This window comes from Clostridium polyendosporum, assembly GCF_018332455.1.
Taxonomy (GTDB): Bacteria; Bacillota; Clostridia; order Clostridiales; family Clostridiaceae; genus Clostridium_AY; species Clostridium_AY polyendosporum.
Genome location: NZ_BOPZ01000020.1, coordinates 1 through 57,671, shown reverse-complemented (window position 1 = coordinate 57,671; position 57,671 = coordinate 1). Strand labels below are relative to the sequence as shown.

The window sequence follows — 57,671 nt, the reverse complement described above, 5'->3', positions numbered from 1 at the left end:
CCTTAAATTTGAGCATTCATGTAAGTATTATATTACTCTTTTCATATTAATAAAAAGCCAAATTCCTTGAAAAAACACTCAGAAAAACTTGTTATTGCTAAATATCATCTAATAATTCATAATTGAACTATTTACCACTAGATTAATGCATATTTCAAGATTACATTCCTTATTATAATATTCTCTTTCATTTTCAAGAATATTCTGTATTATGTGATGTTTTCAACGCTTTTTATTGTTAACCTTTTCATAACCCCTTCAAATCGACTTATTTACATAAAAAGTATTTTTTTTTATCAAATTATTACCTTTTATTAAATCATTTTCGATTTTCATTAAAAATAGTTATTTATTGCTAATATATAAGTCAGATATACTTGAAGGCTAGTCTTTCATATTTTTCAATTTTTTTTTAATATTTTATTGTTTTTCACAGCGAAAATATCCACATATATACTTATTTTCCTATTAAATCCAAGAATATACTAATAATAATTTTATTTAAGAGTTTCAATTTACCTTGTAAATATATCTAACTAAGAATATTATATTTATTTTCTACAAAAAACTCCTACTACACATTACAACAAAACTTTGTAGAAATATATAGAAACACTGTGTATAGATTTAACAAAAGTAAAGATTCCTTTTAAACAAATTAATTGTTACATCTTTTCCATTATACAAAACCATATTCCATATAGCAAAATAACAAATTGCCATTTTTTTGTCTTTTCTCTTAATTATCTTTACAAATTCCCATATATCTTCCTTAATCTCTTAATATCTCTTAAAATAATTACTAGATTTTTTTACTAGACCTGTGCACTAAAAAGGAAATTTTTAAGTAACAAGTGCTAATTTGGTAAACGTAATGCTTGACCCTATGTTGTCTTTAGCACAATTATATGAAGAATTGATTATTTGTACCAAATATTTATCGCAGAAATATTCTATAACATCATCAAGAGTTGCAAATTTCATTTTCTTTCCTTTTTCTATTCTTGGAATTTCAAGGAAAGTATAGGTTAGATATATCATGCTCCAATACCGTTTAATTGATTATTGCTTCATCTTGATTTATTATTGTTGTAGGCATGAATTGACCTCCTTATGGTTTTTTGTCTTCACAACAATAAACCTAACGTATTCGAGCAATTCATGCTTTATTTTTTTCTAATTTTGGAAATGTAATTTATAGGAAAATATCCAATGTAATATTTTCTAAATTTAGTACACAACTCGAGTTAACTATATAAACGCCACCCAATTTAAATATTCATCAAAAAAAGATGGCGTTTATTCATTTTTGAGATACATATATACCTCAGATATATAGAGGTATTCTAAAACCATGCTTTATAATATATTACGCCGATTTTCCCCAAACTTTTTCCATTTCTTCAAGAGTCTTTCCTTTGGTTTCAGGAACAAACTTCCAAACAAATAGAGCTGAAAGAACACTCATCAGTCCGTAAAAACCATAAGTTAGAGCACCACTATATTCCATCATCATTGGGTAAGTAGATGAAATTAGGTAGTTAGCAGCCCATTGTGCAGCAACAGCAATTGCCACTGCTTTCCCACGAATTTTGTTAGGAAAGATTTCAGCAATTAGTACCCAACAAATAGGTCCCCATGACATCATAAATGAAGCTGTATATATAATAATAAATACTAAAGTACTAATTCCAATAATATTTGAAAAAGCCATACCAGCCACACCAAACATACCAATAGCCATACCAACGGAGCCTACTACCAGTAAAGGTTTACGTCCCCATTTATCAACAGTCATGATGGCAACAACAGTAAAGATAACATTAACTAATCCCATAACAATTGTCTGTAACATAGAAGCATCTTGCGCAGCCCCCATACTTTCAAAAATTCTTGGAGCATAATACAAAGCAACATTGATACCAACAAACTGTTGAAAAACAGATAGCATTATTCCTATAAAAATTACCGTTTTTCCGTAGGCAAATAGTTTTTCGGTAGAATCATCTACAGTTGCTGTTTGTTTGATATCCTCTAAGATGGCTTTTGCTTCTGAAGAACCATTAATTTTAGTTAGAATAGCTAGAGCTTTATCCTCTTCACCTTTTAGTGCTAAGTAACGTGGTGATTCTGGTACGAAAAGTAAAGGTAAACCAAACATTATAGCTGGAACGGCATTCGATGCAAACATATATCTCCAGCCAATATCATTTACCCATTCTATTGTTTGTCCGTGAGCGATAGCCCAGTTAACAAAGTAAACGACTAGCATTCCAATAATAATCATAAGTTGATTGAAAGATATTAATCGACCACGAATATCAGCAGGAGCAATTTCTCCGATATACATTGGACAAATCGCTGAAGCTAAACCAACACCAATTCCCCCTATTATTCTATATATATTAAAAGCAATTAATAGAGAAATGGTTGGGTGCCCTTTTGTGAAAAATAAAAACTCAGGATAAGCAGAACCAAGGGCTGATACAAAGAAAAGTACTGACGCTATAATAAGAGATTTCCTACGTCCAAAATTTGATGCGAAACGACCAGATATTATCCCTCCAATAATACAACCTATTAATGCACTTGAAATTGTTGCTCCATGTACTAATGATCCTAGATTTAAACTATCAGTAAAATACACTTTTAATGATTTTTCAGCCCCAGATATTACAGCTGTATCATATCCAAAAAGTAAACCTCCAATGGTAGCCACTAATGTAATTAGAAAAAGATAAACTGAGTTTCGATTTTGTTTCATAGTTTGTTAAAGACAGATTTTAATACCCAAAAAGAATTTAATTTACTAAATATTTGCTAAGTAACATTAAAGTGAACTATCGATTGTCCAAGCAGTACCTGGTTATCAATGCTCCTTTAATTTCATTTAGTAATAAACTTTAATAACGCCTTCAATTCTATATAGCCCATTTATAAAAAACGTTCTCAATCAACTTACAAACATTAATATGATTAAAAGATAATTTAAAATAAACCATTGATTAGTCAAACAAGTACCGGATTATTAATGATCCTTTAATTCCATTTAGTAATAAGCTTTAATAATGCCTCTAATTCCATATAACCGATTTTAAAAAACCTTTTCAATCACCTTGCAAACATTAACATTAATATGATTAAAAGACAACTTCTAGTAACTTAATTCTTTATGTTTTAATATTCTAAAATCTGTCTTTATCCTCCTTTCTACTTTGAGTTAATAAATTACTTAAACAAAAGACCTTTTACTTATGAAAAAACCCATCAAGATGTATGCAATTTTACATACTTTTCTCCCCCTTTTAATTAAATAAAATAAATTTACCAGTTTGTTTGTTTAGCGGATAAACTATGTTAATTAAATCTTATACCAAATAATAGCTTTTTTCAATACTTTTTTAGGTTTTTTCTTTAATTTTTTCCAATTAAAGCAATAATTTAACTATTTAACACACTTTACACGAGAACACTTTAGAAAAAATACTACAACTTAGTTTAAAGGTCAAACAAACAAGGCAGATAAAGTGGATATTGTCAATGAAATTTTAATAAAAAATAAATTAAAAGCTACTAAATTTTTATAATAAAAAGCTGTGATAGAAGTGTCTTATACTTCTATCACAGCCTCTTTCAAATATATTACTTACTCTCTTTCAACAATTAGAGCTGTCCCTAGGCCTCCACCAATACAAAGAGTCGCTAACCCCCTCTTAGCATCTCTTCTACCCATTTCATAAAGTAAAGTCACAAGTATCCTAGCCCCTGATGCTCCAACTGGATGTCCTAATGCAATTGCTCCTCCATTTACATTAACCTTGTCCATATCGAAGTTAAGATCCTTAGCAATAGCTAAACTTTGTGATGCAAATGCTTCGTTAGCTTCCACAAGATCTAAATCCTCAACAGTAAGACTTGCAGTTTCTAAAGCCTTCTTTGTTGCATAGAATGGTCCATATCCCATAATTGCCGGATCAAGTCCTTTTGAAGCATACGAAATTATCTTAGCAAGAGGCTTTACTCCTAATTCTTTTGCTTTTTCAGCACTCATTATTATAAGAGCAGCAGCTCCATCGTTTATTCCTGAAGCATTACCCGCTGTAACAGTTCCATCCTTCTTAAATGCAGGCTTAAGTTTAGCTAGTGATTGCTCTGTTGTTCCAAACTTAGCATATTCATCAGTGTCAAATACTATTGCACCCGTTTTTCTTTGAGGTATTACAACTGGAACAATTTCATCCTTAAACCTGCCTTCTTTAATAGCCTTTTCAGCCTTTTGTTGTGATAAAACTGCAAACTCATCTTGTTGCTCTCTTGTTAACTCCCACTGTTCAGCAATATTTTCTGCGGTAATACCCATGTGATAATTATTAAAAGCATCAGTTAATGCATCATTTACCATAGAATCTATCATTTTTCCGTCACCCATTCTTTGACCCCATCTAGAAGTCTTTAAAATATATGGAGCCTGTGACATATTTTCCATACCACCAGCTATAATTATATCAGCATCTCCTGTTTTTATTATTTGAGCTGCAAGACTAACAGCTCTTAATCCTGACCCACAAACTTTATTTATAGTCATAGCTGATACCTCCATAGGTAATCCAGCTTTAATCGCAGCTTGTCTAGCTACATTTTGTCCTAAACCAGCTTGAATTACATTACCCATTATAACTTCATCAATCAACTCTAACTTTATTCCCGCTCTATTAATAGCTTCCTTTATAACAGTCGCACCTAAATCTGCAGCCGAAACATCTTTCAATGTTCCCCCAAAAGAACCTATAGGGGTTCTAACTGCACTTGCAATAATAACCTCTCTCATTTTACTAATACCTCCTAAAAACCATATATTATAAAATGTTTATTTTTCAGAATCTTTAGTATATTTATATTTTACCTATTTATTCCATTTAATTCAACCTAAAATATAATATAATTAAAGAAACACAAGTTTAAAGAGGTAAATAGCACTAAAAAAAGAGAGAAGAAGATTCTCTCTTTATGAAAAAATAACAATTTTATTTAAATGCTTCAAAATCTTTATCACTTAACTTAAAATATTTAAGTATAGAATCTGTTATTCTTTGTGATGCTTTTCCATCCCCATATGGATTTATGGCTCTGCTCATTTTATTATATTCTTCTTCAATTTGTATTAGATTATTTGCCTCACTTACAACTACTTCTATATCAGTACCAACGAGCTTTACTGTTCCTGCTGCTACTGCTTCTGGTCTTTCAGTAACATCTCTTAAAACAAGTACTGGTTTCCCAAGATGAGGTGCTTCTTCCTGAAGTCCACCTGAATCAGTCATAACCATAAAACATCTATTCATAAGATTATGAGTTTCTTTTGTATCTAATGGAGGAAGAAGGTGAATCCTTTTCTTACCCTCTAGTTTTCTATATACTACATCTTTTACTACAGGATTTAAGTGAACAAGATATACTAATTCAACATCTTGATTTTCATCTACAATTTTATTCAAAGCATCACATATATTTTCTATGCCTTCTCCCCAATTTTCCCTTCTATGGGCAGTTATCATTATTACCTTTTTATTTTTAAAATCTATATAGTTTAATTCTTCATTTTCAAATACATAATCATTTTCCACAGTATGTTCCATAGCATCAATAACAGTATTACCTGTCACATATATGTCGCTTTCTTTGACACCTTCTCTTAAAAGATTATCTCTAGAACCTGTGGTTGGAGCAAAATGAAGATCTGCTAAAGCCCCTGTTAACTTCCTATTCATCTCTTCTGGAAATGGAAAATACTTATCAAACGTTCTAAGGCCTGCTTCTACATGCCCTACCTTGATTTGTTGATAAAATGCTGCCAACCCACCAGCAAAAGTAGTAGTAGTATCTCCGTGAACTAAGATCATATCAGGCTTTTCTTTTATAAATACTTCTTCAAGTCCTTCAAGAACTCTATTAGTTATACCAGTTAAACTCTGCTTAGTCTTCATTATATTTAGATCATAATCTGGTTTTATTTTAAAAAGATTCAAAACCTGATCTAGCATTTCTCTGTGTTGAGCAGTTACACATACTTTTGAATCTATTTCTTTTCTACTTTCAAGCTCTTTTACAAGTGGTGCCATTTTAATCGCTTCTGGTCTTGTTCCAAAGATAGTAAGTACCTTAATCTTTTCCAACCTTATCCCTCCCAAAAATATTATAAACTTTTCTCTTATCTATATGGATACACAACTTCATAACTGAATTTATAATTGATGAAAAAGCATTGCATGTAAAGGCTATTTTCATCAATTATTTAAGGATTGAAGTTGGTTATCTTTAATTAAACACTAAAAAGTATTAACTAACCTATTCTCAAAACTTATCAAATTAGTAACCTTGCTGTACCGTTAATGAATCATCATCTTCTACCCATTCTTTGATATAAATAACTCTATATTCATCTTTAGTGTCTCTAATTACAACTTTTTCAATTCCAGCATTAATTATAAGTCTTTTACACATGGCACAGGAATTTGCATCCTTTACAAATTCTCCTGTTTTAGAATCTTTACCAACTAGATAAAGTACAGATCCAATCATATCTCTTCTAGAGGCACTAATTATAGCATTAGCCTCACTATGAACACTTCTACAAAGTTCGTAATGAGTACCCCTTGGAACATTTAATTTTTCTCTTATACAACTTCCTAAATCTATACAATTCTTTCTCCCTCGTGGAGCTCCTGTATATCCAGTAGAGATTATCTCATCATTCTTAACTATTATTGAGCCATAATTTCGTCTTAAACAAGTTCCTCTTTCAAGCACTGTTTCTGCAATATCAAGATAATAATTATACTTATCTCTTCTTTTCATAAGTAAACACTCCAATATTTTCAAAATACTTCTTAATTATTATAACTAAAACAAAAACCACTGTAAATGGGACATGCTTATTTTAAAAAAAGACGCCCAAAGCGTCTTTCTATGTAACTTTTTTACTTTGTTCCAAATAATCTATCTCCTGCATCACCTAAACCTGGAACAATATATCCATGCTCATTAAGCTTTTCATCTATTGAAGCTAAATAAATATCTACATCAGGATGGGCATTCATTACAGCCTTTACGCCCTCTGGTGATGAAATTAAACACATAAGTCTTATATTCTTTGCTCCCTTTTTCTTTAAAAGTGTTATAGCATCAGCTGCTGAACCACCAGTAGCAAGCATTGGATCAACAACTATTACATCTCTTTCAGCAATATCCTGAGGAAGCTTACAGAAGTATTCAACTGGTTGAAGTGTTTCTTCATCTCTATATAATCCTATGTGACCAACCTTTGCTGCTGGTATAAGCTTAAGCATTCCATCAACCATTCCAAGACCGGCTCTTAAAATAGGTACTATTGCCATTTTTTTACCCGCTAACATCTTACACTTAGTTTTACAAATCGGTGTTTCTATTTCAACCTCTTCCATTTGAAGATCTCTTGTTACTTCATACGCCATAAGCATTGATACTTCTTCAACAAGTTCTCTAAAATCCTTTGAACCTGTATTCTTATTCCTTATAAAAGCTAATTTATGTAGTATTAGTGGATGTGCTACCTGTGTTACTTTACTCATTAAAACTCCTCCTAATTATTTGCAATATTTCTTTTCAATATCAGCTATTTTATCAATTCTTTTTTGATGCCTTCCGCCTTCAAACTTTGAATTTAAGAATGTATCAACAATATCTAACGCTAATCCAGCACCAACAATCCTTTCTCCTAATGCTAATATATTAGCATCGTTGTGTTCTCTTGTTGCATGAGCACTAAATGTATCTGAACATAATGCAGCTCTTACACCTGGAACTTTATTAGCTGCTATAGATATTCCTATTCCTGTACCACAAATAAGTATTCCAAAATCATATTCTTTAGCAGCTACTGCCTCAGCTACCTGTACAGCAAAATCTGAATAATCACAAGATTCTTCATTTAGAGTACCAAAATCATTGTATTCAATTCCCTTATTTTTTAAATGCTTTATTATTTCACTTTTAAGTCTAAAACCGCCATGATCGCTTCCTAATGCAATTTTCATAAAAGTACCTCCATAGATTTTGTAATAGATTTTATTTATAAAAAAAGAAGATTATGGTATTAACTAATACCTTTATCTTCCTTTAGTTTTGATAATACCATCCCTACTATATTATCCAATTGATTATAAGTTTTTTCATAAACCCCAATAGAGCCACCGTAAGGATCAGAAATTTCACCCTCAACGCTGACAAATTCACATATTGAATAAATCTTTTCATTATATTGTGGTAAGTTTGATGTTAAAAGTTGTTTCATGTGAGAAGTCATTGTTAGTATAAGGTCTGCACTTTTAATCATTTCAGAAGTAAGTTGAACAGCCTTTCTTTCACTAATATTATGACATAAATTAGTTAGCACCAAATGCGCTGAATGCTTTGAAGCTATGCTTCCTGGTACTATAGAAAGTCCTGCTGAGTAAGCACTCACTCCCTCTATATTACATCTCTTATTAAATATAGATTCTGCCATACAACTTCTACATGTATTTCCAGTACAAACAAATAAAATTTTCATACTTCCTCCACTTTGGTCAAACTTTAATGATATCAAAACCAGCTGCCTTCCTTAACCTATTCATGATGGCAATTCCGACACCTTCTTCCTCAAAACTTTCACTTAATATAACATCTACATTTAAATCATCAAAAGCTCTTAGGGTTTCAAATAGATTCTTAGCAACAGCATAAAGCTCTTTCCTGCTACCTAAAGATATAATCTCACCTGCTTTATAAAGTTCTTTCGTTTCTTCTGTTGCTATAATTCCTACTCTCAAATCTTTTTCTATATAATTTTGCACTATTTCATTTATTTTTTCAATAGTTTTTTGCAGATTTCCTTCAACAATAGTAACCTTTGCCTTTGGAGCATAATGTCTATATTTCATACCTGGCGCCTTAGGTTTCAAATTTTCAGAGGGCGTTGTCATGATTGCAGGATCTATATATATTTTGTCATCTATTTCTCTAAGCATCTCTAATGTTATTCCACCTGGTCTTAAAATACATGGTGGATCAATAGTACAATCAACAATGGTCGATTCCACTCCTACATTACTTTTCTCTCCGCCTAAAATATAATCTACCTTTCCATTTAAGTCTTGTACACACCTTTCTATATCAGTAGGACTTGGTCTTCCTGATATATTGGCAGAAGGAGCTGCTATAGGTTTACCTGAAAGTTCTATAAGCTTTAATGCAATATCATTTGCTGGCATTCTAATACCAATAGTACAAAGTCCCGCAGATGTTACTGATGGAATTATATCTTTTTTATTTAAAATTATAGTTAGTGGCCCTGGCCAAAAATTTTCCATCATTTTTCTTGCCACTGTAGGTATGTCATTAACTAGTAGTGATACATCTTTATCGCACACATGAATTATAAGTGGATTATCTTGAGGTCTTCCCTTTGCAATAAATATCTTTTTTACTGCTTCTTCATTTAATGCATCTGCTCCTAATCCATAAACAGTCTCTGTAGGAAAAGCAACTACTCCTCCACTTTTTATTATTTCTGCTGCTTCATGTATATATTTTTTATCAAGATGCAAATCCTCTATTACTGAAACTTTAGTGTTCAAATCAATCCCTTCCTTCAAAACTCATTTATAAATCTTACGGTATCTTCATGCAATTTATACTAAATATAAAATTTAATAGGCATCGACCATATTAGATTTCAGCTAGATTTTACTTTGTGAAATGGCAGAAAATAAGCTTAAAGCCCTACATTTACATGTAAGGCTTTTATGTATTAGAAGTCAGTATTTCCCATTGCTTTCATCTTTTCAGCTTGATCTTCCGTAATAAGGGCATGAATCATTTCTTCAATATCTCCATTCAAAAATGCATCAAGCTTATAAAGTGTTAGCCCTATTCTATGATCAGTAACTCTTCCTTGCGGATAGTTATATGTTCTTATTCTCTCACTTCTATCCCCTGTACCAACTTGACTCTTTCTGTCTTCAGCAATACCTGCTGCTCTCTCTGCCTCTGCTTTTTCAAAAAGTCTTGCTCTTAGAACTTTAAGAGCCTTTTCTTTATTTTTAAGCTGTGACTTTTCATCCTGACAAGAAACAACTAATCCTGTTGGTAAGTGAGTAACTCTTACTGCTGAGTCAGTAGTGTTAACGCACTGCCCACCATGTCCAGATGCTCTAAACACATCAATTCTTAAGTCCTTTTCGCTGATTTCAAGTTCAACATCATCAACTTCTGGAAGAACCGCAACAGTTGCAGTTGAAGTATGTATTCTACCACTTGATTCTGTATCTGGAACTCTCTGCACTCTATGTACTCCTGATTCATATTTAAGCTTTGAATAAGCACCATCACCTCTAAGCATAAATACTACTTCCTTAAATCCTCCAATATCAGTTTCATTTGAACTCATTAGTTCAATCTTCCATCTTTGAGTTTCAGCATATCTTGTATACATTCTAAAAAGATTAGCAGCAAACAGAGCTGCTTCTTCTCCACCTGCTCCTCCTCTTATTTCTATAAATACGTTCTTATCGTCATTAGGATCTTTTGGAAGAAGAAGTATTTGAAGTTCCTTTTCAAAAATGTCCTTTTGCTCAGAAAGACTTTTAAGTTCTTCTTGAACCATTTCTCTCATATCTCTATCATTTTCTTCTGAAAGCATTTCTTTATTTATTTCTATCTCTTCTAAAACATTCTTATATTCCTTATACTTATTAACTACTATTTCTAACTCTGAATGCTCTTTACAAAGCTTTCTCCACTCATTCTGATTTGCCATGATAGATGGATCTGAGATTTTAACTGAAAGCTCATCATATTTGTTTTCTATGAAATTTAATCTATCTAATATCATCTTATCACTCCGTAATAAAAATTTTCATATTTAAGTATTATAGCATAATAGTTCATTGCTAATCAACCTTTAACTCACCTATAACTACTCTATCTAAATAAGCTAGGTCCTTAATTATTTTAACATTTATAAATCCTTTTTCAAGCATTAAATTTTGGACATCCACACCTTGATCATAACCTATTTCAAAAGCAAGAATTCCATTTACCTTTAAAACGAGTTTACTTTCTTCAATAATTCTTCTATAGAAGTTAAGCCCATCTTCTCCGCCACTTAGTGCAAGATGTGGTTCATATTCTCTTACATCTTCCATGAGAGTTGGTATAACATCATTTCTTATATAAGGTGGATTAGATACAATAATATCATAACGCTTTTGCATTTTTATTACTTCTTTTAAAAGATCGCTTTGAATAAATTCTGCTCTTTCTTCTAGGGAAAACCTACTTATATTTTTACAGGTTACAATTCTAGGATCTTCTGCAATATCTATTAAATCAACCTTTGAATTTTTCCTATAATATGCTATAGATAGACCAATGGCACCACTACCACAGCAAAGATCACAAACTTCCACCTCTTTTTCTTCCTCTATTTTTTCAAGTACTGATTCTACAAGTATTTCCGTATCTGGTCTTGGAATTAGTACTCCTTCCTTAATATATAGTTCAAGCCCCATGAATTCACAAGTTTGTAAAATATACTTTAGAGGCATCTTCTTCTCTCTCTTTTCCACAAGACTATAAAATTCTTCTATATTATACTTTCCAATTTTCTCTTCCCTATGAGTTATTATATATAATTTATCTCTTTTCAATACTTTGCCTAAGAGAAGCTGACAATCTAAAACATAGCTATCGATTCCTGACTCTTTTAGTCTTTTATTACCTTCCTCTAGAAGCTCTCCTATTGTCTTTTCCTCATCCTTAATACCCTCTGCTGTCTTAAGTGCTTTTATAGCGACTTCAATTTGTTTATCATCTGGTTCTCTTGTAGTAAGCTCCTGAAGTTTAAGTCCTGGTACTGCTATTAACCTAGATAAAAGACTATCACTCATACCTACCCACTTTATTAACTCATAAGTTAAACCAGAAACTAAAGGGAGTAGTACTATTCTTGAAGCTACTCTTTCTAAGAGAGAATTCCACCCTGTAAAAGAAAAAGCAAATATCCCCACTAACATGACTAAAAACATAAAATTCGTCCCACATCTTGGATGAAATCTCTTAAACTTTTTAACATTATCTACAGTAAGCTCTAGTTCATTTTCATAACAAAATATAGTTTTATGCTCTGCACCATGATACTGATATAGTCTATGTATATCCTCCATTTTACCAATTAAGTACATATATAATAAAAGTATACTTACTCTTATTATTCCTTCTACTATATTAAGACCAATCACACCCAATCCAACATTCTTAAAAACTGAAGTAACACCTGTCGGAAAGGCTACGAATAGTCCTATAGCAAAAATAAAAGAAATCATAAAGGTAATTCCCATAAGAATATCATTGCTTTTTTTACCAAACATCTTTTCTAAAAATTCTTCAAACTTTGAAGGCTCATCATCTTCTTCAAAAAAAGAAGCGGAATAGTTTAAAGCTCTCACTCCTTCAATTAAAGAGTCTACCAATGCTACAAATCCCCTAAGAACAGGCATTCCTAAAATTTTATATTTTTTTGTTAAAGGAGCTGTATTTTGAAAAGTTACCTCAATCTCTCCATCAGGAGTTCTAACAGCAGTAGCAAGTCCTTTTGCCCCTCTCATCATAACACCTTCTAAAACCGCCTGCCCACCAACTTGACATTTTTTCATATATATTCTTACCTTTCTATTACTTTTTCATATTTAAATACTTATATTTATAGTAGCAATTTCCACATAAAGATTCATATTCTACATTATCTATATTATCTATAGCAATTTGTTCTCCCTCAAAAACAAATTTGCCATTTATCTTTCTACCATTTAGTATTGCCTTTTTTCCACATTTACATATTGTCTTCATTTCTTCTATACTATGAGCTATAAGAAGAAGCCTAGCACTTCCTTCAAAACCATTCATTTGAAAATCACTTCTAAGCCCGTAACAGATTACTGGAATATCATTAAGTACTGCAACCTGAAAAAGTTGATCGATTTGATAAGTTTTAAGAAACTGTACTTCATCTACTAGTATGCAGTGAATAATTTTATTTTTGTCTATCCACGTCACTATCTTTTCATATATATTATCTTGATTTCCTATAAGTAAATCTACTTTTCTTTCTACTCCAAGTCTAGAAACTAGTTTATTCCCCCCTTTTTTGTCAGTGGCAGGTTTTATTATTAAAACATTCATTCCTCTCTCTTCATAGTTATGAGCAACTTGCATTAAATGTGTTGATTTACCTGAGTTCATTGCTCCATATCTAAAGTATAACTTACTCATGGTTTAATCTCCTTTGTAAAAAAATTTCTTCTTCGATTATAGCATTTTAACCTAAAGCTAAAAAGGCTTTTTATTTATTTTTCCTATATTGACTAATTAAAGATCACCATGTTATACTTTAGTAGTTGCAAAAAAGCAACATTGAAATTTGAAAGAGGTGAACAAGATGAGAGAAGGCATACATCCGGAATACCACAATGATTCAGTGGTTAAGTGTGCATGTGGAAATACTTTTACAACTGGTTCTGTTAAAAATGAACTTAAAGTAGAAATATGCTCTAAATGCCACCCATTCTTCACTGGAAAACAAAAAATCGTTGACGTTGGCGGTAGAGTTGACAAGTTTAAGAAAAGATTCGGTCTTAATAAGTAGCAAATTTTGGGGAAGACATAGTCTTTCCCATTTTTGTTTGCTTCTATAAAATTTTGTTAAACAGATTATTTTTTTGCATCAATATGTAATTTTAAAAAAAGAATGGTAAACTATTAATATATATTAAGTGCAAAGTGAGTGAAATAAATGAAGAAAGTTCTTATTTTGACCACATCAACAGGTCAAGGACATAATCAAGCGGCCAACTCTTTAACTGAAACATTTATTGAAAATGGATATGAAGTTGTTAAATATGACTTTCTATATAACAATAGCAAGTTTTTAAACAAAATAATAGTAAGTGGATATGAAATTTCAGCAACTAAGTTTCCTAAGTTATATGGATTATTATTCTATCATCTTACAGATTTTAAATATATAAATACTGCATTAAAACTTTCCTTTGGGTTAAATGACAGAAAACTTTTAAGATATATCAATAGCGTTAACCCAGATATTATCATCGGAACTCATTCATTCTCTGTAAATATTATTAGCAGATTAAAAAAGAATAAGCTTATAAATATACCTTTTATATCCGTAATCACTGACTTTAAAGCTCACTATACCTATATTTCGCAATACGTTGATGCTTATATAGCAGGTAGTTCCTATACCAAAGAACATCTAATAAGCAGAGGAATTGACGAAAATAAAATCTTCACTTTTGGAATTCCAATAAAAAAAGAGTTTTATACCATTGATTCTGAAGTAGCTTTTACAAAAGACAGCCAATACTTCAATATATTGCTCATGAGTGGAAGTATGGGACTCTCAAATATTTTCTATGTTTTAAAGGAACTCCTAAAAAATAAACATAAACTTAGAATAACCGTTGTATGCGGTAAAAATACAACTCTAAAGAAAAAGTTACTAAGCCTATACTCAAAACCCATAGAGAATAAAAAAGTTCATGTTTTAGGATACACTAATGACATCCCTTCAATAATGGATTATTGCGATATAGTTATTTCTAAACCAGGTGGACTTACAGTTACAGAATCTATAGCCAAAAAGTTACCGATTGTTATTCCTTTCGCAATACCTGGTCAAGAAATTGAAAATACTGAATTTCTTCTTCAAAATAAATGTGCTATTTATGTTAATAATTTAAATGATATAAATAAAGAGATGGATAAACTTATAGAAAATCCAGATATACTTAATATTATGAAAAAAAGACTCCAAGAATTAGGAAAAAATTTCTCAGTTGATAATATAGTGAAGCTTTCAGATAAGCTTATAAAAAAAGTTATATATAAAAAGATTCATAATTGAATATACAATTTCCGAAAAACTTAAAAAATAGATTGTATTCTTTAAATTTATTAAGTACTAAACTGATTTATGTTTATTAAAAAGCTCTAAGTAAAACTTAGAGCTTTTTATGTAGATATCATAATATTATCTACTATTAGAGGAATTATCTAAATTTAATTTATTAAATGTCTTTAAGAATCCATCATTGTTTTTTGTTTTAGATAATAGATTAATAAGATTTTCAGTAATATGTTCTACATTTCCATCCCTATACATAACTCTTCTGATTGTATAAGCTACTTCTTTTTCTTCTTCTGTAAGAAGTAAATCTTCTTTTCTAGTACCTGATTTATATATATCGATAGCAGGGAATATTCTTCTTTCTTGAAGCTTTCTATCAAGGTGAACCTCCATATTACCTGTACCTTTAAATTCTTCAAATATCATGTCATCCATTCTACTTCCTGTTTCAACAAGAGCTGTAGCCAAAATTGTAAGACTTCCACCTTCTTCAATATTTCTTGCAGCACCAAAGAACTTTTTAGGCATTATAAGTGCTCCAGGATCTAACCCCCCTGAGAGTGTCCTTCCAGTTGGGTTTATAGTAAGATTATATGCTCTTGAAAGTCTTGTTAAGGAATCTAAAAGTATCACTACATCTTTTCCGTGCTCTACCATTCTCTTTGCTCTTTCAAGAACAAGCTGAGCTACTCTTGTATGATTAATTGGTTCTTCATCAAAGGTAGAATATATTACTTCCCCATTAATTGATCTTTGCATGTCTGTCACTTCTTCTGGACGCTCATCAATAAGCAGCACCATAAGAGTCACATTAGGATAGTTCTTAGAAATATTTTGAGCAACCTTTTTTAATAATGTTGTTTTACCTGCCTTAGGTGGTGCAACTATTATACCTCTTTGCCCTTTACCTATAGGACATATAATATCCATAAGTCTTGAAGATAAATCCTTTTCATCACTAGTTTCCAATCTTAATCTTTCGTCTGGATAAATCGGAGTAAGATTTTCAAATGACTTTCTTCCTATTGCTGTTTCTGGATTTTCACCATTTACTTTCTGCACGTATAATAATGCCTTAAATTTTTCCCCATCTTTTGGTTCTCTAACCTTACCTTCTATTTCATCACCAGTTCTTAGACTAAATCTTCTTATTTGAGAAGGAGAAACGTATATATCCTCTTCTGAAGTTAAATAATTTTTACATCTTAAAAAACCAAAATTATTTGATTCCATTATCTCAAGAATACCTCTTGCAGTATCTGAAGAGTTTATCATAACCTTTAACTGTTCCTTTTTCTCCTCTCCCTCTTCTTTTTCAATTTCTTTATCAGGTGAATCCTCTGTTTTTTCTTTTTCATCATGACTTTTAGGAGATATTTTTTCTCTTAATATAATACCATCCTTTTGAATGGCATTTGGGGAGCTTTTTATTATCTCTTCTATCAATTCACTCTTTTTCTTTTTAGAAACATTTTTAATGCCTAAATCTTTTGCAATATCCTTGAGCTCAACAAGAGTCTTATTTTCATAGAAATCCACTGTCAAAGCCGCACCTCCAAATATAACATTTTGAAATTTTTCAGGAAAATAATAGGTTGGAAATAAAAAGAATATATTTAAGAAATTTAATTCTAAATCTTTAAGCTAATTAGTTCTACTTAAATAAATTCTCTCATAAACAATGAAACGAGTAAAGATGTAACTTTACTCGTATGTAGAGATAGCATATATATTATGCTTTATTCAATACATATTTTCAAGTACTTTTTATCCCCCCTATTATAATTATTAATTAAATTAAAAATTTTATTCGATTATATAGAAAAGCAGCTTATTATCAAGTAGGCACTTGACTAATTTAAGCTGCTTCTCATTATCGTAAAAATCTTACTTATTTTCTAAAGATGCTTGTATAAAGTCTCTAAATAGTGGATGCGGTCTATTTGGTCTTGATTTAAGTTCCGGATGATATTGAACAGCTACAAACCATGGATGATCCTTAACTTCAACTACTTCAACTAATCTTCCATCTGGTGAAGTACCTGCAATTCTCATTCCTGCTTCTGTTATAACAGTTCTATATTCATTATTAAATTCGTATCTATGTCTATGTCTTTCATAGATTAAATCATCATTATATGCTTCATGTGCAAATGCTTCCTTATCAAGCTTACATGGGTATAAACCTAATCTCATAGTTCCTCCCATATCTTCTATATCCTTTTGTTCTGGCATTAAATCTATAACAGGATAATTAGTTTCTGGATCTATTTCTGATGAGTTAGCACCTGTATAACCTAAAACATTTCTAGCAAACTCAATAACTGCACATTGCATACCAAGACATATTCCAAGGAAAGGCTTTTTATTTTCTCTTGCATATCTTATAGCTTCAATCTTTCCTTCTACACCTCTATCTCCGAATCCTCCAGGAACTAAAATACCATCTACATCTCCTAATAATTCATCGATATTTCCTGATGTAACTTCTGATGCATTTACCCATTTAATTTCTACAGTTGAGTCATTAGCTAATCCTCCATGACCTAATGCTTCTACTACAGATATATAAGCATCATGAAGTTCAACATACTTTCCTACTAAAGCAATCTTTGTTTTCTTTGATAGATTCTTTATTCTACTTACCATGTCAACCCATTGGCTATTATTTATATCTCTACATCCTAAACTTAATTTTTCGACAACTAGATTATCTAAACCTTCTTTATGTAATAATAGAGGAACTTCATATAAATGCTCTGCATCTAAATTTTGTATAACTGATCTACCATCTATGTTACAGAATAACCCTATTTTATTTCTTAAATCCTCTGATAATGGTTTTTCCGCTCTACATACTATTATGTCTGGTTGAATACCTATGCTTCTTAGTTCCTTAACTGAATGTTGAGTAGGTTTTGTCTTAAGTTCACCAGCTTTGCCAAGAAAAGGTACTAGAGTCACGTGAATGAAGCAAACATTTTCTCTACCTACTTCATATTTTATTTGCCTTATTGCTTCTAAGAAAGGAAGTGATTCTATATCTCCAACTGTTCCTCCGATTTCTGTTATAACTACATCTACATCTCTTTCTTTAGAGACTCTATATACTCTATTCTTTATCTCATTTGTGATGTGGGGTATAACTTGAACAGTTCCTCCTAAGTATTCACCTTTTCTTTCCTTTGAAATTACTGACCAATATACCTTACCAGTTGTTACATTTGAACTCTTTGTTAAATTCTCATCTATAAATCTTTCATAATGTCCAAGATCTAGGTCAGTTTCTGCTCCATCATCTGTTACGAAAACTTCTCCATGTTGATATGGACTCATAGTACCTGGATCTACATTTAGATATGGATCAAATTTTTGAATTGAAACTTTTAACCCTCTATTCTTTAAAAGTCTACCTAATGATGCTGCTGTTATTCCTTTTCCTAAAGATGAAACTACACCACCAGTAACAAATACATACTTAGTTGTTTTATTGTTTATCATGTTACTTCCTCCCTATATATGAGAAATTATTAAAACTATTGACATTTTTTTAAAAAAGTATTACAATTAGTATTACCCACTAAATTAAGCTGGGTTTTTATTGCCTCAGGAACATACAACCTATCATACCACATATCTAAACACATTTCTAGTATTTTTTTTTTGCTTTCTACATGATTTTTATATCGCATCTTCCATTTCAAAATATCTCTCAATCATATACTTCTTCTATTCTCTTATTTTTACTTAAATTATTAGCATATATACTTTTTTAATAGAAAAATAAAACTTAATATGTATTGACTTACTAAATTTTAACTAAGTTTTACTTTATAGAATATTAAAGCATAATTAAATCCTAAGCATTTCTGCTCAGGATTTAATTATGCTTTAATATTTATTTTTAAATGAGTGCTCTGAGATTTTTGCCCTGAAACACTAAGGTTATAGTTGATAAAAACCTCTCCTCCATTTTCATCCACATCTATTTTTAATTCTTTTGTGTTTATTTTTAATTCTAACATCCCATATGGAGTATTATAAAGACTTACAGAACTATTATTTTTCTTAAAATTCATTGTTGTTGAAGTGGTTCCCTCTCTTTCTAACGTAAGGGAATTATCAGAAATTACTATCTTTGTAGTTGTACCATCCATCCCTGAAATCTCTGTTTCATCATAAACAGCCTCATATCCATTGTCCTTTATTAGAAACTCACCTGGTGTAACCACCTCTATAACATCATTTTCTTCAGCCATCTGCTGACTTGCTATTGTAATAACTGCTTTCTTTTTCATTATATCCTCCTTTTACCCTGCATTTATCATGTATTTATTTAACTCTTCTTCTGCTGCAGGAGTAACTATACGTATATTTAAAAAATTAGTTCCACTTTTTCCATACTTAATCTCTAACTGCTTTTCATCTCTTCCCTTACTGTATCTTGCCGATATCTTAGCTGCAAGCTCTATATCTTTTTCTGAATACTTACCAGTTAATATTACCATAGCACCGGAATAAGATAGTGGAAAAAACATCAAATCTTCTTCTTTCACCAAATCTTTCATTGCTTTTGCTTCTGTCTCATCTCTAGCGGCTATAATCTTTACATATTCACTTATTCTAAAGTGTCTTCCCAATCTAAGCATATCAATATCTTTTAATAATATGTTTTTCTCTGTATCTATCAAATCCTTTAATCTTGCTGAAAAATTTGGCTCAGTTAACTTACATCCTCCTGCTGGTGAAGGGTAGTCTTTTATTCCCCATTTTTCTGCAAGCTCTATTTGCCTCGTTCTAGTTCTTCCCGAAATATCTAGAAGTTTTTCTCTATCTACAAGACCACTTAACTCCATTTCAGTTGGATCTAAATTTTTTGCACAAAGAGGCCTTAATATCTTATCACTAAAACCGGATTCTTTTTTTACCATATCTAACGCCTTTTTATTTTGAGACATTGGTCTTTGATTTAAAACTTCTCCAGTAATTATAAAATCAGCTTCATATTTTTCTAAAAGCTCTCCAACATACTTCATCATCATAGCATGACAATCTATACATGGGTTCATATTTTTTCCCCATCCATGCTTAGGTTCTTTTACCATTTCAAAATGTTCTTTTGAAAAGTCTATAACTATAAGAGGCATTCCAATCTGTTCACACATTCTTTTTGCATTACTTTCCTCAAAAAAGTATGATTTAAAACATACCCCTATAACATCAATCCCTTGTTCTTTAATAAGTTTCGCAGCTAAAATACTATCTAACCCTCCTGAAACCATGGCTAGTGCCCTAGTCATTTTCATTCCTCCTTTTAAGTAGTCATAAGTTATAGTTTAGTTTTTTTTAACACTTTAATCAAGTTCAAAAAGTAAAGAGGTGCCCTATTTTTAATTTTGTGGCCTCCTCCTTATTTTAAAATATATTATCATCCACATTTATTACTCTTATTGAAAGAACCTCTCTATGAGTTCTTTGGTTTTAAATTTAAGCTTTATTTCAGCACCATTTTGTTTTACAGCTTCTTTTATATTCTGTGTTTGTTCACTATTATTTATATTATCAATTTCTTCAAATTCTTTATCACTTAAAACCTTTTTCATTTCTTTTTCTGTTTCTTTATATGCAATCTGTCCCTTAGCTATATCAACAAAACATAAAGGCGGAAACATTACACACCACCAATTTTGCCCTTTACCTCCTCCAATTATAATTCTATAAGCTTCATAATTACCTTGAGGAAGAGTTATGTTTCCATACATTTTAACTGGAAAGTTTTCAAATCCTAATGTAGTCTTTACTTCATAATTATATCCATTCTTTTTTATTATATCTTCAGCTATTATTCTTATTTTATCATCATTTTCTTTTATTATCTTTCTAGATTGTTCTATATTTTGAGAGTCCTTAAGCTTTGGTGATATATATTCTAAAACCTTATCTCTTACTTTTAGTTTAAGATTCTGATCCTCATTACTATCACTATTGGCTATAACATGAAATCTTATAAGCTTAGTATTTATTTCATCAACCACATCATTGGCTTGTTCTATTACATTTACATTAACATCATTTAACTTCCAATCAGTAGATCCAATTAAAGATATTGCTACAAGAAAAATTATTACAGTTAATGATATCCTTTTCACAATACAACACCCCCTGATACTAGTAATTATTTCCAAGAGGTGCTATTTTATTCACTATAAATTTTAAAAAATGTACAAGCTAGTTATTATTTACTATATAGTTCTAGTTATGTAAACATCCTTAAACTTCATCTTCATTCTTTCATAACAACTTTGAGCCTTAACCATATCTTCAAAAAAAGCAAAAACAGTAGGCCCACTCCCACTCATCATCGCTCCAATTGCATCCATATTTATCATATTTTCTTTTATAATCTTAATTATGTGGTGCTTCTTTAACGTTACATTTTCCAAAATATTTTTCATATTATTTGCAATAAAATATATATTATCTTTCTCCATAGCTTCAATTAAACCATTAATGTCAGGATGTTTATTAATCCTAGATATATCTATTCCACCATATACCTCTTTTGTAGATACTCCAAAAGGCGGTTTAACTAATACAACTATATGATTTTTAAAATCTTTTAGTGGTATTACAATTTCTCCAATACCTTCACATAAAGCAGTTCCACCCTTTATACAATAAGGTACATCTGCTCCAATTTTAACACCTAACTCCATAAGTTCTTCTAACGAGGCATTAACATTAAATATCGTATTCATTCCCTTCAATACCGCGCCTGCATCTGTGCTACCCCCTGCAAGACCTGCAGACATAGGTATGTTTTTTCTAATGTTTATTTTTACACCCTTTTTTATTCCATATTTATCTTTAAAAAGTTTTGCAGCCTTATAACATAAATTTCTTTCATCGGTTGGAACATAATACTTATTGCAACTTATAACAATTTCTTCACTAAGATTTTCTTCAATATCTATAAGATCATACAAATCTACAGTCTGCATTATCATTTTAAGAAGATGGTATCCATCTTCTCTTTTTCCAACCACATCAAGGGCAATATTTATTTTTGCGTACGCCTTGAGTCTCATTTTAATCCACCCTTTCTGCTATAGTAAATAAGTTTATAATTAAATATAGACAACTCTAATCCTTAATAAAAGTTGAACAAGCATCGAGCCTAATAAATTTCAGTCAGATTTCACTTTGTACAATGACAACAAGTCAATTCACTTATCAAGTTGTTTATCTATAAAACTTCTTTGCAAGTTTTATAAAAATTTATTTTTTTATTAATAATATAATTATATTATGTTTCACAATGATATTTATGTAAATACTATATTCATAATAAATAATAAAAAAATACAATTCACCGATTATCTCTCAATATGTCTATGCAAAAAACTTTACTCTATTATACAAAAGTTAATATACATCGCGCCTAATAACCTTAAGCTAGATTTCATTTTGTCAAATGGCAGAAAATTAAAAAACTATATCAAATTACATAAACGTAATTTGATATAGTTTTTTAATTTTCCATTAATTCTTTCATATCAAAAATTTCATATTGTTTTTGTTTTATATACTCTACAAGATTTTGGAACTGCTCAAAGAATACTATAATTACATCTCCTGTCTTTGCCCTTGTTAATGCTGTTTTAAGAGCTTGAAGTTCATCTAATACTAAGTATACACCTCTTTTCATATTAACAGTTTTATTTATACCTTTTAATATTATTTGAGCAACTTCTCCTGATTTTCTTCCTCTACTATCGATATCTTCTTTTATATAAATATAATCAAAGGCTTCTCCGCAAATAGAACCAATCCTTTCAATGGAGCTATCACTTCGATCACCAGGAACCCCAATTATGCCTATCAAATTTTTATGAGGAATATCTTTTAAAGCCTCTAAAACACTCTTATATCCATCAATATTATGACCATAATCTAAAATCACCTTTATACCATTAATATCATATTCATTAAACCGACCAGGATTATAGTTTTCATCTCCTTGAAATTGTTTTAACCCCTTTGAGATAATGCAATAATCTACTCCAATTCCTACTAAAGCCGCACAACAAGCCATTGCATTATAAACATTATACTTTAATTTTCCACTCTTAGTTATAGCTATTTCATTAACAGCACATATATAGTATTTTTTATTATTATTTTCAACAAAAAGAGCATTATCTTTAATATATATCCCTGGATTTCCTTCATTAATTGATTTTCTTAAATAAACATTATCATCTTTTATAGAAAAGAAAATTTTTCGTGCTTTAACTCTATTAAGTATCTTTAAACTCCATTCATCATCTGCATTAATCACTGCATAACCATCTTCCTTTATAGCTTCAACAACAAGTGATTTAACAAAACTCAAGTCTTCCATAGACTCTATTTCATCTATTCCCAAGTGGTCTTCTGTAATATTAGTTATTACACCAATATCCGCTAAATCATAACCTAATCCACTACGAACAATGCCACCCCTCGCCGTTTCTAAGACAGCCACATCCACATCTCTATTTAGAAGTACTGTTCTTGCGCTATCTGGCCCCGTATCATCACCATAGTCTAAATATTTATTTCCTACAATTATCCCCTCGGTAGTTGTTATACCTACATTGTAGCCTATTAAAGAAAGTATATAACCTGCAAGCCTTGCAGTAGTTGTCTTGCCATTGGTACCTGTTATAGATATTACAGGGATATTTCTAGGATTATTATTATACATCATATCTACTATTGACCCAGCCACATCTCGACTCTTTCCTTCACTTGGGAAATGATGCATTCGTATTCCCGGTGCAGCATTTATCTCTACTACAACTCCACTGTTGTAAATAGGTTTTGAAATGTCTTCTGTACAGATATCTATACCACAAATATCTAGACCAAGAACCTTTGAAGCTCTTATACAAAGTTCTCTATTCTCCTCACATATTTCATCAGTACAATCTATGGCGCTTCCACCTGTGGACAGATTAGCATTTTCTCTTAGCAAAACCTTCTCACCTATTAAAGGAACAGAAGAAATATCAACGCCTTGTTTGTTTAAGCATTCTAAAAGATTCTCATCTATTTTTATTTTTGTTAAAGGTTTTTCATGACTTTCCCCTCTTCTAGGATCAGAATTAAGAATTTTTATAAGGTCTACTATATTATGCTCACCATCACCTATTAAATAGGGAGGCATTCTCTTCGCTACTGCTATAACCTCATGGTTTACAACACATATTCTATAATCATTACCTTTAATATATTTTTCAATAATAATGTCCTTATAATTATCACTTAATACCTTATATACCTTTAATAACTCTTTTTCGCTTTTTATGTTAAGAATCACACCTTTACCTTTATTACCAAACTGAGGCTTAAGCACTACAGGATAACCTATTTTCTCTGCAGTTTGAAGAAGATTTATGGTATTAAAGACTTTTTCACCAGGAGCTACTGGTATATATTGATACTCCAATAACCTCTTAGTTAAAAGCTTATCACAAGAAATATCTGCTCCTATACACCTTGTACCATCACCTATAGTTGCTCCAAAAGTTCTTCCACATTTACCATATCCAATTTGATAAATTCCACTTTCCCCAAGTTTAATTATAGGGAGCTTTCTTCTTTTTGCCGCATCACAAATTGCCTTAGTACTTGGTCCAGTAGTTTCTTCAACTAAAGTTTTTCTTAAATAACTTACTCGCTCTTCAAAATTTATTGGCTTTTGATTTATTAAAGAATTAATTAGATCTATTACAAGATATACAGCTCCTAATGCTACCTTCTTATGTTCATATTGTACAACTACAAAATAGTGTTCTCCTTCGACTACTCTTGCCTTTCCATAACTTACCTCAATACCCATAATATTTTGTATTGCAATTATAGTATGTTCACATACATGTGCAAGATACGTCCCTTCCTCTAGTCTCTTAACAAATCCACCTTCCTCATCAATTCCACACCTATGCTTATATAGTTCTGGTAATAACTTTGTTAAATTAAAATTAAAATTAGGTATATCCTTTGTAGGTATTTCACTGTAACCTTCAAGATCAATATCTATTCTTAAACACTTTTTATGAGAATAGATATTTCTTCCCTCATAAACCTTTTCTTTAATCAGCTTCATTTTCTATTCTTTCCTCCTCAAAAGGCGCTTTGCTAATCAAATTAAATCTATTTCCTTTTGTTAAAACATGCATCTTTACATTAAACATACTCAATATTTCATCTTGATGTTTTTCAGAAACATTGCTATAAGTAATGGAACTTCCATCTAATATGTATACTGCTCCTGAACCAATTACTTCCATAACACCCTGCACATTAACAATAATTGCTGTATCTTCATCAATGCCTATTCCTAAAACTTGTGGATTTTGACCAACTCCAGCTAGTAATCTACCAAAACGTCCCCTTTGGGCAAAATGCTGATCAATAATTGCATTCCTTATAAACCCTAATCCCGGAGCCATCTTTAGTGTACATCTTCTAGGAGATTCTTCATCCTCCCCCTGTACAATCATAGTATCACTCATAACTGATGCACCAGCTGAGGTCCCCACAAAGAAACATCCTCTATCACATACTTTTATCATTTCTTGATATATAGGTGTTCCTCCTATGATACTAGTAATTCTAAGTTGATCACCACCTGTAAAAAATATAACTGATGCATTCTTTACAAGTTGTATATTCTCTACCTTATTACAATCTTTTCTACAACTAACATCCAAAGTCTCAATATTCTTAACACCTAACTCACTAAAAACATTTTTATATTTTTCCCCTACAATCTTAGGGAACTCTGTTGCTACCGTAGTAATAAGAAGCAAATCCTCATTCATATCTATTTTGGAACATACATGTTTTAATATGTCTTTCCTTCCTTCTTTATCTTCAGCTCCCCCTATGATTATTAAATTTCCTTCTGGATTATACTTCAAAGAAAACCACCTCTAATCATATATTTTCTATTTTCACCATTATTTAATAATTTATTCATATTTTCCTTTCTCACATATAAATAAATATAACAATCATAGTTTATCTATTAGTTCTTCATAAAATACAAAACTCCTCATGGATAATCCATGAGGAGTTTTGTATTTTTTAAATTATAGCTCTACCTGGGATAATAAGTTTCTGATTTGTACATATAGATTCTGGTCCATCGAGACTATTTATTTTTAATAGTTCTGCTACTGTAGTATTAAATTTCTTCGCAAGATCCCATAAAGAATCTCCTTTTTGAACTGCATATATAGTAATAGATGCTTTCTTTCCAGACTTTTCACCTTCTTTTTCTTCAATACCACATACACATTCTTTTTTAACAAAAGAAAAGACTTTAACATACGTACTGATAATTGCTTTAATTGCTATAGTATGTGCTTCGATATCCGCTTGGATATTTTCAAGCCAAGCTTTTACCATAGACTTCATATCTGGTTTAGCATCTTGAATATCTACCGAAGTAGTAAATGGAATATCTGCATCTATCTTACTTACAAGCATTTCACTATCGGAACACTTATAAATTACATTTACCTTAACTATTCCATCCATTATTACTTTATTTTCTATAATTTTCTTTTCTAAAGAAACAACTTTACCGGAACAATTAATAATTTGAATTGGTTCACATTCTGCCTTAGCTGGTTCTACATTGTCTTTCACAATAATTTCATTAGCCCCTTGGCCATGCATTAAAGTCATATCAACTTTTTTCTTACTAAGCGCCATATTCCTCGATGGCGAATAAGCATCTTCAATTACATCTACACTTTCCTTGCTTACTATCTTAATATTTCCATCTATAAGAGATTCAATATCAATAACTCTAGCTTCTCCTAAGTCATCTTCACCCACACTGCAATCTGTGCCTATTACTTTAAAGTCGCCAAATGCTATCATATCATTTGCTACTCCTTCTATTTCTTCTTCTTTAGAAACAAATATATCATCTTCTAAAGCTATAAGTTCTCTTGAATCTGCTGCTTTATAAACTACATCAACTTTACAAAAACAACATAACTGAACTTTATCTTCTGAAAGCTTTATTTCTTTTTTATGGGGCATAACATCGCATTTAATAACTTTTCCTATTTGTGGCTTATCCATGCTTACTTGTATATGAGATTTAGCTATCATATCAATATTTTTATTAGATATAACCTTATCAAACACTTCAACCTTTTTTTTCATCTCAACGTCGCCAGAACTTTCTATATCCTTAACATATTCAAATTCTTCTTTTTTATATACGTTGCACCTTGTGCTTAAAACGCCTTCAAGATTAATTTTTCTTTCATTAATTATGTTCACATTAATATGTTCAACTTCGCACTCTGCATCGCATACCATTTTATGTTCTGCTCCAGCAACATCAATATAGTTTGAGAATTTATCGTTGTAAGTAACTACATGAGTTGCCATACCTTCTTCTTCTCTTGCTAAGTAAATAACATTGTATTCAATTTGCCCTTCAATATATACTCTTTCCTGAAGAACTTCTTTGCTAGTTATGATAGGTTTAGCTTCCACCATAAGTATTTTAGAAACATCTGGATGTGTATCTGGTACTAAGTACTCTCCCCTCAATACTGTGTCAGAGGCGTTTTCATTAAATAACTGTTCATATTCAATACTTTCTTTTATAATATCTAACTCTGCCAAATTTATCCCTCCCATAATATACCTACTATAATATATATAATAAGTAATAATAAAATATGATTTAGAAAAAAAATATTTTCCTCTTAATCTCAATAAACACGCTATATTACAGGAGAATTTTGTCGAACCATAATTATTTTTTTAAGTTTAGTGTTGACAAGTTGAAAAAAATGTCGTATTATAATATTGGTTATTGACCATATAACCTCTCATAAATTCTCAATACCCTTTTATACCATAGTTGAAAGATGGAAACCCACCATCTTTCCTTTTTTTATAGTCCTAGAAAACGTTCTCATAAAATATAGGATAAATTAAAACCTCGCTATACGAGGTTTTAGTTTATCCTATATATACTAGCTGTACAGTCTTGGTCAAAACATCAGAATAGCTATATGTCACAGTCCTCTGGGTGTCTGTATCTAGCCTAACAACGAAAATACTTGGGTATACACTTTCTAAGACTCCGTTGTTAACTAGTACTTTTCTTCTACCTCCATTAGCTTTTAAAGTCACTCTTTCACCAATATGGCCTTCAATGTCCTTTTTAATGGAAGCAAGCGTTCTTATTTTCTCCATTACTAACACCCTCTTTCCTATTCTATTATATATTGCATAGCTTAACCTGTCAAATAAATATAATATTTTATCACTTTTTGTTTTATTTTGTCAATGTAAATTTTTTGTTAATATTATGATAATATAATTATATCTTAAACTATTCTGCCCAATTTACATTTATATTATTCTTATTACTCCTATATTACAAACTAAAATCATCAATTGTGCACCTCTACGTATATAAAAAAGATGGCTTGAGCCATCTTTGTCGTCATCATTATTCGTATATTATTAATTACATTATACAATATAAGGAGACTTAGGATAACCTTCTCTGTACTTTCCTCTTGTTTGGAGACCACCTATACCTTTTATTCCTGTAATAGTATTCTCAATAACTTCTGTTATAGAAACTACCTGATCAATTCTAGTATAAGCTATTTTTTCACATACAAATACAGGATCTAAGCAGTGAATTAATACTCTGTTAGGAGAGCTAGCAAAATTAGCACCAGCATCTAATATACTTTCATAACAGGACTGACATGCACCGGCAAAAATAACAAGCTCATCGTAACTTGAATTATAATTTCTTAGATTTTGTACAGATTCAATAAAATACTTAGAATTTCTATAGTTGTTTAAATCAAGGTAATTAGTAGCATTTCTTATAAGACCATCATGACCAGTTAAAACTACTATATCAGGTTTTACAACCTTGACAATCTCTACTACCTGAAGTGGCTGCTCTTTCTCCGAAATAGATTTACCTGTGGCATTCAAATTTAGTTGCTTGTACACCTTCAAGCAAGCATCTAAATATTGTGGATCTCCGTCTATATGCAGTATTTTACCTGGCCTTCCAAAAACCAATTCTTTCTCAGGAATTATCTTCGCTGACTTGTTTATCCTGCTCTGAAGATTCCGCCCCAAGAGGTCTCTAGAAAGCATCACCTTCTTTATAGCTTCGTTCACTCTGGCATTAAATATTTTATCTTTTTCTCCAGTAAAGTTATCATCTACTTCTTCTAAATCTTCTATCTTTGCATCTGCAATTATTCTTATATTAATGCCTTTTAGAACGTAAAATACTTCATTATTATCTTCCCTAATGTCTATAATCTTAAAGGTGATATCTTTACCATAAGATTTTCTAACAACTAAATCGCCAACCTTCATTTCCTTCTCCCTTTAAAAATATGTTATACAGTATTATCATATGTAGTATTCGTATATTTGTTATCATTTCACTTCATGAAATGAAAACAAATCAAGCCATCTTTATGATAGATGGCTTTCATGTAATAATCTATTCACTTTGATCATAAACCTTTTTAAAATCCTCAACAAACTTCAAATAATCATTTTGCTCCTTAATGATTCCTTCAATCTTATTATTAAAAGTATTTTGTCCCCAATTAACTTCATTATAATAGTATCTATTAGCCAATCTCCAGAACCTCTGTGGAAATAGAAGATATGCAAATATTACTCTATACTCTTCAGGGTAAAGTGGGATAATAGAATTATATGCTTCAAGTATTGCATTAGCATACTCTATATTCCATTTCACTCTTTTCAAAACCTTTATCATAAAGTTAGCTATATCGTAAGCTCTAACTTCTCTCTTACAATAATCAAAATCAATAACATGTACATCATTAACATCATCTAAAATGATATTATGATATGTGAAGTCATGGTGACAAAAAGATTTTTCCTTTTCTGTCCTTTCACAAATACTAATATACTGTGAGTCTTGAAGCATTTGTAGTGCTCTTTGTGCAAGCCCCTTATAAAAGTCCATAGACTTAATATAGTTTAAATCAAAACCTGTTTTTGCACTTTTCTTCCTAGTCATATCTCTCATCTTATCTAAAGATTTTATCCTCTTATCCATTAGATGTGGCCATCTGCCAAGATCGCTCTTTAATTTTGAGTTTTCTGGAGGGTCATACCCCTTAGTTGCTTCATGCATTACAGCTAAAGTCTTCGCTGCTATTTTTACTTCTTCAATATTGTGAAAATCACATTCTCTTCCTTGTATCCATTCAGATAATGTGTATAAATCTTCATTTACTAGAGCATAAGGTTCTCCATCAATGTTTAAGTTATACCTATCTACCCTAGTAAATCCATTTTTTATTAAATGCTCTTTAGCTCCATAAACGAATAAAAGCTTTTGAGCACCAAAATTAATTCTCTTTAAACACTTTTCTCCCTTATTAGTTTTTAGATAGTAGATACCCTTATTAGGTCTTATTACCTCAATCTTTATATCGAACTGTCTTTCTATTTCAAATTCCCTCATCATAGTGCTCACCTCCTCTATATTTATATGTACAAGCATTTCTATTTATTAACATTTTTTATATAAAACTAATATAATAGACTATAAACATTTGGAAAGGATAAGTGTATGAAAATTGCAATTGATGGAAGGGCTGCAAAGTGGTACAGAGGTACTGGTATTGGAACCTATACTTATCAATTAATAAATAATCTTAATCAGATTGATTTTTTAAATCAATATCTCTTGTTTATGCCTCAACATGCTCCCTTTGAACGACAACTTAGAGACAACTTCAACACGAGCTATTCGCTAGATAACAACAAAGATAACTTTTGGGAAGAAGTACGAATCCCTAATATATTAAGTGATAACGAAATTGATATATATCATGTCCCCCAAAACGGAGTTGGTCTATCTCAAAATATTCACTGCGCCTCAATGATAACTCTTCATGATATTATTCCTTTAAGAATGCCTGAAACAGTAAGTAATAGATATCTAAAAATTTTCAATGAAGATATACCAAAGATAATTGAAAAATGTAATGGTATAATTACTGTTTCTGAATTTTCTAAAAACGATATTGCAAAAGAATTTAATTTTCCAAAAGAAAAAATTTTCGTTACTCATTTAGCTGCTGAAGATATATATAGACCATTAAATAAAATAGAATGTAAAAATCTTATTAATAAAAAATATGGTGTTTGTAGTGATTTTATTCTTTATGTCGGAGGATTTAGTCCTAGAAAAAACATCCTTGGATTAATAGAGGCATTTAGTATACTATTAAAGCACTATAAAAAAGATATAAAACTTATAATTACAGGAAAACATGGGATATCTTATGAAAAATATAAAAAAAGAGCGGAGGACCTAAAAATACTCTCTCATGTAATCTTCCCTGGATTTATTCCTCTTGAAGATATGCCTCTATTCTATAATGCATCAAAAGTATTTGTTTACCCGTCCTTCTATGAAGGATTTGGTCTTCCCCCTCTTGAAGCCATGGCTTGTGGTACTCCTGTAATAGCTTCTTCTGAAACTTCTGTACCAGAAGTAGTTGGAGATGCTGCTTTGCATGTAAATCCTAATAATATACTAAAGATCTATGAACTTATGCTCTCAATTTTAGAAGATAGAGCTCTTTCTCTATCACTTATTAACAAAGGACTTATACATTCTTCAAAATTTAATTGGAAAAAAACAGCCTATGATACTGTTGATGCTTATAAATCAATTTGTAATATAATATAATTAGTTAAGGTATAAGCATTGCTTATACCTTAACTAATTATATTATATATTATTTTTACATATTTTCCAATATATTCAATTTGAACTCTTTTAAAAAGTCCTCTCTATCTTCCTTAAATTCTAATTTATTCGATAATTTATACAAAAATATATCTTCTCCCCAATCCTTTTTCTTATAGTAATAATCCCTTGTACATGTATAAAAATCATGAGGGAATTTTAACAGTATATATAGGAGTTCATATTCAGATTTATTAAGTAAAGCAACCTCATTATATACTCTTAATATTTCTTTACATTTCTCAATATCAAAAGAAAAATTCTTTATACTTTTAAGTATAAATGTTGCTAAATCTTTAACCCTTATATCAATAGTACAGTAATCGAAGTCTATAAAGTGAGCTTCATTATTTTTTATAAGAATATTATGATGAGCCAAATCATTATGACATAACACAATCTTTGAAGAATCCTTACAAAGTTTTGAGTAAGCCTCTAAATTTATGGATTGTTTACATTCATATATTTGCTTTAGATAATAATCTACATTATCCATATAAAGCTTATCAAAATCATTCTTATAGCTATATCTTGCTACTTGATCTTTAAATTTTATTAAATCTTCGTATGCCATATCAAAATAGTACGAAAGATCATTAAGAGTAACGTTGTCTTCTAACATACCAGCCTCTCCTACACACTCAAACAACCCCAAAGAAGCATTATGAAGCTCACCTAATGCTTTAGAAGCAAGATATAAATCCACTTGATTTGAAAAAGCACTCTCTCTTCCTTCTATAAGCCCTAAAATTATATATAACCCATTTTTCCATTGCACAAAATTCTTTCCATCCTTACATTTCTCTATGGTTAGTATCCGACTAAAATTTTGTTTTATATAATCTAAAGATGTGCATATAAAATCCAATCGTTCCTTAGAATAATCTATTCTTTTTAAAATCTTCTTTCCTATAGATGTATCTAAAATATACACACTTCTTAACGGAACTACATCTTCTACCTGCAAGTTATACATATCAAACAACTCAACATTTAAATCGTAAGCACAAAGATATTTTTTGTCGCCATATTTCACCTTTAACAATGAAACCACCCTTTATAATTAATATCTATATTAAAGCCTCCCCATCCTTTAGAACGGCTAAAGTTAACCTTCTTGCATACTCATTATCATCCCAATGCTTCTTTCCTTCTCTTCTTTTGTCACATATCTTCATAAACTCAAAAGGATATGAAATCATCGCTAATATAAAGTTTTTACTTATATTTTGTAAACTTTCATGACATATAAATTCTGTGACTACTTTTTCCCAGCTAATATCAACCCCTTTCCTCTTGAGTTTATTTAAATAAGCTATGCAATCACACTCCACCGTATTAAAACATAGTCCGCTTATATCACAAACTTTGATCTCACCATCCACCCAAAGATTATTACTTTCACAGCTCCCAAGACACACCTCATTATTTTTCATACTTCTCAAAATAATTGATATATACTCATCATTTGAAATATAGTTTATACACTTTTTAGCTCTGTCAAGAATTTTTGGTGCCAAAAAATAAAGTTCCCTTTCAAAGGAGTCACTAGGTCCTCTTTCCTCAATTTTTCCTAGTATTCGCTTAAGCTTCTTTATCTGCACCTTACACTCTTCTATTTCCTTCCCTATAGAACTTTGAATACTAAGAAGAAAAACTCCATTACTATTCTTCATTTTTTCATGAAACATAGAAATAACTTCTATCTGTTTAAGAATATTGTATTCGTCTAATTCATTTGGTAGAATTTTTTTTGTTTTCTCTTTTCCTCTTACAACATTTATCTTTTTTTCCTGTAAGTAATTATTTATCGAGTACATTAGCTTCCTCCTAAATACACTGCTTTCCTTAATTCATTTACAAATTCTTGTCTCTCCTCTCTATCATAAATATATCTCATTAACTTTTTAATAAAAAACTCTTCTTCCCATGGTTGCTGCTCCCAGTAATACTGTATGCCTAATTGCCAATACTGTTGGGGAAATTCTACAAAAGCAGCCATTATTGGTATTTCATCTTGGTCTATCCTCTTATTGGCTGCATAAGCATCAAAAATAAAAAAAGCTTTTTTTAAATCCCACTTACCATCCTTCATAGAACGTATTAATAAAGATGCTAAGTCATGCAGATGTGTATCTAAAATACAATAATCAAAATCAATTATATTTATTTCCCCCGTACTATTTACTAGAACATTATGATGAGCATAATCATGGTGACAAAACCCCCTTTTCATCACCTCTTTTTTCATCAACTCCAAATAATTACTCTGTAAAAGATTCTTAATAGACCACTCAACTCTTTTTAATTCTTCATCCATTATAGATAAGTAAAGCTTATCAAACTCTGATTTATATGCTTTTTGATATATCCTCTTTCTAAAATCCAATATTTCATCTCCCCTAACTCCAAAGATCTTCCCCCATCTAAGCCATCCAATCCTCGGCTTCATTTTCTTCGTAATGTTAAAACCTTCACTGCATACATGAAGCTCAGAAAGTTTAAGAGAAGCTTTTAATAAATCTATAGGATTATCATAATTGCTCTCCCTAGAAATTACCCATGGAGTTAGATATGCATACTTTTCTCCAAGACTTATAAAAGAAGTCTCAAAACAAGTTTTTATTATTTGCGGAATGGTTTTGAATCCTTTTTTTTGAAGATGTTGAATTGCTGAAAGGATAAAATGAAAATGAGGATATTGATAATCTATAACTTTTAAACAATAATCCTCATCTTCTGTTGATATCTTATATATGTTTTTTATTTTTTTGCATGAATTACTTACAATACCATAGTTTTTTTTGACTATTTCAATAATTTCACCTATTTCCACATTTATCCCTCCGCCTCTTATTTCATTTTATTATATGTATTGGCTTTTATTGGTGTTACATTCACAAAATCATATTCTCAATAATATTATTAATATATATAGGATTTTTAGGAGAGGATTTTATGAAGATCGCCATTGATGCAAGAGGTATCAATTGGTATAAAGGGACAGGAATAGGCACCTATACCTATAATGTTCTAAAAAAATTACTTCAATTTAATGATAATAATGAATATTCATTATTTTGGTCAGGAGGAAACTTTCAGGAGTTTAAAAGAAGAAATACAAATATTATTATGGCATCAAAAAAACATCAGAGATTCTTCGAAAGTATCTACTTCCCCAACTATATAGACTGTTACAACGTAGATATTTATCATGTACCTCAAAATGGTATAGGTATTTCTAATGGATTAAATTGCAAAAAAATTGTTACCATACATGATTTAATACCTTATATCCTACCTGAAACAGTAGGTAAAGGATATCTTAAAAAATTTCTTGAAGAGATGCCTAAGATAATAGAATGTTCTGATGGAATAATCACTGTTTCTGAACAATCCAAAAATGACATACTTAAATTCTTTCCATGCTATGATAAAGAGAAAATATATGTTACCCCCCTTGCCGCTGATGTACAATTTAACCCTATAGATAAAAAGCAATGTAAAAATACAGTTAATGAAAGATATAAATTTAATACACCATATATACTATATATAGGTGGTTTTAGTGCAAGAAAAAACGTAAGAGGATTAATAGAAGCTTTTCATAAAATTCAAAAAGACTTAAAAAAGGTTATCTCCCTAGTTATAGTTGGTTCCTTGAGAGATGAAGGAGAAAAAATTTATAATTTAGTAAAGGAATTAAACCTCTTAGACAAAATTATTTTTACTGGTTTTGCTGAGGATCAATTTCTGCCAACTTTATATAGTGGATGCGAAGTCTTTGTGTATCCATCATTTTATGAGGGTTTTGGCCTTCCACCATTAGAAGCAATGAGCTGTAAAGCACCAGTAATCACTTCAAATACCACTTCTATACCTGAAGTAGTAGGAGATGCTGGGTTACTTATAAATCCTCATAATAAAGATGAACTTTCATGTGCTTTACTAAAAGTTTTAAATGATGAAGATTTTAAGGAAAATCTAAGAGAAAAAGGATACTTAAGAAGTCAACACTTTAGCTGGCAAAACACAGCTATAAATACACTTATGGCATACCAGTCAGTAAATGAAAATCTCACCCTTTCCCCCAAAGTTGTCATTTAACTCTCCACCTATCAAGATTATAGATAAAGCAATTTTAGATTTTATTAAATAAGATAAAAGCAGCCTGATGCTATATCAAGCTGCTCTTATCTTATTTTACTTGTTGTCATTTCACAAAGTGAAATCTGGCTCAAATTTAACAGGCTTCGAGCCTATTAAATTCTATTTTTCATAAATTATTTAGGATTAAAGCGATGTATCTTTAGTATGATTGATGCCTACTAAGCTTTAGTATATCTCATATTCCCGTATTTATTTTGTTTAAAATATTAGGGTAATTTACTTCCATGAATTTTATAAACTCATAATAATTATTTTTTCTTTTTGAGTTGCTTTGTATATTAACGAATCTTGCCCAAAGCTTATCATCATTTAATAATATAGCTCTTCTATCAATTATTTTATTTCTATAGCAATTATTATTGCTCGGAAAAACATTTTCTTCATACATGAAACTTAATAGTTCATCACAGTTCATCATAGAGAAGAAAATAAATTGTTTAAGCGCATCTTTATTCTTCTTATTATCTAATAATACTAAATTGACACCATCAAGCGATACAAAATTATTCCCTCCCTTTTCAAAACTAGGAAGCTTTACTACTCTCCATTTACTTGTTTTAAACTTTTCCTTTAATTCACCCAAGCTATTACTTGATCCTAAAACTACGATGCTATTATATTGTTTTTGATCATTAATTATTTTTAAAATTTTTTCCTTTTTCATAGTACTTAAAAGTTTTATAATCCTATCTATTTTCTCACTGTTTTCAGTTATATCTTTTTGATTATCTAAAATATTAATTTGATAACATAAGATCTTAAAAAGCTCTCTTTCCTGACTTTTATTCAAAGTAAGAAGTACTTTACTACCCTTAGATAACTCATAAAGCTTTTTCCCTGAAGCAATAAACTCCTCCCAACTATTTACTTCTTCCATATTTATATCATATTTTTCTAAGACTTCACTATTATAATAAACAACTATAGGTCTAGAATCCCATGGAAATCCATACACTTCATTCTTATATCTAACCTCATCTACTCTAGATGGAGAGAAATTATTTAAATAACTATTTAAATCCGTTGTTATGCTTTCAAAAGAATCACTTCTTTTTTCTAATAGTTTTATAATCTCTTCTCCAGTTAATAGAACCATATCTGGTTCATTTTTATTATCTTTAAGTGATTTCTCAACAGAAGTTATGTATTTATCCTTATTAAAATCCTTTATATTTATTTCTACTCTAGGATTCTTTTCTACAAACTCCTTAGCTCTCTTTTTCAGATATTCACTGTATGGACCATAACTCCATATTTCATATTTACCAGATAATCTTTTATAGTTATTATTAGTAAAAAAGCATCCATTAAAAAGTGTAGAAATTACGAATACCATAATAATAATTGTACTTACTCTTCTCAAAATATCACCTCTGCCTGATAATTAAGTATAAATGAGTTTATGGTTAAATTTAAATATTTATAGATTATTAAACTTGCTTATTTTTACTTACATTATAACACAAGTATATACATAACAAAAAAGACCCTTGGCTACAAATGTGTAACTAAGACTCTTTATCTATTCTCTTTAAAATTTTATAGCAACTATTGTCATATATAATTGACCGAAAAGCCTATACTTCTAACGTGGGGGTAGTTCACCATTATCAACTGCTATATGGGCAAATATACATGATTCCACATCTCCTTTTGATTTAATACAATAATATTCTCCATCTATGCATCCTCCTACATATGGAGCATCATTAAAGAAATCTATAGAAACGTAGGGTTTAGACATTCTTATAGTCTTTATTCTTCTGCTAAGTTCTATCCTTTGACTAGGAGTTAGCATTAATTCTATATTAGATTTACTGCCAACAGGCATATACATAAAGTACCACCCCACTCTAGCTCCTTTATTAATTAACATTTCTATAAATTCATCTGAAGTAACTTTTTCTACGTTACTTCTGGAAACAACAGATGAAACACCAAAAAACACCCCTCTATCTTTAAGAAAATCCATTCCTTTCATAACTTTTAAAAAAGTTCCGCTTCCCCCTTTAGAGTCTGTCTCTTTCTCAAAACCATCTAAATATAACATAGGTATTATATTTCCTAATTTCACTATTTTATCTGCTACTTCTTTAGTAATTAACGTACCATTAGTAAAAGTCATGAACTCTATGTCACTATACTTTTCATAAATTTCCCACATATAGTTAACAGAAAAAGGTTCTGCACCTAAAACCATTATGAAATAAATCCCTAAGTCGCGAGCTTGACCTACTACTTTATCAATATCTTCATAACTTAACTCTTTAGACTTATCATAATCTACCTCATAGCATCCAATATATCTTAAGTTACACTTTATAGATGGACTAATTAGTAAAACAAATGGTATCTTTGTATCTTCTTTCTCAAGCCACTTTTTTCTCTTCAATGTTCCATCCCAAATAGCATTAATAAAGAAATTTTCGAATAACTTTTTCATAAAAGCCTTATTAGTATTAGTTAAAACCTCTTGTAAAAATTGTTTTATTGAAGGAACTTCATTATAATATTTTTCTATCTCTTCAATACTTTTCTTAGAATCATCATCTTTAGCCAACATTCTAGCTAATGAAAATATTCTATTAATATTCTTTTCAGGATTATGCTCTATAACTTCATAAATGGTTGCAACCACAGCCTTTTTAATATTTTTATGCATACTTTCAATAATCTTCATAAAAATATCCTCCTGTAAGAGATATACTACTTTCAATAATAATTACTAGATTTATTTTCGTTATACTATAATGAAATTTATGACCTAAAAATATATCTATTTTTATCACAAATATAAATATACTTCTCATACTGTATTTTCTTTATTAACTTCTACATAGTGTTATATTATATTGAAATTGCTTTACGTTTATTACATTGCTTTCCTTTATCTAAAACTATTAATACAAATTCTATTAACTATTTAACTTGTTTATATTACTACTTATATTTTGTTATCAAGAATTTTTGATTGCAAGCATATATATTTATAAAGATACTTAAATACTTATTAATATAGAATTCTCAAAACATCAAAAATAAAGTTTTCTAAATTAAAATCAGTTACTCTTACTTTTATTAAATAATTTTAATGGGGGAAAAAAATGATTAAAAATGGAATTGAAATAATAGGATTATCACCTCAAGAAGAGTTTACTTCGATTTCCTCTCCATATTCTGTACCCTTCTCACAGGGGGATTATATCTTTGTAAGCAGAAGAAAACATCATATTAAGGAACTATTAAAAGTATCTTTTGACATTGTTAATTTAACTTATAATGAAATTGTTCTAAAAGATAAAAAAATACTAACTTTTGAAGGAATAAAAAATTACACTTTAGAATATCGCGATACTCATAAAAAGAGAATTACTGTTACTAGAACTATTCCCTTTAACCATTTTATTGAACTTCCACCAACAGTTTACGATTTTGATAGTTTTAAAATATTAAAAATGGATGGAGCATTTAAGAACATAAATGGAAACATGATTTATGGGAACATACTATTATTAATTGCACTTATATCAAAAAAAGAATCACTAATCATGGTCAGCAATGAACCAAAACCTGATTATGATATTCTTTCTATTGATGACACTGTCAATAATAATACTTACGACAATATTGATGTTAAGAACTTATATTTATTAAAAGAAAATAATGTAGACTTAGTTCTAGATGAAAAAAGTGATATAAATATATTAATTACAGAAAATGATAATAGATTACAACCAATTGAAAATAAAGAAGAAGATATAGAATTTATACCCGAGCAACCTATAGTTGAAAATAATATTGTAGAATTAGATGAAGAATTTATGTAGGAGGTACAATATGAAATTTTGTATAGATGGATTAGCTGCAAGTAATCTCAACGGAACAAACTTATACTCTTATACTAAAGAAATAGTAACTCTTTTAAACTCTTCTGATAAATTTGATGCTATGTACGCATTATGGGATAACTTTCCTCTTAGCTTCTACTGGAAAAGACTTCAAAATATACAATTTATGTCACTGGGCATAGATAGAACACAAAATGACCTTTCAAAATTAGAAGAATTTCTTTTAGCGAATAAAATTGATATATATCATTCTCCAAATAATGGTTTCAGTATTCCCGCTAATAAGGTGTGTAAATATATTACCACTATACACACCCTATATCCTGTAGCTGCTAAAGAAATGGTAGATGAAAAATATTATACAAAATTTATGAATATGGTTCCTCACGCTCTCGAATTATCTGATAGCATTGTTGTAAATTCTGAATTTACTAAATCAGAGTTAATTAAATATTTTTCAATTGATGAAAATAAAGTTAGAGTAGTTTATCCCAAGTGCAGCGAAATGTTTATTCGTATGGAAGATTCAATGTGCATCAACTTTTTGAAAAGAAATTATAAAATAACTTTCCCTTATCTACTTTATGTTGGAAACATAACCCCAAGAAAAAACATAGATGCTATTATAAAACTCTTAAAACAAACAAAAGAGAAAATAAAAGACTTAAAACTAGTTATAGCAGGAGATATTTCAGGTAAACGTACTGATTATGTAAATGATATAAAGAAGCTTATTCATAGTTATAACTTAGATAGTGATGTAGTATTTCTTGGAGTGGTCAAGCAGACACACCTTCCTGTTCTATACAGTGGTGCAGTTTGTGTAGTAGATTTTTCTGAATATAATAGTTACCCACTATCAACAGTTGAAGCGTTAAAATGTAAAGCTATTGTTATTTGTAATAGAACTGATGTTAATTCAAAAATTCTTGATCAATGTGTAATATTTGCTAATCAACCAGAAACCTCTTCTATGGCAGAATTCATCCACGGAATTCATAGAAGCACAGAATATAAAAACAAAGTGCTTTCTAAGCTAAAAATACCACTATCCTCTTCTGATGAAGAACTGCTATCAATCTATAAATAAAGCTGAGCAAGCATCAAGCCTACTAAAAAAGATAAACAACTTCATCCTTATACAATTCATGAAACTAGCCTCAAAATGTACTGCTTTTTCTAAGGAATAGAATTATATTTTTATATTCTATTCTTTTTTTATAAATCTTTTTAACACACCTACACACCTCAACCTATTTATACTTTTTCATTAAAAATCTAATATAAATATTTTATATAGAATTTTTATGAAAAATAAAAATCACCTGACTTCAAAACATAACAATGAATTCAGATGATTTTAACATATTAATAATTTCTGTAACTATTCCCTCTCTTTTAAACTTCTTAGATTTTATGGTTATAAACCTTATTTTTGCATCTAATATTTTCACTTTTATTTCCCCAATATCAATTTTTAGGATAAACAAGTTCAAACTGTAAGATTTTTAAAAAGCCCCTAGTTTTACTACTCTTTCTAAAATTCCCAATTAGCTTATGAACTTGTTTATCAGTACATTATATTTAATATTAAGAGTAATAATTCCTAATTATAATATTTCTATTTCTACATCCTCAACCATTGCATCGGTACTACCATATATAAAATTAATTATTTCATCTATAGAGCTATTAGCATGTCTTGTGTTATTAGTAACACATGCAACTCCAAGTACCAATAATTTATGATTATCATGATGCTCAATTTCACTTATGGATGCATTAAACTTATTTTTAGTTTTAGCTATAATACTTCTAGCTACCATTCTCTTATCCTTTAAAGATTGCGACCAAGGTATCTTTATTGTTACTCTTGCTGTTCCTATAATCATTTTTATCACCTATTAACGTATTTTTAAACTTTATATTTATATTATGACTAAAAAAAAAGATTATAAGCTACAAAAAGAAAAAAACCTTCAGTAGAAGGATTTTGGCAGCCCGTAGGAGAATCGAACTCCTGATTTCACCGTGAGAGGGTGACGTCTTGACCACTTGACCAACGGGCCATTTCATAAATAATTTTACAATAAACTTTAAATTATGTCAATATATGTATGACTGAATATTCAATAAATTCAATATATATATTGGTGTTGTAAATATATAACTTTATAGTTAAATGTATAATTCATGATCTATAAATTCATATTCAATTAAGAACTTCAAAAAAAATATTCAACACGGAGACTACCTGTTGTTATTTCACGAAGTAAAATTTCACTAAAATTGAATAAGTTAATACCTATTCAATTTTAGTTTTCATGAATCATTTAAGAACTGAAACTATTTATCTTTATCTATAAATTCTATTGTTAAAGTTTATTATTCAAATCTCTCTATAATTATGTCCCATCTATTATTTATTAAACCATAAACATAATTATCCATATATATTCCAGTTCTTTTATTAAAACAATGAGCTTTTCTAGTTCCTTCTTTTTCAAACCCAGCACTTTCACATACTTTTATAGATGATATATTACCTGTATTTATGTTTGCTTCCAGCTTATGTATTCCTGCGTAGTTAAAAGAAAAATCCACAAGCCAGCTTAATATATACTTCATTATTCCTCTATTGGTAAAATCTCTATTTAATACATATCCTACTTCGGCTCTTGAATCAACTAAACTAATATTAAACAATACAATTAAGCCTATAACTTTTGATATACGCTTATCTTCTATAGCCCAATCTATTCTTATTCTTTCTTCGTATAATTCACTTAATTCTTCAATAAAGTCCTTAGCACTCTCTTCATCTCTAATAAAAGGTGCCCTATCATAAGTAGCTATATCTTTATTCTGATAAATATCCCAGATATCTTTTGCATCATCCTTTTTCAGCTTTCTAAGCTTAAATCCTTCTGTTTCTAGTTCCGGAAAATCATTAAATATACTTTCTATATTATTAAGCTTAAATCTAGCAAATAAAGGCATAAGTTCCTCCAAAAAATCCTTTTTTTAAGTATATGTAACTTAAGTTAAAATTAGAACACTTTTTTTACAGAAAAAAAGAGTTGTTGACATTTTATTTATATCAACAACCTCACATGTATGATTTGCATAATATTGTCTTCTAAAATTTATATTCTAACATTTGTAGGTATATATAGTAATACATATCAAAAATGTATTAGTGAAGCTTTTGTATTTTATAATCCTAATGCTTTTCTCTTCTCTAATATTATTTGCTCAAGAATGTCTGCTGTCTTAGCTACATCTCCCTCAAGAATTAATTGACCACCTGTTATTTCCTTTAAGCTCTCAGTTAATGTATTTGTTACAATGTCACTTCCTTCAATAAATGGAGGAAGTGCAAGATGTAGTGGTAATCCTAATGCCAATCCAAACGCTCCGTCTGCTAATGCCTGTTCTTCAAGCCACTGTGGTGCTGAAAGAACTAATGGAAGTTGTGGAACATCTATACCTAAGAATTCAGCAAGCTCTGTTGCAACAATTTCAAGTCTTCCTATAGCAAGGCATGGACCAAAGTTTAGAACTGGAGGTATACCAAGTGATTCACATACTTCTCTTAAGTTGTCACCTGCAAGAGCAGCAGCCCTTGGTGACATTAAGCCAACATTTTCAAGTCCTCCTGATGAACAGCCAGCTGAAAGAACTAGTATATCTCTCTTTATAAGCTCCTTAGTTAACTCTACTGTGAATACATCATGGCCTAATGCAGTAAGGTTTGAACATCCAACAACTCCAGCAACACCCTTAATCTTACCTTGCGCAATTAAATCTACAAGAGGTTTCCACGTACCACCCAGGAACTTCTTAAGTGATGTTTCACTTACCCCTGTAATAGTATCATCATTTCCATGATCTTTAGGTATTTTTATTTCAACTTTTTCTCTTCTGTTTTTATAGCTTACAAGGGCTTCTGTTAATATTCCCTCTGTTATTTTCCCTCTATCCTCAAAGGAGAATCTTACAAAGTCAGCACTTGACTTCTTAGCTACATCATCTAAACAAACCATCTTTACCATATACTTTTCTGCTACTGGTTCAATTCCTGGGAGTGTACAATTGAACTCTGATAATACTATATCAATAGCACCTGTAGCTAGTACAGCTTCACTTGTGAAATTATTTCCTGCATGTCCTGAAAATATATCATCATAGTGTTCTCCTCTAAGTTGAAGATCTTGCCCAACACATGTACATCCAACCAACTTAAAGCCCTTTGCACCATATTCTCTTGCCATATCTTGAACTTCTTCCTTCTTTAGTTCATCTTGAAGATGAGTAAAGATTGAATGCTGGTGTCCTGTAATCATTATGTTTATATAGTCCTCATCTATAACTCTAAATCCAACCTTAGCAGGTCTAATAACAGGTTCTCCGAGCATTATATCATTAAGAAGATTTGTTAATGTTAATCCATAAAGTCCTGTAGCTATTCCAAGTTGAAGAGAATGCATTAACATATCTACAGGATCACTGTTTAAATTCGTTGATGTCTTAACTAAAGCATCGAAAACTTCTGATTTAGCTCCCCCTGGAAGTATACCAAGCTCCTTCCACCTTTTAAATCTTGGAGCATAAGTTAACTTTTTAAGAAGCTTCATTTTTTCATATCTTGGATTATAAAGATCGTCCAGCACTGCTTTTGCAACTCTTTCTGCTTTCTTGTGTATATTACTTTCATCTATGCCAAATACTTCTGCTAATCTATTTAGAGTTTCTCCCCCCTTAAGTTCTCCTTTAACTTCAGCTGTTTTCTTAAGGTTTAATGCAGTAGTTTCTACAACATGAATATAGCATCCTGCACCTGCTGCTACTGCACGTAAAAAGTTTCTTGCAACTATTGTATGTGCATCTGCACCACAAATACCTCTAGGTGATTTTGGTGTTATCCTACAAGGGCCATTAGCACATAATCTACAACATACCCCCTTCTTTCCAAAACCACATTTGTTCTTTTGTAGTTCTACTCTATGATGAGAAGTTTCTACATCTAACCCCTCAATATAATTTAACAACCCCTTATCTGCTGAATTACATAGTGTACATGTTCCACACAATCCCATAATTACCCCTCCTAATCTATACTATTTTAGTGTACTTTAATTTTAAAATAAAAGGGTTTCCCCTTAACTATACTATTTTTATACACTTTTATTGATTAAACTAAGGGAAGAATTCTTCCCTATAAAAAATTATTCTCCATTATGTTTTTAAATGTTATGTTTTTAAGCTCATCACTTAATACTTTCTGAACTTTCCCTAAAGCTTTATGAACTTGACACTTTCCCATCTTTTGCGCATTACAAGCCTCAGGCTCTATAATGCATCTTGCCACATATACAGGTCCATCAACTGCCTCCATAACATCTATAAGACGTATTTCCTCAGGTAATCTTGCTAGAGCATAACCTCCATTAACTCCCCTAAAAGAATTAATTATCCCTGAATGCGTTAGTTTTCTTAAAATTTTTAGTAAAAATCTTATAGGTACCTTCTCATATTGGGACATGACTTTTGCTTCAACTTTAGTACCAAAATCTAGCTTACATAAATATAATACTACTCTTAAGGCATAATCTACTTCTTGAGTAATCTTCATAATTCTACCCCTTATAAGGTTTTTTTATATTTAAAAATATATCACTATACTTCTCTAATGTCAACATTTTGTTAATAATAATTATTATATAAAATCTAATTTCCTTTGTTTTTCTGAATAATTAATAGATAATAAGAATTAATTTTCATCTATCGATATTAAAAATAAAATTGAATAGGCATCAAACCTATTCAATTTTGGCCAGACTTCACTTCGTAAAATGAAGGCAAATGAGTATGAAAAAATTATTACTCTTTTAACTATTAAATTTTAAAAATCTAATATATATCATAAAATGCTTATTGAAAACTTTTATTCAGTTAGCTTAATATTTAAATTTACTTCCTTTCCATCTCTAAGCACTGTAATCTTAACTGTATCTCCAGACTTATGTTTTTCTTTTAACTTATTTAATTCATCTAATTTTTTAACTCTCTGCCCATCAAAATTTATAATTAAATCACCTCTCTGAATTCCCCCCTTTTCTGCAGGCGAGAATTCTTCAACATCAGCAATCCAAATACCTTCTTCAAGATTATTTTGCTTAGCAGTATTCGCATCAACTTCTCTTACTTGAACACCAAGTTTAAGTATTGGCTTAGAAAGTGTTGCAAGTCTATCTTTCACTTGATTTATTGGAATTGAAAATCCCATTCCCTCTATTCCTTCTCCTACTTTTTTAGCAGTATTGATGCCTATGACCTGTCCTGTTGAATTTATAAGTGGCCCTCCACTATTTCCTGGATTTATTGTAGCATCTGTTTGAATAAAAGTAGTCTTCTTTCCGTTTGACTCAATAACTCTAGAAGGCGAACTAATAATTCCTTTAGTAACAGATCCTACAAATTCTTTTCCTAATGGACTACCTATTGCAATAACCTCTTCACCAGCTTGAAGAGCATCGGAATCTCCAAGCTCAACCACTCCAGGTACTTTTATATTATCAGTAATTCTAACAACAGCTAAGTCCTGCTCTTGATCATAATTTACAATCTTAGCATTTACTTCTTTACCGCTGTTAAGTGTTACCTTAAGTTGCTGTGCTCCGCTTATTACATGAAAGTTTGTTAAAACATACCCTTCTTCATTAATAATAAATCCAGAACCTACACCTTCCTGCTCTGTAGGTGAAAATAACCCCTGTTGAATACTATTAGTTGATACGGTAACTACTGCTGGCGATACTTTCTTTACAACATCTGTAGTAGTCAAAGCCTGCTCATCTTTCGCAAATGTAGGAGGATCATAGTTTACTCCCTTAGTAGCAGTTGTCCCATTAACATCTGTAGTATATAATTTTCTATTAAGATAATACACTCCGCCAGCCCCTATAACTCCACCTATAATAGCACATAGTAGGCCTCCTGTTATTAATGCAGCAACTTTTCCTCTACCTTTTCTTTTTTTCTTTGGTTCTACTATCTTATAGTCAGCTGTTTCCCATGTATTTGAAAACTTATCTTCTTTGTTACTGTTTACTATAACAAAGTTTTGATCATTTTCTGCATTAAAATTATTATTATAGTTATCCATTTATATTACCTCCTATATTATTTTCTTCATAATATAAATTTATAATAAACTAGTTTTGTGACAATTATATGTCAACAAGAAATATTTTATTATAATAAAAAGATGACTCTTTTTAGAATCATCCTTTATCTCTGTGTATTTTGTTCTTCTAATTTTTTCATGGATTTATATTTTTTCGTTATGCTTTTTAATGCATTATAAACTATATCATTATTTTCTAAAGAAATAACATCACTCTCAGGATTTACAGAGTAAACATCAAAAAGTTCCTTTGATGTAAGCTTTGAAAATTCTTTTTGACCTTCTATATTTCTTTTTTCGTTAATAATTATAGAAACAGGTTTTCCATTTAAAAGACCTTCATCTTGAGAGGTACTATTTGCCTCAATTAGGTTATTTAATTCATTATAATAAGCACCTGTATAATTTTTTCTTATCCTTTCAACTAAAAAAGCTTGTTTTTGCCAATCTCCAATTTGATCCAAAAACCCTTTTGGATTATCTAAAAGATTAACACCATTTATAAGAGAAGTAAACCCTATATAAGAACCATAATATTCAACTGCTCTTTTAAAACTCTCTTTTTTATACGACTTTATGAATGTCTTGTCTTTTAATAATTTTTCATTAATTGGATCTATTAATATCATTCCACCAACTGATTGAGGATAAAGCTTTGCATAGTTTGTCATAACTAAGCTTCCATACTCTTCACCTACTAATATATATGGACCAGTTACCCCTGCTTTCTTTAGAATCATTCTTAAATCTCTTGCTTGTTGCTCAGGAGACTCTGCTTTCCCAGAATCATTAAAACCATATCCCGCTCTATCATATACAAAAACTTTTCCGTCAAATCCTTTATTAAGACTTTTAATAATCTTACTCCACTGTGCTGAACCAGTTCCTATATTACCATCAAAAATTACGGTATATTCTCCACTTCCAATTAGATTGTAATAAAAACTTTTTCCGTCTATTCTAACATATTGACTTTTAGGCTTAATTTTAACACTTGCTACTTTATCACTAATTACCTGATATAAAAACCCTAAAATTAATATTATTAATAAAACATAAATTACAATTTTTGTGGTCTCTAAAGGATGTAGCTGTCTTTTTACTTTAATTTTATGAAACCCATTAGAATATGGCAAAAACCTCATTCTATTCCCCCTATCTTTCTCCAAGTTTTAAATTTGGCTTTGCATTTAAGTCCATGGGAGAAATATTTCCTTTAATTAATTCAAAATATGCTGCACTTCCTATCATTGCTGCATTATCAGTGCATAACACTGGTGAAGGAAATAAAACTTCAATTCCTTTTTTGTTAGATTCCTCTGTAAGTTGAGCTCTTAAAGCTGAATTAGAAGCTACGCCTCCTGCAATTGCAATCTTCTTAACCCTTCTCTTCTTACAAGTGGATATAACATTTTCTGTTAATACATCAATAACAGCCTGCTGAAAAGAAGCTGCCACATCTGCCTTATTTATCTCCTGACTTGTCATCTCCATTTTATTTAGATAATTAAGCACTGCAGACTTTAATCCACTAAAGGAGAAATCTAAGCTATCATCATGAAAATTAGCTCTTGGAAAATTTATCGCTTCTGGATTTCCTTCCTTTGAAAGCTTATCTATCTTTGGTCCACCCGGGTATCCCAATCCAATAGCTCTTGCAACCTTATCATAAGCTTCTCCAGCTGCATCATCTCTTGTTTCACCTATAACTTCAAACTCACCATAATCCTTCATATGAACTATAAATGTATGTCCTCCTGAAACTACAAGACATACAAAAGGTGGTTCTAAACTCTTATGCTCTATAAAGTTAGCACATATATGCCCTTCAATATGATTTACTCCAATTAAAGGCTTATTTAAAGCATATGCTAGCCCTTTAGCATATTGAAGACCTACTAAAAGTGCACCTACAAGACCTGGACCATATGTAACTGCTACAGCATCTATATCATTAATGGTGATTCCTGCTTTCTCTAAAGCTTCCTCCACCACTGCATTTATTACCTCTATATGTTTTCTAGATGCTACTTCTGGCACAACACCACCAAATTTAGTATGTATATCAATTTGAGATGCGATTATATTTGATAAAACCTCTCTTCCATTTACCACTATTGCTGCTGAGGTTTCATCACAACTACTCTCTATTGCTAAAATTACTTTTCTATCCATAATAAATACCTCATTTTTATATAATAATCAATATGTATTATACTTTATAGCCATACCTTTATCAATGAATTTATCTTGGTTCTTAAGTAAATATTACTTTCTATTTCACTTATATTAAATACTTTTTACAACAAGTTACTTAGATTTGTGTTTTCATCTCTTATAAATTAAAATTAAAATGTAACTCATAGATATACATAATCAACTTCATCACTAAATTTAGAATTTACGAAAACTCCCCCAAATTTAAAATCGTTTTTATCATTTCATAAAGTGAGATCTGCCTAAAATTAATTTAGAAATAACCTTGTATATCTTTAGTAAAGGAGAAAAAGAATGAATAAACCTTACGCAAAAGTTGTAGTATATGGCTCTCCAATATCAAAATCGAATTTTAAACTTTTTAATACTCAGGGGAGAGCTATTTTACCTTATAATTCAGGAAAATACCACGATAGATATGCACTCTATGAAGAAGAAATTGCTATTCATACAAGAGCACAAAATCCTAATCTTATATTAACTGAAGGACTCATTGCAATTCTAAAAGTTTATTATAAAAGTGAAAAACGTCATCCTGATACTAATAATATTACAAAGAGTATTTTTGACGGTATAGAAAAAAGTGGTCTTATAATAAATGATGCTCAAATAAGAAAGATAATAATTGAAGAATTTTATGATAAAGAAAACCCTCGTTTTGAACTAGAACTCTTTGGGGAAAGTTCCTTTAAGATGGATTATAAAATAATTGAAAGAGATACACCTGTAAATAAGCTTCAGTACTCTCCACCACCAAATAAAACCCAAAACATAATAAATAAATCTGAAGTTGCTATAAAAAAGCAAGTTTTAAAGGATATATGCTCTATATGCGGCAAAATAATAAAAAATGATAATTATATAACTGCAGATAAAGGTAAAACCATCATATGTAAAAATTGCTTAAACAAAGTATTATAAATTCAGTTATAAAGTTGTGTATCTATAATGCTGCTATAATATATAATAAAAGTGAATAAGTATAAAATCCATTGACTTTTAGCCAGATTTCACTTAGTGAAATGGTAGCAAATCAATTCAGTTATAAAATTGTATATATATATCTTACTTTAGCTAGATTGTTTTGGAGGTATATTATGAAGATAATATGTATTGGAGATAGTCTTACTTTTGGGTATGGTGTAAATTTAGGAAACTCTTGGGTAGATCTTTTGAGAAATAAAACAAAAAATGAAATCATAAATAAGGGTGTAAATGGTGATACCACCACTGGAATGCTTTCTCGTTTTTCAACTGATGTAACGAATCATTCTCCAGATATGGTTTCAATAATGGCAGGAACTAATGACTTATTAATGGGAAGGGACTTAAACACTATAGTGGATAATATTCTACTTATGATTAAAGAAAGTACGGATAATAATATAATCCCTATAGTTATTATTCCTCCACTAACACTTCCTAATTTAGCAAAGAAACGCTGGTACTCAACTGTAAACTATGATTTTATTAACTCCCAGATTTGTTCTCTAAAGGATAAGTTAACTTCGAAGTGTGGTGAATTGCATATAAAACTCATAAATTTCTCATCAATTGTTCCACTTGAAGAAGACTATTTCTCAGATGGAGTACATCCTAATGAAAAAGGACATACCCTAATGTTTAATAAAATCCTTAGTTGCTTACAGGATTAAAGGGACTTACCACTGGTAGTCCCTAACTATTTCTTGAATGGTATATTTTTAAATAACTTGTTGCCTGCCTGCCTACCTCATATCCCTCTAATGTGGTATCATCAGCATAACTAAAAGAATGAACTACATTGCCACAAGCATATATTCCAAGCTGAGATGTTTCAAGTTTTTCATTTACATCTAGCCCAAGGTTTTTTTCTGATATTTTAAGCCTTGCTTTTTCTGCAAGCTCACTTTCTGGAACCCATCCTACTGATAAAAGAAGACAATCACAGTCCATCTTTTCTATCTGTCCATTAATCACTTGCCCTTTTTCATCCACAGGAGCAATTGTAACCTCTTCTATCCTGTCTTTCCCCTTTACATCAATAACTGCGTTAGAAAGCATTACAGGTATATTAAAATCCTCAACTACCCTCTTCATTTCCTTTCTTTTGGCTATTATAAATGGTTTCTTCTCAATAAGAGCTTTAATCTTGGCTCCCTCAAGAAGAAGTCTTCTTGCAATAACAATAGTTATATCAGAAGTTCCTATTATAACGATATTTTTACCTGGAAGATATCCTCTCATATTTACAAATTGTTGAGCAGTGCCTACAGTATATATTCCTGCAAATTTATGTGTAGCAATATTTATATTGCCAGTGAACTTTTCTCTACTACCACAAGCAAGAATTATACATTTTCCCTTTGCTTTTATAACTCCTTCATTTGGATTTACATAAGTTACAATCTTATCTCTTGTTAAATCTAATACTAATGAATTTAATTTATACTCTATGGATAACGCATGTATTCTATCGATTAAAAATTGTGCATATTCCGGTCCTGTAACTTCATTATCTAATATCTTTCTTCCAAAACCATTATGTATACATAAATTCAATACTCCTCCTAAAATATCTTCTCTTTCCAGAATTAAGATCTTTTTAATTCCTTTTTCCCTTGCAGATATTGCAGCAGCCATTCCAGCTACTCCGCCACCTATTATAATAATGTCATATTGCTTCAAACTAATCGCCCTCCCTTTAAAGAGACTAACCCTTTTGAACACTTTTATTTTATCATATTTATATATAAATTGGTTTATACTAAGTTTAGTTTTATAAAACATATTACAATTAAGATATTAAGATAATTTTTTATACGATTAATAAAACAATAAAAAAACTGTTCTAATCATGTTTTCCAGTAAAATAATAAACTGTATTTACTATAAAAATCAATTAGTTGCACATCCTAAAGTTGAAAGGAGCGATTTAAATGAATAACCAAGATAAAAAAACAGATGGTAAATTTAGAAAAAAACATATAAATCATGATCCTAAAACTGAAAGTACAAAGGCAACTTTTGATAAACAAAAGATGCATGATCACGATCCATCAGACTTTAAACTATAAATCCTATTCACTTTTAGCCAGATTTCACTTTGTGAAATGGCACCAAATAACTAAAAGGAAGCCTCTTGGCCTCCTTTTACTACTTTTCTATTCTTTAACTGTAAATTTAGCTGGAACAATGCATTCCTCATCATAAAATTTTTTTGATTCACCATAAATTCTTACTTCTTTTTCAAATGCTTTCAGTTTAATCACTTTAACACTTAGTGAAGCTTTTTCTAGAAACTTATCACAATTTTCACTTGTATTTCTAGTTATCTTTAAGATTTTATTACTAACTTTATTACTTGTTTTATCTGTTAAAATCAGTATTTGTTTTCCCTTTAACTTTCTTCCTAATTTATTATTTATCTTAGATGTAATGTTTCCAGTACCCTTTATGGCATTTTCCGTAGAGAATGCAACTAATTCTCCCACAAATTTAATTATTTTTCCAACAGTAATCATAAATGCTCTCCTTATTAAGAAAATTTTTCTTATATACCTGTATATAAAAATTTATATCTTTATTGTATTTTTTGATGTATTCATTATCTCTACAATTGTATACATATTTGTGATTTCTCCAACAGCTAACTTTTCTTTAATATCATAAAAGTCTAAACATGTACCACAACTTAATATATTTACGCCTCTATTCTTTAATATATTCAAGCTTCCTAATATTATAGACCCTTCAATTGTAAGTTTAACTCCACCATTAATAAAAATTAAATTTTTAGGAAGCACATCACTTTCAGAGAGAGCATAAACATAAGTTTTCATTAATGTATTACCTAACACATCATCACCATTACCAAGCTTATCTGAAGAAATAATTATTGACAGTTCTTCTGTTTTATTCATTATGTCTTTCTCTCTCATATTTTTAGAAATAATTATTTTAAAAAGTCCATTTTCTCGTTCAAAGCTTCCCTCATATCCATTGTTTGATGCAAATTTCAAAAGATTATTTTTTGCTACTTCATTGTCTACAATTATTTTTGCAATTCCTTCGTTTATAGAATCAAAATACTTTTTAGTATTTATTACTGGCTGTGGGCATACCAAACCTTTACAATCAATTATATACAAAAAATTACCCCCTTTACTTTAATTATATAGTTATGTACTTATACAAAGATAAACAAATTCAACTCTAAATTATAAATTTAGCTATGAATTTGTTTATCTATAATTTATTTGAAGATTAGATATCTATCTTAAATACATGCAATAATAAATTAACAACTTTACCATTAATAAATATATGTATTTTCATTGATTTATAGCTTTTATTATAATATAATTTTTCCATTAAGATATTAATTATTATTGAGGTGTTTCCATGATATTAAATAGCATAAAAACCACCCTAATTAAATCATCTATTATTAGGTTAATATTTTATATTTTAATATTAACTGCTTTAACTCTAAAAGGTATTTACTTCTTAGGATTTACACTAAGTAAAAATACATATAACTTTAATTTTTTACTAGGCTATAGTAAAGCAAATCCCTTTATATATTATTATGTATCATTTATAGCCATATTTCTAAGCTTTGGTTTTCTATTTAAAGAAAAAGGCAGATATATTTATATGATTATAATAAATATATTATTAACATTATTAATATTGCTAGATCTTTGGTACTTTAGGGGTTTCTTGACAGTTCCTTCAATACTTATTGTAAATCAAACAGCTAATTTAGATAATATGTCAGGAGCTATATTCTCCATGACAAGTAATTTTGATTTTATATTTATTATTGATTTAATTATACTTATAATCTACTTATTATTTAATCATAAACATTTTAAGAACTCTAAAATAAACATTAAAGCTTTTACAGCAATTTTTACTGTATCAATATTATATATTGGATATATTCCATTTAATGTTTTTGTACTTAATAGAGAAGTCAAAAATGATTATATTTTTAGCGGATATGACCCTATGGACTCAGCTAGATTTTTCTCTCCAATAGGGTATCACATTTTCGATCTATATAATGTATATAAGGATTCTAAACCGTATAATTTAACTGATTCTGAAAAAAATGAGGTTAAAGAATTTTATAACAATAAAAATGAAAATCTTAATGATAATAAATATAAAGCTATTTTTAACAATAAGAATCTCATTGTAATTCAGGTTGAATCTTTAGAAACCTTTGTGGTGAATGAAAAAATTAATAATCAGGAGATAACTCCTACTCTTAATAAATTGCTTAATCATGGTATATATTTTCCTAATACTTTTGAGCAAGTTAACGAAGGGACAAGTTCCGATTGTGATTTAATGGTTAATACTTCAATATTTCCAATTAGAAAGGGAAGTACATTTTTCAGGTATCCAAATGCAACATATGTCTCTCTTCCTAATCTACTTGAAGAAAAAGGATATTCAACTACTGCAATTCATGCTGATAAAGGTTCTTTCTGGAACTATTCGCAGGGTCTAAAGGGAATAGGCTTTAATAATTTTATTGATTATTATTCTTTTGAAGATGATGAACAAATAGGTTTAGGCTTAAGTGATGGTACATATTTAAAGCAAGTTGTACCTAAAATAAAAAATATGAAGCAACCTTTTTATTCATTTCTCGTGACCTTAACAAGTCATGGCCCTTTTGAGTTACCTGATAAATATAAAGAATTAAAACTTGAAGGTGAGTTAAAAGATAATATCTTAGGTGATTACTTTCAAAGTGTGCATTATACTGATAAACAAATTGGAATATTCCTTGATACTCTTGATAAAGAAGGTCTTCTAGATAATACAGTTGTTGTTGTAGTTGGAGATCATACTGGAGTGCATAAATACTACAATGACAAGGTTGAACAATTAAAAAATCCTGAACCATGGTATTTAGATAATGGTGATCATACAGTTCCTTTCATTATTTATAATAAAAATTACAATGAGCCTACAAAGCTTGATTTGTATGGTGGACAGATTGATATAATGCCTACACTAGCTTACTTGATGGGTATTGAAGAAAATAAATATATTAATTCTGCATTAGGTAGAAGCTTATTAAAAACTAATAAATCATTTGCAGTATTGGCAGATAAAACTTTTAAAGGTACAGTTGCATCCCAAGAAGAAAAAAATATGTATATTAAGTCTCTTGATTTAAGTGATAAGTTAATAAAAAGTAATTATTTTAAGAATAAAAAATAGGTATCAGCTAATGATACCTATTTTTTCCATCTGTATCCTATTCCCCACACTGTTTCAATATACTTAGGAGAAGATGCAGTCTCTTCAATCTTTGTCCTTAATCTTCTTATGTTAACATCAACTATTTTAGGATCTCCAAAGAAATCTCTTCCCCATACTTGATTTAAAAGTTCATCTCTACTTAAGGCTTTTCCAGGATTCTCAAGAAATAACTTCATAAGTAAGAACTCCTTGCGCGTAACAAATACTTCTTTATTATTTTTTAATAATATTTTAGAATATAAATCAAGTAAAAAAGGATTGTAAATTAACCTATTACCATCTTTTTTGTCTGTATTATTCTTAATTCTCTTAAGTAGTACTTTTACTCTAAAAGTTACTTCTAGCGGATTAAATGGCTTAATGATATAGTCATCAGCACCACACTCTAATCCTACAATCTTGTCCATATCATGAGCTTTAGCAGTTAGCATTATAATTCCTATCTGAGGAAGTTCTTTTTTTAGCACTTCACATACTTTATATCTATCAATATCAGGAAGCATTATATTAAGAATAGCTATCTCAGGTTTTTCTAATAAAGCTCTTCTTATTCCTTCTTCTCCATTATCAACTTCAATAACCTTAAAATTATTACGTTGAAAATTAATTTTCAAAAGCCTTCTTACATGCTCTTCATCATCAACAAGTAAAATTTTTATCATAAATTCACCACCCAATTACTGATTCTCTATATAACTTATATTTTTATAATAAAATAGAGAAGTCATGTAAACTTCTCTTAAATTATAACATAATATTTATTTTTATTTCCTATAATTTCATATTCTGCTTTATTTTAGAAAAATATATCCTTTATTTTAATGTTTTAAAATCATATCCTTGTTCTTTTAAATATTTTATTATTTCTGGCAAAGCTTGTGCAGTCGATTCTTTACCATATGTATCATGCATTAATACTATTAGTTTATCTTTGCCGTTAGCTGTTTTTATTAAATTCTTTACCAGCTTGTCCTTATCTTTTTTATTAGTTCCTTGTGCATCTCCATTAAATGCGTTCCAATCTATATAATTATAATTTTTTTCTTTTAAAACCTTATCTATCTCATTAGTTCCTTTCCATGACATATGACCACCAGGAAATCTAATAACTCTTGTATGAAACTCATCTCCCAATATAGTTTTTATTATCTCTTGATTTTTTTCAATATCATTCATAAAGCTCTGTACATTAATAGTACTTTTAGGATAAAGTATATCATATCTATGGGAATATGTATGATTCCCTATGGCATGTCCTTCAGCATATTCTCTTTTTAATATTTCCTTTGCCTTTTCTGACTTCTCTAAGGATGACCCTACGATAAAAAAAGTAGCCTTTACATTACTTTCTTTCAAAGTCTCTAATATTTGAGGTGTAACTGTAGTTGATGGACCATCATCGAAGGTTAAAAAAGCAATTTTTTTACCATCTTTTTGTTTTTCACTTCCATTTAACATATTCTGAATTTCTTCTGCATCAAAAGTAAACTTGTCCCCTAATGATATAACATTTATACCTTTAATTAGCTCAGCTTCTACCGGTTTTACCTCTTCTGCTAAAGAAATAGTTTTTTCTGAAAAGTTACTCTTTTCTCCAATAACAACAGCTTGTACAATTTTTGTTTTGCTTGTTATGAAATATTGTGTTGTTTTAATCCCTACTGCTATAAGAAAAAGCAAGATTATAAGAGCTATTACTCGTTTTTTATGCTTTCCATACTTTCTTCTATACATTCTTTTATTACTCCTTATTGCGTCCAATCCAAATTAATTATTTATCTTATATTATTTTACTATATTTGGTTTTAAATATAAACTACAATACGGTAACATAAAATATATTTTTATAATAAAAAAAACATCAAGTTAATACTTGATGTTACTTACAATTGGCTCCGCGGAGAGGGCTCGAACCTCCAACCTATCGGTTAACAGCCGAGTGCTCCACCATTGAGCTACCGCGGAATATTATATATTAATAGAGAGTTGTTGTCTCTCAAAATTGCACATAAGTTTTAGCCTTTTTATTGGTCAAGCCCTCGACCTATTAGTATCAGTCAGCTCAACATGTTACCATGCTTACACCTCTGACCTATCAACCTTGTGTTC

Annotated in this window: 51 protein-coding genes, 2 tRNA genes and 1 rRNA gene; 10 read left to right on the top strand and 44 right to left on the bottom strand. The window is 30.0% G+C overall.

Going from position 1 to position 57,671, the window contains the following annotated elements:
• Positions 1 to 843: 843 nt before the first annotated feature.
• The 12 genes from CPJCM30710_RS11725 to CPJCM30710_RS11670 all read right to left on the bottom strand — a co-directional run bounded on the left by CPJCM30710_RS11725 (position 844) and on the right by CPJCM30710_RS11670 (position 13,347).
• Positions 844 to 984, bottom strand: a complete 141-nt coding sequence (locus CPJCM30710_RS11725) for a hypothetical protein (RefSeq protein ID WP_212904364.1) — start codon at positions 982 to 984, stop codon at positions 844 to 846.
• Positions 985 to 1,369: 385 nt separating this feature from the next.
• On the bottom strand, positions 1,370 to 2,764 hold the full coding sequence (xylE, locus tag CPJCM30710_RS11720; protein WP_212904363.1) for a D-xylose transporter XylE: 1,395 nt from the start codon (positions 2,762 to 2,764) through the stop codon (positions 1,370 to 1,372).
• A gap of 882 nt (positions 2,765 to 3,646) precedes the next feature.
• Positions 3,647 to 4,828, bottom strand: a complete 1,182-nt coding sequence (locus CPJCM30710_RS11715) for an acetyl-CoA C-acetyltransferase (protein WP_212904362.1) — start codon at positions 4,826 to 4,828, stop codon at positions 3,647 to 3,649.
• Between the two features lie 196 nt (positions 4,829 to 5,024).
• Complete coding sequence (gene wecB / locus CPJCM30710_RS11710; protein WP_212904361.1) at positions 5,025 to 6,173, bottom strand: non-hydrolyzing UDP-N-acetylglucosamine 2-epimerase; 1,149 nt, start codon at positions 6,171 to 6,173, stop codon at positions 5,025 to 5,027.
• Positions 6,174 to 6,366: 193 nt separating this feature from the next.
• Positions 6,367 to 6,855 (bottom strand): dCMP deaminase family protein, encoded by a 489-nt coding sequence (locus CPJCM30710_RS11705; RefSeq protein ID WP_212904360.1) that lies wholly within the window; start codon positions 6,853 to 6,855, stop codon positions 6,367 to 6,369.
• A 122-nt stretch (positions 6,856 to 6,977) separates the two neighbouring features.
• The gene (upp, locus tag CPJCM30710_RS11700) at positions 6,978 to 7,607 is read right to left on the bottom strand and encodes a uracil phosphoribosyltransferase (protein WP_212904359.1); all 630 of its coding nucleotides are present in this window, start codon (positions 7,605 to 7,607) and stop codon (positions 6,978 to 6,980) included.
• A 15-nt stretch (positions 7,608 to 7,622) separates the two neighbouring features.
• On the bottom strand, positions 7,623 to 8,072 hold the full coding sequence (gene rpiB / locus CPJCM30710_RS11695) for a ribose 5-phosphate isomerase B (protein WP_212904358.1): 450 nt from the start codon (positions 8,070 to 8,072) through the stop codon (positions 7,623 to 7,625).
• 59 nt (positions 8,073 to 8,131) lie between these two features.
• Complete coding sequence (locus CPJCM30710_RS11690; RefSeq protein WP_212904357.1) at positions 8,132 to 8,587, bottom strand: low molecular weight protein arginine phosphatase; 456 nt, start codon at positions 8,585 to 8,587, stop codon at positions 8,132 to 8,134.
• 16 nt (positions 8,588 to 8,603) lie between these two features.
• Complete coding sequence (locus CPJCM30710_RS11685) at positions 8,604 to 9,653, bottom strand: L-threonylcarbamoyladenylate synthase (RefSeq protein ID WP_212904356.1); 1,050 nt, start codon at positions 9,651 to 9,653, stop codon at positions 8,604 to 8,606.
• Between the two features lie 173 nt (positions 9,654 to 9,826).
• Positions 9,827 to 10,909 (bottom strand): peptide chain release factor 1, encoded by a 1,083-nt coding sequence (prfA, locus tag CPJCM30710_RS11680; protein WP_212904355.1) that lies wholly within the window; start codon positions 10,907 to 10,909, stop codon positions 9,827 to 9,829.
• A 58-nt stretch (positions 10,910 to 10,967) separates the two neighbouring features.
• On the bottom strand, positions 10,968 to 12,731 hold the full coding sequence (prmC, locus tag CPJCM30710_RS11675) for a peptide chain release factor N(5)-glutamine methyltransferase (RefSeq protein WP_212904354.1): 1,764 nt from the start codon (positions 12,729 to 12,731) through the stop codon (positions 10,968 to 10,970).
• A gap of 19 nt (positions 12,732 to 12,750) precedes the next feature.
• A complete protein-coding gene (locus CPJCM30710_RS11670) occupies positions 12,751 to 13,347 on the bottom strand; it encodes a thymidine kinase (RefSeq protein WP_212904353.1) in 597 nt (198 codons plus the stop codon).
• A gap of 166 nt (positions 13,348 to 13,513) precedes the next feature.
• Here CPJCM30710_RS11670 and rpmE point away from each other — a divergent pair, with 166 nt between their 5' ends.
• Together rpmE and CPJCM30710_RS11660 are read left to right on the top strand one after the other, a co-directional pair.
• Positions 13,514 to 13,720 (top strand): 50S ribosomal protein L31, encoded by a 207-nt coding sequence (rpmE, locus tag CPJCM30710_RS11665; protein ID WP_212904352.1) that lies wholly within the window; start codon positions 13,514 to 13,516, stop codon positions 13,718 to 13,720.
• Positions 13,721 to 13,867: 147 nt separating this feature from the next.
• Positions 13,868 to 14,998 (top strand): MGDG synthase family glycosyltransferase, encoded by a 1,131-nt coding sequence (locus tag CPJCM30710_RS11660; protein WP_212904351.1) that lies wholly within the window; start codon positions 13,868 to 13,870, stop codon positions 14,996 to 14,998.
• A gap of 126 nt (positions 14,999 to 15,124) precedes the next feature.
• On the opposite strand, the gene rho is transcribed toward CPJCM30710_RS11660, so the two are convergent.
• From rho to CPJCM30710_RS11600, 12 genes are all read right to left on the bottom strand, one after another.
• Complete coding sequence (gene rho, locus CPJCM30710_RS11655; protein WP_212904350.1) at positions 15,125 to 16,546, bottom strand: transcription termination factor Rho; 1,422 nt, start codon at positions 16,544 to 16,546, stop codon at positions 15,125 to 15,127.
• 342 nt (positions 16,547 to 16,888) lie between these two features.
• Positions 16,889 to 18,502: a CTP synthase gene (locus tag CPJCM30710_RS11650; RefSeq protein WP_212904349.1), complete on the bottom strand. Its 1,614-nt coding sequence runs from the start codon at positions 18,500 to 18,502 to the stop codon at positions 16,889 to 16,891.
• Positions 18,503 to 18,885: 383 nt separating this feature from the next.
• Positions 18,886 to 19,299: a DUF1934 domain-containing protein gene (locus CPJCM30710_RS11645; protein WP_212904348.1), complete on the bottom strand. Its 414-nt coding sequence runs from the start codon at positions 19,297 to 19,299 to the stop codon at positions 18,886 to 18,888.
• Positions 19,300 to 19,311: 12 nt separating this feature from the next.
• A complete protein-coding gene (locus CPJCM30710_RS11640) occupies positions 19,312 to 20,301 on the bottom strand; it encodes a tRNA 4-thiouridine(8) synthase ThiI (protein ID WP_212904347.1) in 990 nt (329 codons plus the stop codon).
• A 147-nt stretch (positions 20,302 to 20,448) separates the two neighbouring features.
• A complete protein-coding gene (gene spoIIR / locus CPJCM30710_RS11635) occupies positions 20,449 to 21,150 on the bottom strand; it encodes a stage II sporulation protein R (protein WP_212904346.1) in 702 nt (233 codons plus the stop codon).
• A 93-nt stretch (positions 21,151 to 21,243) separates the two neighbouring features.
• On the bottom strand, positions 21,244 to 22,089 hold the full coding sequence (gene ispE / locus CPJCM30710_RS11630; protein WP_212904345.1) for a 4-(cytidine 5'-diphospho)-2-C-methyl-D-erythritol kinase: 846 nt from the start codon (positions 22,087 to 22,089) through the stop codon (positions 21,244 to 21,246).
• Positions 22,090 to 22,532: 443 nt separating this feature from the next.
• A complete protein-coding gene (cphA, locus tag CPJCM30710_RS11625) occupies positions 22,533 to 25,154 on the bottom strand; it encodes a cyanophycin synthetase (RefSeq protein ID WP_212904344.1) in 2,622 nt (873 codons plus the stop codon).
• Positions 25,141 to 25,971 carry a cyanophycinase gene (locus CPJCM30710_RS11620; RefSeq protein ID WP_212904343.1) on the bottom strand — a complete coding sequence of 277 codons (831 nt, stop codon included), beginning with the start codon at positions 25,969 to 25,971 and terminating at the stop codon, positions 25,141 to 25,143. The genes cphA and CPJCM30710_RS11620 overlap by 14 nt, the downstream gene beginning before the upstream one ends.
• 166 nt (positions 25,972 to 26,137) lie before the next feature.
• Positions 26,138 to 27,703 (bottom strand): DUF3794 and LysM peptidoglycan-binding domain-containing protein, encoded by a 1,566-nt coding sequence (locus CPJCM30710_RS11615; RefSeq protein ID WP_212904342.1) that lies wholly within the window; start codon positions 27,701 to 27,703, stop codon positions 26,138 to 26,140.
• A 342-nt stretch (positions 27,704 to 28,045) separates the two neighbouring features.
• The gene (locus CPJCM30710_RS11610; RefSeq protein ID WP_212904341.1) at positions 28,046 to 28,282 is read right to left on the bottom strand and encodes a Veg family protein; all 237 of its coding nucleotides are present in this window, start codon (positions 28,280 to 28,282) and stop codon (positions 28,046 to 28,048) included.
• Between the two features lie 282 nt (positions 28,283 to 28,564).
• A complete protein-coding gene (gene yabG / locus CPJCM30710_RS11605; protein WP_212904340.1) occupies positions 28,565 to 29,443 on the bottom strand; it encodes a sporulation peptidase YabG in 879 nt (292 codons plus the stop codon).
• Between the two features lie 130 nt (positions 29,444 to 29,573).
• Complete coding sequence (locus CPJCM30710_RS11600) at positions 29,574 to 30,578, bottom strand: CotS family spore coat protein (RefSeq protein ID WP_212904339.1); 1,005 nt, start codon at positions 30,576 to 30,578, stop codon at positions 29,574 to 29,576.
• Positions 30,579 to 30,683: 105 nt separating this feature from the next.
• Here CPJCM30710_RS11600 and CPJCM30710_RS11595 point away from each other — a divergent pair, with 105 nt between their 5' ends.
• A complete protein-coding gene (locus CPJCM30710_RS11595) occupies positions 30,684 to 31,811 on the top strand; it encodes a glycosyltransferase family 4 protein (RefSeq protein ID WP_212904338.1) in 1,128 nt (375 codons plus the stop codon).
• A gap of 55 nt (positions 31,812 to 31,866) precedes the next feature.
• Here the strand turns inward: CPJCM30710_RS11595 and CPJCM30710_RS11590 are convergent, their stop codons facing one another.
• Genes CPJCM30710_RS11590 through CPJCM30710_RS11580 form a run of 3 tightly spaced genes read right to left on the bottom strand, consistent with a single transcriptional unit; the run spans position 31,867 to position 34,707 of the window.
• Entirely contained in the window at positions 31,867 to 32,907 is a 1,041-nt protein-coding gene (locus CPJCM30710_RS11590; RefSeq protein ID WP_246503524.1) for a CotS family spore coat protein, read from the bottom strand.
• A 34-nt stretch (positions 32,908 to 32,941) separates the two neighbouring features.
• A complete protein-coding gene (locus tag CPJCM30710_RS11585) occupies positions 32,942 to 33,691 on the bottom strand; it encodes a hypothetical protein (RefSeq protein WP_212904336.1) in 750 nt (249 codons plus the stop codon).
• The gene (locus tag CPJCM30710_RS11580; RefSeq protein ID WP_212904335.1) at positions 33,691 to 34,707 is read right to left on the bottom strand and encodes a CotS family spore coat protein; all 1,017 of its coding nucleotides are present in this window, start codon (positions 34,705 to 34,707) and stop codon (positions 33,691 to 33,693) included. Before CPJCM30710_RS11580 ends, CPJCM30710_RS11585 begins: the two co-directional genes overlap by 1 nt.
• 122 nt (positions 34,708 to 34,829) lie before the next feature.
• On the opposite strand from CPJCM30710_RS11580, the gene CPJCM30710_RS11575 reads away from it, so the two are divergent.
• On the top strand, positions 34,830 to 35,978 hold the full coding sequence (locus CPJCM30710_RS11575; protein ID WP_212904334.1) for a glycosyltransferase family 4 protein: 1,149 nt from the start codon (positions 34,830 to 34,832) through the stop codon (positions 35,976 to 35,978).
• A 238-nt stretch (positions 35,979 to 36,216) separates the two neighbouring features.
• Here the strand turns inward: CPJCM30710_RS11575 and CPJCM30710_RS11570 are convergent, their stop codons facing one another.
• The gene (locus CPJCM30710_RS11570; protein ID WP_212904333.1) at positions 36,217 to 37,404 is read right to left on the bottom strand and encodes an ABC transporter substrate-binding protein; all 1,188 of its coding nucleotides are present in this window, start codon (positions 37,402 to 37,404) and stop codon (positions 36,217 to 36,219) included.
• A gap of 222 nt (positions 37,405 to 37,626) precedes the next feature.
• Positions 37,627 to 38,721 (bottom strand): radical SAM/SPASM domain-containing protein, encoded by a 1,095-nt coding sequence (locus CPJCM30710_RS11565; RefSeq protein WP_212904332.1) that lies wholly within the window; start codon positions 38,719 to 38,721, stop codon positions 37,627 to 37,629.
• Positions 38,722 to 39,145: 424 nt separating this feature from the next.
• On the opposite strand from CPJCM30710_RS11565, the gene CPJCM30710_RS11560 reads away from it, so the two are divergent.
• Together CPJCM30710_RS11560 and CPJCM30710_RS11555 are read left to right on the top strand one after the other, a co-directional pair.
• Entirely contained in the window at positions 39,146 to 39,868 is a 723-nt protein-coding gene (locus tag CPJCM30710_RS11560) for a hypothetical protein (protein WP_212904331.1), read from the top strand.
• 10 nt (positions 39,869 to 39,878) lie between these two features.
• Entirely contained in the window at positions 39,879 to 40,979 is a 1,101-nt protein-coding gene (locus tag CPJCM30710_RS11555) for a glycosyltransferase family 4 protein (protein WP_212904330.1), read from the top strand.
• A gap of 520 nt (positions 40,980 to 41,499) precedes the next feature.
• Here CPJCM30710_RS11555 and CPJCM30710_RS11550 read toward each other — a convergent pair.
• The 8 genes from CPJCM30710_RS11550 to tsaD form a co-directional block, all read right to left on the bottom strand.
• Positions 41,500 to 41,781 carry a DUF503 domain-containing protein gene (locus CPJCM30710_RS11550; protein WP_212904329.1) on the bottom strand — a complete coding sequence of 94 codons (282 nt, stop codon included), beginning with the start codon at positions 41,779 to 41,781 and terminating at the stop codon, positions 41,500 to 41,502.
• 102 nt (positions 41,782 to 41,883) lie between these two features.
• Positions 41,884 to 41,958 (bottom strand) — tRNA-Glu (locus tag CPJCM30710_RS11545).
• A 316-nt stretch (positions 41,959 to 42,274) separates the two neighbouring features.
• Positions 42,275 to 42,889, bottom strand: a complete 615-nt coding sequence (locus CPJCM30710_RS11540; protein ID WP_212904328.1) for a GNAT family N-acetyltransferase — start codon at positions 42,887 to 42,889, stop codon at positions 42,275 to 42,277.
• Positions 42,890 to 43,104: 215 nt separating this feature from the next.
• Positions 43,105 to 44,988 carry an anaerobic carbon-monoxide dehydrogenase catalytic subunit gene (gene cooS / locus CPJCM30710_RS11535; RefSeq protein ID WP_212904327.1) on the bottom strand — a complete coding sequence of 628 codons (1,884 nt, stop codon included), beginning with the start codon at positions 44,986 to 44,988 and terminating at the stop codon, positions 43,105 to 43,107.
• A gap of 119 nt (positions 44,989 to 45,107) precedes the next feature.
• Complete coding sequence (locus tag CPJCM30710_RS11530; protein WP_212904326.1) at positions 45,108 to 45,524, bottom strand: RrF2 family transcriptional regulator; 417 nt, start codon at positions 45,522 to 45,524, stop codon at positions 45,108 to 45,110.
• A 312-nt stretch (positions 45,525 to 45,836) separates the two neighbouring features.
• On the bottom strand, positions 45,837 to 47,057 hold the full coding sequence (locus CPJCM30710_RS11525; protein ID WP_212904325.1) for a S1C family serine protease: 1,221 nt from the start codon (positions 47,055 to 47,057) through the stop codon (positions 45,837 to 45,839).
• Positions 47,058 to 47,182: 125 nt separating this feature from the next.
• Positions 47,183 to 48,223, bottom strand: coding sequence for an alpha/beta fold hydrolase (locus tag CPJCM30710_RS11520; RefSeq protein WP_212904324.1), 1,041 nt, complete (start codon positions 48,221 to 48,223; stop codon positions 47,183 to 47,185).
• A gap of 10 nt (positions 48,224 to 48,233) precedes the next feature.
• Positions 48,234 to 49,253: a tRNA (adenosine(37)-N6)-threonylcarbamoyltransferase complex transferase subunit TsaD gene (tsaD, locus tag CPJCM30710_RS11515; RefSeq protein ID WP_212904323.1), complete on the bottom strand. Its 1,020-nt coding sequence runs from the start codon at positions 49,251 to 49,253 to the stop codon at positions 48,234 to 48,236.
• 336 nt (positions 49,254 to 49,589) lie between these two features.
• Here tsaD and CPJCM30710_RS11510 point away from each other — a divergent pair, with 336 nt between their 5' ends.
• Both CPJCM30710_RS11510 and CPJCM30710_RS11505 read left to right on the top strand, forming a co-directional pair.
• The gene (locus CPJCM30710_RS11510; RefSeq protein WP_212904322.1) at positions 49,590 to 50,216 is read left to right on the top strand and encodes a RusA family crossover junction endodeoxyribonuclease; all 627 of its coding nucleotides are present in this window, start codon (positions 49,590 to 49,592) and stop codon (positions 50,214 to 50,216) included.
• 176 nt (positions 50,217 to 50,392) lie between these two features.
• Positions 50,393 to 50,950, top strand: a complete 558-nt coding sequence (locus CPJCM30710_RS11505; protein WP_212904321.1) for a GDSL-type esterase/lipase family protein — start codon at positions 50,393 to 50,395, stop codon at positions 50,948 to 50,950.
• Positions 50,951 to 50,972: 22 nt separating this feature from the next.
• Here the strand turns inward: CPJCM30710_RS11505 and CPJCM30710_RS11500 are convergent, their stop codons facing one another.
• Positions 50,973 to 51,962 carry an NAD(P)/FAD-dependent oxidoreductase gene (locus CPJCM30710_RS11500; RefSeq protein WP_246503522.1) on the bottom strand — a complete coding sequence of 330 codons (990 nt, stop codon included), beginning with the start codon at positions 51,960 to 51,962 and terminating at the stop codon, positions 50,973 to 50,975.
• A gap of 251 nt (positions 51,963 to 52,213) precedes the next feature.
• Here CPJCM30710_RS11500 and CPJCM30710_RS11495 point away from each other — a divergent pair, with 251 nt between their 5' ends.
• A complete protein-coding gene (locus CPJCM30710_RS11495; protein ID WP_212904319.1) occupies positions 52,214 to 52,351 on the top strand; it encodes a CPC_1213 family protein in 138 nt (45 codons plus the stop codon).
• Positions 52,352 to 52,438: 87 nt separating this feature from the next.
• Here CPJCM30710_RS11495 and CPJCM30710_RS11490 read toward each other — a convergent pair whose 3' ends face one another.
• Together CPJCM30710_RS11490 and yedF are read right to left on the bottom strand one after the other, a co-directional pair.
• A complete protein-coding gene (locus CPJCM30710_RS11490) occupies positions 52,439 to 52,798 on the bottom strand; it encodes a hypothetical protein (RefSeq protein ID WP_212904318.1) in 360 nt (119 codons plus the stop codon).
• A gap of 51 nt (positions 52,799 to 52,849) precedes the next feature.
• Positions 52,850 to 53,425, bottom strand: coding sequence for a sulfurtransferase-like selenium metabolism protein YedF (gene yedF / locus CPJCM30710_RS11485; protein ID WP_212904317.1), 576 nt, complete (start codon positions 53,423 to 53,425; stop codon positions 52,850 to 52,852).
• Between the two features lie 253 nt (positions 53,426 to 53,678).
• On the opposite strand from yedF, the gene CPJCM30710_RS11480 reads away from it, so the two are divergent.
• On the top strand, positions 53,679 to 55,520 hold the full coding sequence (locus tag CPJCM30710_RS11480; RefSeq protein WP_212904316.1) for an LTA synthase family protein: 1,842 nt from the start codon (positions 53,679 to 53,681) through the stop codon (positions 55,518 to 55,520).
• Between the two features lie 17 nt (positions 55,521 to 55,537).
• Here CPJCM30710_RS11480 and CPJCM30710_RS11475 read toward each other — a convergent pair whose 3' ends face one another.
• The 4 genes from CPJCM30710_RS11475 to CPJCM30710_RS11460 form a co-directional block, all read right to left on the bottom strand.
• Entirely contained in the window at positions 55,538 to 56,224 is a 687-nt protein-coding gene (locus tag CPJCM30710_RS11475; protein WP_212904315.1) for a response regulator transcription factor, read from the bottom strand.
• Between the two features lie 151 nt (positions 56,225 to 56,375).
• Entirely contained in the window at positions 56,376 to 57,296 is a 921-nt protein-coding gene (locus tag CPJCM30710_RS11470) for a polysaccharide deacetylase family protein (protein ID WP_212904314.1), read from the bottom strand.
• Between the two features lie 156 nt (positions 57,297 to 57,452).
• Positions 57,453 to 57,527 (bottom strand) — tRNA-Asn (locus CPJCM30710_RS11465).
• Positions 57,528 to 57,589: 62 nt separating this feature from the next.
• Positions 57,590 to 57,671 (bottom strand): 23S ribosomal RNA (locus CPJCM30710_RS11460); the annotation flags it as partial.

Coding starts and splice junctions, on each gene's coding strand:
- CPJCM30710_RS11530 (WP_212904326.1), bottom strand. CDS start 45,524: ATGAAGATTACTCAAGAAGTAGATTATGCCTTAAGAGTAGTATTATAT.
- CPJCM30710_RS11510 (WP_212904322.1), top strand. CDS start 49,590: ATGAATAAACCTTACGCAAAAGTTGTAGTATATGGCTCTCCAATATCA.
- CPJCM30710_RS11505 (WP_212904321.1), top strand. CDS start 50,393: ATGAAGATAATATGTATTGGAGATAGTCTTACTTTTGGGTATGGTGTA.
- ispE (WP_212904345.1), bottom strand. CDS start 22,089: ATGAGACTCAAGGCGTACGCAAAAATAAATATTGCCCTTGATGTGGTT.
- tsaD (WP_212904323.1), bottom strand. CDS start 49,253: ATGGATAGAAAAGTAATTTTAGCAATAGAGAGTAGTTGTGATGAAACC.
- CPJCM30710_RS11565 (WP_212904332.1), bottom strand. CDS start 38,721: ATGAAGATTATTGAAAGTATGCATAAAAATATTAAAAAGGCTGTGGTT.
- cooS (WP_212904327.1), bottom strand. CDS start 44,988: ATGGGATTGTGTGGAACATGTACACTATGTAATTCAGCAGATAAGGGG.
- CPJCM30710_RS11475 (WP_212904315.1), bottom strand. CDS start 56,224: ATGATAAAAATTTTACTTGTTGATGATGAAGAGCATGTAAGAAGGCTT.
- prmC (WP_212904354.1), bottom strand. CDS start 12,731: ATGAAAAAATGTCAAGTTGGTGGGCAGGCGGTTTTAGAAGGTGTTATG.
- yabG (WP_212904340.1), bottom strand. CDS start 29,443: ATGAAGGTTGGCGATTTAGTTGTTAGAAAATCTTATGGTAAAGATATC.
- CPJCM30710_RS11480 (WP_212904316.1), top strand. CDS start 53,679: ATGATATTAAATAGCATAAAAACCACCCTAATTAAATCATCTATTATT.
- CPJCM30710_RS11690 (WP_212904357.1), bottom strand. CDS start 8,587: ATGAAAATTTTATTTGTTTGTACTGGAAATACATGTAGAAGTTGTATG.
- xylE (WP_212904363.1), bottom strand. CDS start 2,764: ATGAAACAAAATCGAAACTCAGTTTATCTTTTTCTAATTACATTAGTG.
- CPJCM30710_RS11640 (WP_212904347.1), bottom strand. CDS start 20,301: ATGACTAGGGCACTAGCCATGGTTTCAGGAGGGTTAGATAGTATTTTA.
- CPJCM30710_RS11660 (WP_212904351.1), top strand. CDS start 13,868: ATGAAGAAAGTTCTTATTTTGACCACATCAACAGGTCAAGGACATAAT.
- rpiB (WP_212904358.1), bottom strand. CDS start 8,072: ATGAAAATTGCATTAGGAAGCGATCATGGCGGTTTTAGACTTAAAAGT.
- rpmE (WP_212904352.1), top strand. CDS start 13,514: ATGAGAGAAGGCATACATCCGGAATACCACAATGATTCAGTGGTTAAG.
- CPJCM30710_RS11645 (WP_212904348.1), bottom strand. CDS start 19,299: ATGAAAAAGAAAGCAGTTATTACAATAGCAAGTCAGCAGATGGCTGAA.
- CPJCM30710_RS11705 (WP_212904360.1), bottom strand. CDS start 6,855: ATGAAAAGAAGAGATAAGTATAATTATTATCTTGATATTGCAGAAACA.
- CPJCM30710_RS11595 (WP_212904338.1), top strand. CDS start 30,684: ATGAAAATTGCAATTGATGGAAGGGCTGCAAAGTGGTACAGAGGTACT.
- CPJCM30710_RS11585 (WP_212904336.1), bottom strand. CDS start 33,691: ATGTACTCGATAAATAATTACTTACAGGAAAAAAAGATAAATGTTGTA.
- CPJCM30710_RS11650 (WP_212904349.1), bottom strand. CDS start 18,502: ATGATAAACAATAAAACAACTAAGTATGTATTTGTTACTGGTGGTGTA.
- cphA (WP_212904344.1), bottom strand. CDS start 25,154: ATGAAGCTGATTAAAGAAAAGGTTTATGAGGGAAGAAATATCTATTCT.
- upp (WP_212904359.1), bottom strand. CDS start 7,607: ATGAGTAAAGTAACACAGGTAGCACATCCACTAATACTACATAAATTA.
- CPJCM30710_RS11470 (WP_212904314.1), bottom strand. CDS start 57,296: ATGTATAGAAGAAAGTATGGAAAGCATAAAAAACGAGTAATAGCTCTT.
- CPJCM30710_RS11520 (WP_212904324.1), bottom strand. CDS start 48,223: ATGAGGTTTTTGCCATATTCTAATGGGTTTCATAAAATTAAAGTAAAA.
- CPJCM30710_RS11525 (WP_212904325.1), bottom strand. CDS start 47,057: ATGGATAACTATAATAATAATTTTAATGCAGAAAATGATCAAAACTTT.
- CPJCM30710_RS11600 (WP_212904339.1), bottom strand. CDS start 30,578: ATGATGAGGGAATTTGAAATAGAAAGACAGTTCGATATAAAGATTGAG.
- CPJCM30710_RS11560 (WP_212904331.1), top strand. CDS start 39,146: ATGATTAAAAATGGAATTGAAATAATAGGATTATCACCTCAAGAAGAG.
- CPJCM30710_RS11725 (WP_212904364.1), bottom strand. CDS start 984: ATGAAATTTGCAACTCTTGATGATGTTATAGAATATTTCTGCGATAAA.
- CPJCM30710_RS11575 (WP_212904334.1), top strand. CDS start 34,830: ATGAAGATCGCCATTGATGCAAGAGGTATCAATTGGTATAAAGGGACA.
- prfA (WP_212904355.1), bottom strand. CDS start 10,909: ATGATATTAGATAGATTAAATTTCATAGAAAACAAATATGATGAGCTT.
- CPJCM30710_RS11490 (WP_212904318.1), bottom strand. CDS start 52,798: ATGATTACTGTTGGAAAAATAATTAAATTTGTGGGAGAATTAGTTGCA.
- CPJCM30710_RS11550 (WP_212904329.1), bottom strand. CDS start 41,781: ATGATTATAGGAACAGCAAGAGTAACAATAAAGATACCTTGGTCGCAA.
- CPJCM30710_RS11715 (WP_212904362.1), bottom strand. CDS start 4,828: ATGAGAGAGGTTATTATTGCAAGTGCAGTTAGAACCCCTATAGGTTCT.
- CPJCM30710_RS11540 (WP_212904328.1), bottom strand. CDS start 42,889: ATGCCTTTATTTGCTAGATTTAAGCTTAATAATATAGAAAGTATATTT.
- CPJCM30710_RS11555 (WP_212904330.1), top strand. CDS start 39,879: ATGAAATTTTGTATAGATGGATTAGCTGCAAGTAATCTCAACGGAACA.
- CPJCM30710_RS11670 (WP_212904353.1), bottom strand. CDS start 13,347: ATGAGTAAGTTATACTTTAGATATGGAGCAATGAACTCAGGTAAATCA.
- CPJCM30710_RS11610 (WP_212904341.1), bottom strand. CDS start 28,282: ATGGAGAAAATAAGAACGCTTGCTTCCATTAAAAAGGACATTGAAGGC.
- CPJCM30710_RS11495 (WP_212904319.1), top strand. CDS start 52,214: ATGAATAACCAAGATAAAAAAACAGATGGTAAATTTAGAAAAAAACAT.